Source organism: Paraglaciecola psychrophila 170 (assembly GCF_000347635.1).
In the GTDB taxonomy this organism is placed as follows: Bacteria; Pseudomonadota; Gammaproteobacteria; order Enterobacterales; family Alteromonadaceae; genus Paraglaciecola; species Paraglaciecola psychrophila.
The window spans coordinates 4,902,075-4,959,745 of the sequence record NC_020514.1; the positions used below are offsets into that span (position 1 = coordinate 4,902,075).

General features: G+C 40.3%; 53 protein-coding genes and 4 pseudogenes (1 of these 57 only partly in view). 30 read left to right on the top strand and 27 right to left on the bottom strand.

The genetic code is table 11. From position 1 onward, the window contains the following. Both mgtE and C427_RS21530 read left to right on the top strand, forming a co-directional pair. Nucleotides 1-262, top strand: partial view of a magnesium transporter gene (mgtE, locus tag C427_RS21525; RefSeq protein ID WP_007641453.1) — the 3' portion only. Its footprint begins 1,094 nt before the window's first position; only the last 262 of its 1,356 coding nucleotides appear in the window; the start codon falls outside the window, past its left edge; its stop codon occupies nucleotides 260-262. Beyond that, nucleotides 247-1,137, top strand: coding sequence for a DMT family transporter (locus C427_RS21530; RefSeq protein WP_007641454.1), 891 nt, complete (start codon nucleotides 247-249; stop codon nucleotides 1,135-1,137). Before mgtE ends, C427_RS21530 begins: the two co-directional genes overlap by 16 nt. A gap of 169 nt (nucleotides 1,138-1,306) precedes the next feature. On the opposite strand, the gene galK is transcribed toward C427_RS21530, so the two are convergent. The 3 genes and pseudogenes from galK to arcB all read right to left on the bottom strand — a co-directional run bounded on the left by galK (nucleotide 1,307) and on the right by arcB (nucleotide 6,051). After that, entirely contained in the window at nucleotides 1,307-2,449 is a 1,143-nt protein-coding gene (gene galK / locus C427_RS21535) for a galactokinase (protein WP_407636136.1), read from the bottom strand. 41 nt (nucleotides 2,450-2,490) lie between these two features. After that, nucleotides 2,491-3,548 (bottom strand): annotated as a pseudogene (gene galT, locus C427_RS21540) (galactose-1-phosphate uridylyltransferase). Nucleotides 3,549-3,693: 145 nt separating this feature from the next. Next, nucleotides 3,694-6,051 (bottom strand): aerobic respiration two-component sensor histidine kinase ArcB, encoded by a 2,358-nt coding sequence (gene arcB / locus C427_RS21545; protein ID WP_007641460.1) that lies wholly within the window; start codon nucleotides 6,049-6,051, stop codon nucleotides 3,694-3,696. A gap of 547 nt (nucleotides 6,052-6,598) precedes the next feature. Here arcB and gltB point away from each other — a divergent pair. Beyond that, nucleotides 6,599-11,065 (top strand): glutamate synthase large subunit, encoded by a 4,467-nt coding sequence (gene gltB / locus C427_RS21555; RefSeq protein WP_007641464.1) that lies wholly within the window; start codon nucleotides 6,599-6,601, stop codon nucleotides 11,063-11,065. Between the two features lie 9 nt (nucleotides 11,066-11,074). After that, nucleotides 11,075-12,490, top strand: coding sequence for an FAD-dependent oxidoreductase (locus tag C427_RS21560; RefSeq protein ID WP_007641466.1), 1,416 nt, complete (start codon nucleotides 11,075-11,077; stop codon nucleotides 12,488-12,490). Between the two features lie 324 nt (nucleotides 12,491-12,814). On the opposite strand, the gene C427_RS21565 is transcribed toward C427_RS21560, so the two are convergent. Together C427_RS21565 and C427_RS21570 are read right to left on the bottom strand one after the other, a co-directional pair. Next, on the bottom strand, nucleotides 12,815-13,981 hold the full coding sequence (locus C427_RS21565; protein ID WP_007641467.1) for an endonuclease/exonuclease/phosphatase family protein: 1,167 nt from the start codon (nucleotides 13,979-13,981) through the stop codon (nucleotides 12,815-12,817). A gap of 75 nt (nucleotides 13,982-14,056) precedes the next feature. After that, nucleotides 14,057-17,209 (bottom strand): TonB-dependent receptor, encoded by a 3,153-nt coding sequence (locus C427_RS21570; protein WP_007641471.1) that lies wholly within the window; start codon nucleotides 17,207-17,209, stop codon nucleotides 14,057-14,059. Nucleotides 17,210-17,567: 358 nt separating this feature from the next. On the opposite strand from C427_RS21570, the gene udk reads away from it, so the two are divergent. Genes udk through C427_RS21585 form a run of 3 tightly spaced genes read left to right on the top strand, consistent with a single transcriptional unit; the run spans nucleotide 17,568 to nucleotide 20,315 of the window. Beyond that, nucleotides 17,568-18,191, top strand: a complete 624-nt coding sequence (gene udk, locus C427_RS21575) for a uridine kinase (protein ID WP_007641473.1) — start codon at nucleotides 17,568-17,570, stop codon at nucleotides 18,189-18,191. Between the two features lie 47 nt (nucleotides 18,192-18,238). Continuing rightward, entirely contained in the window at nucleotides 18,239-19,447 is a 1,209-nt protein-coding gene (locus tag C427_RS21580; RefSeq protein ID WP_007641474.1) for a NupC/NupG family nucleoside CNT transporter, read from the top strand. Between the two features lie 28 nt (nucleotides 19,448-19,475). Beyond that, complete coding sequence (locus C427_RS21585; protein WP_007641476.1) at nucleotides 19,476-20,315, top strand: 2OG-Fe(II) oxygenase family protein; 840 nt, start codon at nucleotides 19,476-19,478, stop codon at nucleotides 20,313-20,315. A gap of 87 nt (nucleotides 20,316-20,402) precedes the next feature. On the opposite strand, the gene C427_RS27945 is transcribed toward C427_RS21585, so the two are convergent. From C427_RS27945 to C427_RS26595, 5 genes are all read right to left on the bottom strand, one after another. After that, nucleotides 20,403-20,984 (bottom strand): tetratricopeptide repeat protein, encoded by a 582-nt coding sequence (locus tag C427_RS27945; RefSeq protein WP_236613722.1) that lies wholly within the window; start codon nucleotides 20,982-20,984, stop codon nucleotides 20,403-20,405. Then, the gene (locus C427_RS27950; protein ID WP_015431325.1) at nucleotides 20,977-21,573 is read right to left on the bottom strand and encodes a hypothetical protein; all 597 of its coding nucleotides are present in this window, start codon (nucleotides 21,571-21,573) and stop codon (nucleotides 20,977-20,979) included. The genes C427_RS27945 and C427_RS27950 overlap by 8 nt, the downstream gene beginning before the upstream one ends. Before the next feature lie 90 nt (nucleotides 21,574-21,663). Further along, entirely contained in the window at nucleotides 21,664-22,254 is a 591-nt protein-coding gene (locus C427_RS21595; protein ID WP_015431326.1) for a tetratricopeptide repeat protein, read from the bottom strand. Continuing rightward, nucleotides 22,218-22,691, bottom strand: coding sequence for a hypothetical protein (locus C427_RS21600; protein ID WP_015431327.1), 474 nt, complete (start codon nucleotides 22,689-22,691; stop codon nucleotides 22,218-22,220). The genes C427_RS21595 and C427_RS21600 overlap by 37 nt, the downstream gene beginning before the upstream one ends. Nucleotides 22,692-22,707: 16 nt before the next feature. Further along, entirely contained in the window at nucleotides 22,708-22,845 is a 138-nt protein-coding gene (locus C427_RS26595; RefSeq protein WP_007641481.1) for a hypothetical protein, read from the bottom strand. Nucleotides 22,846-23,007: 162 nt separating this feature from the next. Between C427_RS26595 and C427_RS21605 the strand changes: the two genes are divergently transcribed. The 4 genes from C427_RS21605 (at nucleotide 23,008) to C427_RS21620 (ending at nucleotide 25,593) form a co-directional block, all read left to right on the top strand. After that, entirely contained in the window at nucleotides 23,008-23,703 is a 696-nt protein-coding gene (locus C427_RS21605) for a 5'-methylthioadenosine/adenosylhomocysteine nucleosidase (RefSeq protein WP_007641483.1), read from the top strand. Continuing rightward, a complete protein-coding gene (locus tag C427_RS21610; protein ID WP_007641485.1) occupies nucleotides 23,703-24,665 on the top strand; it encodes a cobalamin biosynthesis protein CobD/CbiB in 963 nt (320 codons plus the stop codon). Before C427_RS21605 ends, C427_RS21610 begins: the two co-directional genes overlap by 1 nt. A 102-nt stretch (nucleotides 24,666-24,767) precedes the next feature. Beyond that, nucleotides 24,768-25,157, top strand: a complete 390-nt coding sequence (locus C427_RS21615; RefSeq protein WP_007641487.1) for a rhodanese-like domain-containing protein — start codon at nucleotides 24,768-24,770, stop codon at nucleotides 25,155-25,157. Between the two features lie 13 nt (nucleotides 25,158-25,170). Beyond that, nucleotides 25,171-25,593, top strand: a complete 423-nt coding sequence (locus C427_RS21620) for a DUF2721 domain-containing protein (RefSeq protein WP_007641489.1) — start codon at nucleotides 25,171-25,173, stop codon at nucleotides 25,591-25,593. Between the two features lie 64 nt (nucleotides 25,594-25,657). Here C427_RS21620 and tyrS read toward each other — a convergent pair whose 3' ends face one another. Beyond that, on the bottom strand, nucleotides 25,658-26,857 hold the full coding sequence (gene tyrS / locus C427_RS21625; RefSeq protein WP_007641491.1) for a tyrosine--tRNA ligase: 1,200 nt from the start codon (nucleotides 26,855-26,857) through the stop codon (nucleotides 25,658-25,660). 208 nt (nucleotides 26,858-27,065) lie between these two features. Between tyrS and C427_RS21630 the strand changes: the two are divergent. The 3 genes and pseudogenes from C427_RS21630 (at nucleotide 27,066) to C427_RS21640 (ending at nucleotide 29,953) form a co-directional block, all read left to right on the top strand. Next, a pseudogene (locus tag C427_RS21630) lies at nucleotides 27,066-28,359 on the top strand (peptidoglycan DD-metalloendopeptidase family protein). An 8-nt stretch (nucleotides 28,360-28,367) separates the two neighbouring features. Continuing rightward, the gene (locus C427_RS21635; protein ID WP_015431329.1) at nucleotides 28,368-29,483 is read left to right on the top strand and encodes an anhydro-N-acetylmuramic acid kinase; all 1,116 of its coding nucleotides are present in this window, start codon (nucleotides 28,368-28,370) and stop codon (nucleotides 29,481-29,483) included. Nucleotides 29,484-29,485: 2 nt separating this feature from the next. Next, nucleotides 29,486-29,953 carry an Lrp/AsnC family transcriptional regulator gene (locus C427_RS21640; RefSeq protein WP_007641497.1) on the top strand — a complete coding sequence of 156 codons (468 nt, stop codon included), beginning with the start codon at nucleotides 29,486-29,488 and terminating at the stop codon, nucleotides 29,951-29,953. 26 nt (nucleotides 29,954-29,979) lie between these two features. On the opposite strand, the gene C427_RS21645 is transcribed toward C427_RS21640, so the two are convergent. The 5 genes from C427_RS21645 to C427_RS28620 form a co-directional block, all read right to left on the bottom strand. Further along, nucleotides 29,980-31,095, bottom strand: coding sequence for a M14 family metallopeptidase (locus C427_RS21645; protein WP_007641499.1), 1,116 nt, complete (start codon nucleotides 31,093-31,095; stop codon nucleotides 29,980-29,982). Between the two features lie 26 nt (nucleotides 31,096-31,121). Then, on the bottom strand, nucleotides 31,122-32,363 hold the full coding sequence (locus C427_RS21650) for an EAL and HDOD domain-containing protein (RefSeq protein ID WP_007641500.1): 1,242 nt from the start codon (nucleotides 32,361-32,363) through the stop codon (nucleotides 31,122-31,124). Between the two features lie 161 nt (nucleotides 32,364-32,524). Beyond that, nucleotides 32,525-33,100 carry an EAL and HDOD domain-containing protein gene (locus C427_RS28610; protein ID WP_015431330.1) on the bottom strand — a complete coding sequence of 192 codons (576 nt, stop codon included), beginning with the start codon at nucleotides 33,098-33,100 and terminating at the stop codon, nucleotides 32,525-32,527. A gap of 29 nt (nucleotides 33,101-33,129) precedes the next feature. Beyond that, nucleotides 33,130-33,468: an EAL domain-containing protein gene (locus tag C427_RS28615; protein WP_015431331.1), complete on the bottom strand. Its 339-nt coding sequence runs from the start codon at nucleotides 33,466-33,468 to the stop codon at nucleotides 33,130-33,132. Between the two features lie 20 nt (nucleotides 33,469-33,488). Beyond that, a complete protein-coding gene (locus C427_RS28620; protein ID WP_015431332.1) occupies nucleotides 33,489-33,743 on the bottom strand; it encodes a YuxH family protein in 255 nt (84 codons plus the stop codon). A gap of 315 nt (nucleotides 33,744-34,058) precedes the next feature. On the opposite strand from C427_RS28620, the gene rpoH reads away from it, so the two are divergent. After that, entirely contained in the window at nucleotides 34,059-34,913 is an 855-nt protein-coding gene (gene rpoH / locus C427_RS21660; protein WP_007641501.1) for an RNA polymerase sigma factor RpoH, read from the top strand. 70 nt (nucleotides 34,914-34,983) lie between these two features. On the opposite strand, the gene C427_RS21665 is transcribed toward rpoH, so the two are convergent. The 4 genes from C427_RS21665 to C427_RS27955 form a co-directional block, all read right to left on the bottom strand. After that, entirely contained in the window at nucleotides 34,984-35,895 is a 912-nt protein-coding gene (locus C427_RS21665) for a bifunctional GNAT family N-acetyltransferase/hotdog fold thioesterase (protein ID WP_007641502.1), read from the bottom strand. Between the two features lie 90 nt (nucleotides 35,896-35,985). Then, the gene (dtd, locus tag C427_RS21670; protein ID WP_007641503.1) at nucleotides 35,986-36,423 is read right to left on the bottom strand and encodes a D-aminoacyl-tRNA deacylase; all 438 of its coding nucleotides are present in this window, start codon (nucleotides 36,421-36,423) and stop codon (nucleotides 35,986-35,988) included. Next, nucleotides 36,420-37,079: an alpha/beta fold hydrolase gene (locus tag C427_RS21675; RefSeq protein WP_015431333.1), complete on the bottom strand. Its 660-nt coding sequence runs from the start codon at nucleotides 37,077-37,079 to the stop codon at nucleotides 36,420-36,422. The genes dtd and C427_RS21675 overlap by 4 nt, the downstream gene beginning before the upstream one ends. 72 nt (nucleotides 37,080-37,151) lie before the next feature. Further along, nucleotides 37,152-37,388, bottom strand: a complete 237-nt coding sequence (locus C427_RS27955) for an alpha/beta hydrolase family protein (RefSeq protein ID WP_236613723.1) — start codon at nucleotides 37,386-37,388, stop codon at nucleotides 37,152-37,154. A gap of 95 nt (nucleotides 37,389-37,483) precedes the next feature. Between C427_RS27955 and C427_RS21680 the strand changes: the two genes are divergently transcribed. Both C427_RS21680 and C427_RS21685 read left to right on the top strand, forming a co-directional pair. After that, nucleotides 37,484-37,711, top strand: a complete 228-nt coding sequence (locus C427_RS21680) for a hypothetical protein (RefSeq protein WP_007641507.1) — start codon at nucleotides 37,484-37,486, stop codon at nucleotides 37,709-37,711. Nucleotides 37,712-37,713: 2 nt separating this feature from the next. Continuing rightward, complete coding sequence (locus tag C427_RS21685; protein WP_034900021.1) at nucleotides 37,714-38,352, top strand: DUF2959 domain-containing protein; 639 nt, start codon at nucleotides 37,714-37,716, stop codon at nucleotides 38,350-38,352. Between the two features lie 17 nt (nucleotides 38,353-38,369). Here the strand turns inward: C427_RS21685 and C427_RS21690 are convergent, their stop codons facing one another. Together C427_RS21690 and metF are read right to left on the bottom strand one after the other, a co-directional pair. After that, nucleotides 38,370-39,278 carry a virulence factor BrkB family protein gene (locus C427_RS21690; RefSeq protein ID WP_007641511.1) on the bottom strand — a complete coding sequence of 303 codons (909 nt, stop codon included), beginning with the start codon at nucleotides 39,276-39,278 and terminating at the stop codon, nucleotides 38,370-38,372. 32 nt (nucleotides 39,279-39,310) lie between these two features. Continuing rightward, nucleotides 39,311-40,195, bottom strand: coding sequence for a methylenetetrahydrofolate reductase (gene metF / locus C427_RS21695; RefSeq protein ID WP_007641512.1), 885 nt, complete (start codon nucleotides 40,193-40,195; stop codon nucleotides 39,311-39,313). Between the two features lie 143 nt (nucleotides 40,196-40,338). Here metF and metJ point away from each other — a divergent pair, with 143 nt between their 5' ends. Then, the gene (gene metJ / locus C427_RS21700; protein WP_007641513.1) at nucleotides 40,339-40,671 is read left to right on the top strand and encodes a met regulon transcriptional regulator MetJ; all 333 of its coding nucleotides are present in this window, start codon (nucleotides 40,339-40,341) and stop codon (nucleotides 40,669-40,671) included. A gap of 69 nt (nucleotides 40,672-40,740) precedes the next feature. Here the strand turns inward: metJ and C427_RS21705 are convergent, their stop codons facing one another. From C427_RS21705 to C427_RS21715, 3 genes are all read right to left on the bottom strand, one after another. Continuing rightward, nucleotides 40,741-41,421 (bottom strand): glutathione S-transferase, encoded by a 681-nt coding sequence (locus tag C427_RS21705; protein ID WP_007641514.1) that lies wholly within the window; start codon nucleotides 41,419-41,421, stop codon nucleotides 40,741-40,743. Between the two features lie 109 nt (nucleotides 41,422-41,530). Further along, nucleotides 41,531-42,112, bottom strand: a complete 582-nt coding sequence (locus tag C427_RS21710; protein ID WP_007641515.1) for an HD domain-containing protein — start codon at nucleotides 42,110-42,112, stop codon at nucleotides 41,531-41,533. Between the two features lie 60 nt (nucleotides 42,113-42,172). Then, nucleotides 42,173-42,499: a c-type cytochrome gene (locus tag C427_RS21715; protein WP_007641516.1), complete on the bottom strand. Its 327-nt coding sequence runs from the start codon at nucleotides 42,497-42,499 to the stop codon at nucleotides 42,173-42,175. A gap of 66 nt (nucleotides 42,500-42,565) precedes the next feature. Here C427_RS21715 and C427_RS21720 point away from each other — a divergent pair. The 6 genes and pseudogenes from C427_RS21720 (at nucleotide 42,566) to C427_RS21745 (ending at nucleotide 50,878) form a co-directional block, all read left to right on the top strand. Further along, a pseudogene (locus tag C427_RS21720) lies at nucleotides 42,566-44,015 on the top strand (protein adenylyltransferase SelO). Between the two features lie 98 nt (nucleotides 44,016-44,113). Next, the gene (locus C427_RS21725) at nucleotides 44,114-46,960 is read left to right on the top strand and encodes an EAL domain-containing protein (RefSeq protein WP_007641517.1); all 2,847 of its coding nucleotides are present in this window, start codon (nucleotides 44,114-44,116) and stop codon (nucleotides 46,958-46,960) included. Nucleotides 46,961-47,103: 143 nt separating this feature from the next. Next, nucleotides 47,104-47,721, top strand: a complete 618-nt coding sequence (gene ribA, locus C427_RS21730) for a GTP cyclohydrolase II (RefSeq protein ID WP_007641519.1) — start codon at nucleotides 47,104-47,106, stop codon at nucleotides 47,719-47,721. A 121-nt stretch (nucleotides 47,722-47,842) separates the two neighbouring features. Then, nucleotides 47,843-49,243, top strand: a complete 1,401-nt coding sequence (locus tag C427_RS21735; RefSeq protein ID WP_007641520.1) for a DUF3300 domain-containing protein — start codon at nucleotides 47,843-47,845, stop codon at nucleotides 49,241-49,243. 69 nt (nucleotides 49,244-49,312) lie between these two features. Beyond that, a complete protein-coding gene (locus C427_RS21740; RefSeq protein WP_015431337.1) occupies nucleotides 49,313-49,618 on the top strand; it encodes a GNAT family N-acetyltransferase in 306 nt (101 codons plus the stop codon). A gap of 49 nt (nucleotides 49,619-49,667) precedes the next feature. Continuing rightward, nucleotides 49,668-50,878, top strand: a pseudogene (locus C427_RS21745) (IS256 family transposase). Between the two features lie 400 nt (nucleotides 50,879-51,278). On the opposite strand, the gene C427_RS21750 reads toward C427_RS21745, so the two are convergent. Then, nucleotides 51,279-51,803: a DUF2937 family protein gene (locus tag C427_RS21750; protein WP_007638069.1), complete on the bottom strand. Its 525-nt coding sequence runs from the start codon at nucleotides 51,801-51,803 to the stop codon at nucleotides 51,279-51,281. A gap of 101 nt (nucleotides 51,804-51,904) precedes the next feature. On the opposite strand from C427_RS21750, the gene C427_RS21755 reads away from it, so the two are divergent. Together C427_RS21755 and C427_RS21760 are read left to right on the top strand one after the other, a co-directional pair. After that, nucleotides 51,905-52,288, top strand: coding sequence for a hypothetical protein (locus tag C427_RS21755; protein ID WP_409371887.1), 384 nt, complete (start codon nucleotides 51,905-51,907; stop codon nucleotides 52,286-52,288). A 132-nt stretch (nucleotides 52,289-52,420) separates the two neighbouring features. Continuing rightward, on the top strand, nucleotides 52,421-53,041 hold the full coding sequence (locus C427_RS21760; RefSeq protein WP_007638067.1) for a DUF2726 domain-containing protein: 621 nt from the start codon (nucleotides 52,421-52,423) through the stop codon (nucleotides 53,039-53,041). 95 nt (nucleotides 53,042-53,136) lie between these two features. On the opposite strand, the gene mdh is transcribed toward C427_RS21760, so the two are convergent. Further along, nucleotides 53,137-54,072, bottom strand: coding sequence for a malate dehydrogenase (gene mdh / locus C427_RS21765; RefSeq protein ID WP_007638066.1), 936 nt, complete (start codon nucleotides 54,070-54,072; stop codon nucleotides 53,137-53,139). 220 nt (nucleotides 54,073-54,292) lie between these two features. On the opposite strand from mdh, the gene argR reads away from it, so the two are divergent. The 4 genes from argR (at nucleotide 54,293) to C427_RS21785 (ending at nucleotide 57,472) form a co-directional block, all read left to right on the top strand. Further along, on the top strand, nucleotides 54,293-54,757 hold the full coding sequence (gene argR / locus C427_RS21770) for a transcriptional regulator ArgR (protein ID WP_007638064.1): 465 nt from the start codon (nucleotides 54,293-54,295) through the stop codon (nucleotides 54,755-54,757). A 2-nt stretch (nucleotides 54,758-54,759) separates the two neighbouring features. Next, nucleotides 54,760-55,332 (top strand): paraquat-inducible protein A, encoded by a 573-nt coding sequence (locus tag C427_RS21775; RefSeq protein ID WP_007638063.1) that lies wholly within the window; start codon nucleotides 54,760-54,762, stop codon nucleotides 55,330-55,332. A gap of 134 nt (nucleotides 55,333-55,466) precedes the next feature. Then, nucleotides 55,467-57,089: a S41 family peptidase gene (locus C427_RS21780; protein WP_007638062.1), complete on the top strand. Its 1,623-nt coding sequence runs from the start codon at nucleotides 55,467-55,469 to the stop codon at nucleotides 57,087-57,089. Further along, on the top strand, nucleotides 57,086-57,472 hold the full coding sequence (locus C427_RS21785; protein ID WP_226991147.1) for a hypothetical protein: 387 nt from the start codon (nucleotides 57,086-57,088) through the stop codon (nucleotides 57,470-57,472). Before C427_RS21780 ends, C427_RS21785 begins: the two co-directional genes overlap by 4 nt. Nucleotides 57,473-57,671 lie beyond the last annotated feature (199 nt).

The window sequence follows — 57,671 nt, forward strand, 5'->3', positions numbered from 1 at the left end:
TTTCTTAAATGGCGTGATATGGTCGGTGTTGATCGCATCGGTCATTGCCATTTGGAAACAAGACTTAATGTTAGGCGCAGTGATCGCCTTTGCGATGCTTATCAATATGATTGCTGCTGGATTAGCAGGGGCGAGTTTGCCCATTATCATGAAAAAATTGAAAATAGATCCTGCTTTAGCAGGCAGTGTAATTTTAACCACTATCACTGATGTAGTCGGTATATTTGCATTTTTAGGCTCTGCTACTTGGCTGTTGATATAGGTTTGAGCTTCCCTCGAACAATTATTTTAACACTTTTAGCTTTATTCGCTTTTGCTGCCAATTCTGTTTTATGTCGTCTTGCATTAAATACAGAGCAGGTTAACCCTGCAGATTTCACGTCTATTCGATTGCTTTGTGCGGCGCTTATTTTGGCCCTTATAATTATGATCAAAGACAAATCGGTGATCAGTAAAATTAATCAATATGGTAGCCACAGCGGTGCTTTGTCTCTGTTTGTTTATGCCGCAGCTTTTTCTTATGCCTATATCACTCTCAACACAGCAACTGGGGCGCTAATATTATTCGCAGCAGTGCAGTTTACTATGCTGTTCAAAGGATGGTTAACTGGTAATAAAATGGGCTTTCAAGAATATACGGGGGTTTTATTGTCTCTGTTGGGATTCATTTATTTTGTCTTTCCAGAGCTGGAGAATCCTAGTTTACTCGGATGCTTGCTGATGGTCTTAGCAGGCATAGCTTGGGGTATTTATAGCTTAATTGGCGCCCAATCGAGGTACCCACTTTATGATACAGCCAGTAACTTTATTCGATTAGTCCCCATTGCCATCATTGGTCTGATAGTGATGTATTTTAGTTTTGGCATCAATATCAGCTTAAAGGGGTTACTCTACACTTTTTGCTCAGGAGCACTCGCTTCAGGAGTAGGTTACACCATTTGGTATCAAGTCATGCCTAAGTTAAAACCTAGTATTGCAGCAGTATGTCAGCTATCAGTGCCAATTTGGGCTGCTTTAGGCGGGATATTGTTAGTTGATGAACCTATTGATTTACATATTGCAGCGTCGGCATCAGTTATCCTAGGTGGGATATTGTTAGTGATACTGGCTAAGAAAAAGAGCTCACCGCAAATATGAAGCTAAATTATAGATAGAAATTCCAACACAAATGACAGTCCATCAACACCTTGATATCTTAACTGTTATTAAAATATCTTACGTTATATTTGATATTAGGAATACACACCAAAACATTGAAAATGCAACTAACTACATTAGTTGCATTTTCAACGTCCAATTTGTTTAATTATATCTCCCCCGCTCCTTCACTGGCACTACAAATATAAATAGTCTCTTGATAACCAGTCTCTGCTTGATAACGCTTAGCCATCAACTGTTTTGCACCTTCCACCAAATCGTGAGGCATAATAGCCACCATACAGCCACCAAAGCCTCCGCCTGTCATTCGAACGCCTCCCTTATCGCCTAAGTATTCAGTTAATATTTTTACGGCGAAATCAATTTGCGGTACTGTGATTTCAAAGTCGTCACGCATTGAGATGTGAGACGCAGCCATTAATCTGGACAGCTGCACCACATCATTTGTTTTCAGAGCTTGCGCAGCTAAAACAGTCCGTTCACTATCTGACACCACATGGTGGGCGCGTCGATAAACCACTTCAGGCAGTTTATCTTTATTGCTATGTAAGTCAGCCAAGCTGATATCACGTAAAGCTTTTAACCCCAAAGTACCAGCGGCCTCTTCACACTGAAGGCGGCGGGTATTGTATTCACTATCGACTAAACCCCGTTTCACATTGGAGTTGATGATCATCACCGCAAGGTTTTCTGGCATTGAAATCAGCTCTGCATCTAACGAACGACAATCTAATAACAAGGCGTTAAATTTAGAGCCACAAGCACTGACCATTTGATCCATGATGCCGCACTGACACCCTACAAATTGATTTTCAGCTTCTTGACCGTTTAACGCCACTTCTGCTTTAGTTAGTAATAAATCATATAAACCACGAAAGGTTTCACCAATTGCCACTTCCAAAGAAGCAGAGGAGCTTAACCCTGCACCTTGCGGCACATTACCGGTTATAGCCAAATTGGCACCTTTAAACACATGCCCTCTCATTTGCAGGTGTTTGATGACTCCGCGCACATAATTACTCCACAATTGTGAAGAGTGAGCTGAAATTTCATTTTCCAGCGAAAACTCATCTTGCTGGTTGTTGTAATCAACAGCCACAACTTTGACCGTCATATCATCTCTGGGTGTGACAGCGACTAAAGTTTGATAGTTAATCGCACATGGCAGCACAAAACCATCGTTGTAGTCCGTGTGCTCACCTATTAAATTGACCCTGCCCGGTGCTTGGAAATGACGAGTGGGCGCGGAACCAAATGTCTGGGTAAAAACGGAGTCAAGTTCAGTTAACATGCTTTGACAGATATTTGACTCAGGTTTAGAAGTATTGAAAGTCATAAACCTAAGGCTCCAGCCGATTCGTTGTAATGCACATCGCTGAGCGCCTGCAAACGCTGTGCAGCTTGCTCTGGAGTTAAATCTCGTTGTGGCTCTGCCATCATTTCATAACCTACCATAAATTTACGCACCGTAGCTGAACGTAATAACGGCGGATAAAAATGCGCATGCACCTGCCAATGCTCTGTCGACTCTAGATTATTTGGCGCACCGTGCCAGCCCATTGAGTAAGGAAAAGAACATTGAAACAAATTATCATAGCGACTAGTGAGTTTTTTAATAGCGATAGCCAAATCGGCTTTTTGTGCTGGGTTAACATCAGTTAATCTGGCACAAGTAAACTTAGGTATAAGCAACGTTTCAAACGGCCAAGCCGCCCAGTAAGGCACAACTGCTATCCAATGTTCGGTTTCAACTACGGTACGCGAGCCATCCGCCGATTCCTTTTCCGCATAATCTAACAACAGCGAACTAGCATGTTTATCAAAGTACGCTTTTGGCTAGCTTCGGCTTTCGCCACTTCATTAGGTATGAAGTCATTTGCCCAGACTTGCCCGTGGGGATGAGGATTAGAGCAACCCATGGCTGCACCTTTGTTCTCAAATACTTGTACCCAAACATAATCTTTGGATAAATCCGCTACTTGTTCTTGCCACGTATCAATCACCCCTTCTAAAGCGGGTAAAGATAATTCCGGTAAGGTTTTATTATGCTCGGGAGAAAAACAAATAACTCGGCTGGTGCCTCTGGCTGCTTGCAAAGTAAACAGGTCATCATTCGACTGCTCAGACGCGGGAGTGTCTTGCATTAACGCGGCAAAATCATTGGTAAATACGAATGTACCCGCATACTCAGGGTTAACTTCACCATTAATACGAGTGTTACCTGAACATAAGAAACACTTGGGGTCGTAAGCCGCAGTATCAGTTACCTGTGGTTTCTCTACTTGGCCTTGCCAAGGACGTTTCGCTCTATGGGGTGAAACTAACACCCAATCACCCGTTAACGGATTGCGACGACGGTGAGAGTGATCGACTGGATCAAATGTAGACATAACTTATATAACCTATTTGTGTTGCCGTTAACTTAAACGGCGAGTGACCAATATGTTACATCTAAAACCCAGCTAACCAATAAAAATCTTATCATCTTTTTTAATAAATTAACTACTCTTTAAGTTACAGGCTTGCTAAGTCCCTTCAGTCATCAATGTCTTGCTGACCTAACCAGTTAATTAATTTTTGCATATCTTGGTTAGCGGCCTGATGCAATTGTTCTACCCAATCATGCACATTTTGCCACCAAGCAGGATGATCACCTTGTTGGATTTCATTAGCAATTTTTTGCACTCTGTATAAGCCTACCGAGCTCGCAGCACCTTTTATTTTGTGTGCCTGGGAGCACACTTCATCTTTTTCATCGGCACTTAAACTAAGTTGCAAAATTTCTAAATATTCGGGCATCTTTTCCTGAAACACCTTAACACTGGTACGTACCATTTCGTGGCCAATCGTATCTACCAACATTTGTAACAAGTCCAAATCAAGAACAGTATTTAACGGGTCTATTTTAGGCTCTGGAGCAGGTTGATGAGGTACGCTAGGTTGTTCGCAGAACAGACTATTAAACACTTCAATAATACGACTTTTTTTGACTGGTTTCGAGATGACTTCATCCATACCGTTATCCAGATATTCTTGACGCGTTTTAATCACATTCGCGGTCAACGCCACAATACTGGTTTGCTCTACCAAAGATTCTTCATGTAAAACATTTGCAACCTCAAAGCCATTCATATCAGGCAATTGAATATCCAGTAATACCAAATCATATTGTTTGTTACGAGCCATATTAATGGCCTCATTGCCTGTCATAGCTACGTCAACATGTTGTCCAAGTTTTTCCAACAGCGCTTTGGCAACCATCACATTTAACTCAATGTCCTCTACCAACAATATCTGTAAGCCTGTGACTTTAAGGGTTTCAACTTGAATAGGTTTTTTGCTGATCCCAAGGGGCAAGTCAACGGTAAAACAGGTACCTTCACCTATTACACTGCTGACACTAATTTTACCATTCATCAAAGACACCATTTGTTGGCATATAGCAAGACCAATGCCTGTACCTGTGGCACTTTGATGTTCGGGTGAGTCAACTTGATAATACATTGCGAAAATTTTATCTAAGTCTTGCTGGGGAATACCCACACCCGTATCACACACTTTGAATGTGACCATGGATGTTTCAGCATCAACCTTCTCAGCTTTAACCTCTAAAGACACCGTTCCTCGTTGGGTAAACTTGACTGCGTTAAATAATAAATTCCACAAAATTTGTCTTAAGCGGGTACCGTCAACCTCAACCAAAGCCGGTAAAGGCTCCTCTACATGCGCAGCAAAAGTGAGGTCTTTATCGTCAGCTAATAGCTCTATAATACTGCTTAGCTCTTGAGTGAAATCTTTTATCGATACAGTTTTCAGTGATAATTCGAGCCTGTCTCTGTCTAAGCGGTCCAAATCAATGATGTCGTTAAATATATTACCTAGCGTAATGCCACTCGCGTAAATCGTACTGACCCAAGCAAACTGCTCGCTAGTCAGATCAGTATCACGCAACATTCTGCTTAGACCAACAATGCCATTAAGGGGCGTTCGTAACTCATGGCTGATAGTGGCAATGAAGGCAGTTTTGTCTTTACTCGCTTTAGCTACCACATTCTCAGCTTGTTTACGCTCGGTGATATCACGCCCAAAAGCAAGAATACCGAGACGAGTATCGTCTGCGCTATAGAATGGCACCTTACGCATTTCATAAAAGCGGCGGCGGCCATCAGCAAATCGTAACCATAATTCTTCGGTAATACTGGTATTATTTTCGAGCACGTCTTGATCACTTGCAACCACCTGTCGGGCCAGTTCTTCGTCGTACACTTGATGTGGCGTTAAGCCAATCAACTCTTGTTCGGTTTTACCCGTCATCTCTTCAGCAACACGATTGCAGCCGGCAAATTGACCTTCTTGATTACGGTAATAAATCAAGTCTGGAGAGGCATCGATAATCGATCGCAGTAAAGTAGATAAGCGTAATGCTTGTTGCTCTTTTTCAGCTCTATCAGTGATTTCACGCTCGAGGTCAGAGAACACACTTTCTCGCTCTAACTGAGCATTTTTTCGCTGCTCAATTTCATGGTTGAGTTGCTTGATATTATTCTGAAGAGTGTGATTCAGTAACTCATCTTCTTTACGCAATCGCTCTAACTCAGTAACCGCGTCTGCAAGGCTCTCCCTGGAGCGCTCCAGTTGTTTAACTAACTCGCTAAAAACCCATAGTACCCAAGGCGCACTGAGTAGAGTCAGTACAATGGCAATTAAGAAGTCTTCAGTGTGAGCTTGGTCACTGAGAAACATTCTAAGAAAATAGGTGCCAGAAAAAGTGAATATTAAAGTCAAAATAACGAATAAAACACTGGTCTTTACCGCGCCAAAACGGTTGATAAGCTGAGCAATACGGATAGCCCATGGGTCAACGGAGGTCTTTTTTGTCTTCTTATTCGTCATAACGAGTGGGTCTCAAACATCTGTGGTTCTTGCCAATTTTCGATATGCTAGCAAGAAAATTCCGAGGATCAAAATACTAGCCTAGCATTAAACTGTAAATCTAAAGCTTCCAAAGACTATTTATTCATTTTATTTATATATTAATTCAGTACGCAACAAGCTGCAAAAATAAAAAAACGTCTTTTTTAACGTTTTAATAACAACTAGCACTGTTTATAAGCTTTTATATATAGCTTATAACCAAGCCACAAAAATACCGCATACCATTGAATTAAAAGAACTTTCGACGCTTATTAGAGCCTTCATCCTGAAAAATATAAAATACACCATATAAGTGAATTGATTTATAAAATAATCCTCGGTATTTTGTACGACCTGCTTAGTATAAATATTCGATACTCGACTGGTATCCTCAATAATAATTACGACCAGAAAATAAGCATCAGGGCATGAAGCCACTTCACGTTCATACACGTATTTAGATGTATGATTAGCAATAACAACATACAACACCCTGTCCAGTCTAAGGTTGAAGGAGTCTACATTAATGAGTTTATATCATCCTAATGATTCAAAAGATAATTGTGGTTTTGGCCTCATCGCCCACACCAAAGGCGAGCCAAGTCATAAGTTGGTTAGTACCGCAATTGAGGGGCTTGACCGCATGCAGCATCGTGGCGGTATCGCTGCTGATGGCAAAACAGGCGATGGTTGTGGTTTATTGTTGCAAAAACCCGACGCATTTTTTCGCAAAATAGCTGAACAGCAAAACTGGAAGCTAGGCAAAATGTACGGTGTTGGTGTGATTTTCCTTAACCAAGACCAAGCATTAGCTGACTTGGCCAAACAGGTCATTACTGAAGAATTAGAAAAAGAGACGTTGGCTGTTGTTGGCTGGAGAGTTGTGCCTACAGATAATTCAGTCTTAGGTGATCTTGCGGTCTCGTGTGTGCCTCAAGTTGAACAAGTATTCGTTAACGGGCCATCAGGATGGCGCTCTCAAGATTTAGAACGACGTTTATTTATGGCTCGCAGGCGGGCAGAAAAACGTCTATCTAATGACGAAGATTTCTATATCGCCAGTTTGTCTAGTTTAGTCACAATATACAAAGGCCTAGTTATGGCCGGCGACTTACCCCGGTTTTATCTAGACTTAGCAGACGAAAACATGAAGTCAGCTATTTGTGTGTTTCATCAACGTTTTTCAACTAACACGTTGCCACGATGGTCATTGGCTCAACCATTTCGATATTTGGCACACAATGGTGAAATTAATACCATCCGTGGTAACCGCGATTGGGCACAAGCGCGAACAGGTAAATTCAAAACACCTTTGCTACCTGATTTAGCGGATGCGGCACCTTTTGTTAACGAAGTAGGTTCTGACTCTTCATCATTAGATAATATGTTAGAGCTGTTTTTAGCTGGCGGCATGGATTTATTCCGTGCAATGCGTTTATTAGTGCCACCTGCTTATCAAAATAACAAAACCATGGATGAAGATTTAAAGGCCTTTTACGAGTTCAACTCCATGCACATGGAGCCTTGGGATGGCCCAGCTGGTATTGTATTAACTAACGGTCGCCATGCAGCGTGTAATCTTGACCGCAACGGCCTTCGTCCTGCACGATATGTCATAACTAAAGATGGTTTAATCACTTTAGCTTCAGAAGTGGGTATTTGGGATTATAAACAAGAAGACGTGATTGAAAAAGGGCGTGTAGGACCTGGCGAAATGCTAGCTATAGATACTGAGACGGGTAAATTATGGCGCTCAAATGAAATAGATGATGATTTAAAAGGTCGCCATCCATATAAAGAATGGCTAGATAAAAGTATTCGCCGCTTAACACCTCTTGAAAAATGTGACGCGCCTGAAATCGGCAAACGTATGTTTGACGACGATATGATGAATACGTACTTTAAGCAGTTTAATTACAGCTATGAAGAACTTGAGCAAGTGGTGAAAGTTTTGGCTAAAGACGGCCAAGAAGCCACAGGCTCTATGGGTGACGACACACCCATGGCTGTACTTTCTGGGAAAAGTCGTACAATTTACGATTATTTTCGTCAACAATTCGCTCAGGTAACCAACCCCCCAATTGATTCCTTACGTGAAAACCACGTGATGTCACTCGCTACTTGTATTGGCCGTGAAAAATCAGTATTCACAGAAACATCGGGGTACGCTGATCGCGTGTTGTTCGACTCACCTATCATGGTGTATACGGATCTTAAACAATTACGTGATTACGACCCGGAGCATTATTATTCTGAGTTTGTTGATCTTAATTACCCACCGGAAGAAGGGCTTAAGACAGCCATTAATCGTATTTGTAATGAAGTTGAGCACTTAGTTTCTCACAAACGCGCCGCCTTTGTTATTTTATCTGATCGAGCCATCAAATCGTCACGGATCCCTATCCCGGCAGCTATGGCAGTGGGTGCGGTGCAAAAACGCTTAGTAGATAAAGGATTGCGTTGTGATGCAAATATAGTAGTAGAGACAGCATCGGTCAGAGACTCGCATCACTATGCAGTATTGATTGGTCTGGGTGCTACAGCAATATATCCGTTCTTGGCGTACGAAATTATTGAACAAATGTGTGAGTCTGGGCATCTAGACATGACGCCGATGCAAGCAATTGTTAATTATCGCAAAGCGATAAACAAAGGTTTGTACAAGATCATGTCAAAAATGGGGATCTCAACCGTTGCTAGTTACCGTAGCTCAAAATTATTTGAAGCGATTGGTATTAGCAGATCTGTTATGGACATTTGCTTTAAAGGGGTGCCAAGCCGTATTCAAGGTGCTGACTTTGAGGATTTCCAACAAGATCAAGTTAATTTAAATCGTGTCGCTTGGTTAAAACGTAAAAATGTAGACCACGGCGGGTTATTAAAATACGTACACGGCGGTGAATATCACTCTTACAACCCTGACGTAGTCACAACACTACAAAAAGCTGTGATAAGTGGTGATTACTCGGATTACCAAAAATTTAGCACCTTGGTAAATGAAAGACCAACTGCTTGTTTACGTGATTTATTGGCTTTATCACCTGATTCAGAAGCCATCTCGATTGATGAAGTTGAACCTGCAGAAAACTTATATCCGCGCTTTGACACGGCAGCTATGTCAATTGGTTCCTTAAGCCCTGAAGCTCACGAGTCTTTAGCTATCGCTATGAACCGTTTAGGTGGTAATTCTAACTCGGGTGAAGGTGGCGAAGATCCAAAGCGTTTTGGTAATGAACGTAACTCAAATATTAAACAAATCGCATCAGGTCGATTTGGGGTAACACCACACTATTTGGTCAATGCAAAAATCTTACAGATAAAGGTTGCACAGGGTGCTAAACCTGGTGAAGGTGGCCAATTACCGGGTGATAAGGTTAACAAGTATATTGCAGAACTACGTCATTCGGTGCCCGGAGTCACGCTAATATCTCCACCACCCCACCACGACATTTATTCTATCGAAGATTTAGCTCAGTTAATTTTCGACTTAAAACAAGTGAACCCTGATGCGCTAATTTCAGTGAAGTTAGTGTCGGAGCCAGGTGTAGGTACTATCGCTTGTGGTGTTGCCAAAGCTTATGCCGATTTGATTACTATTTCGGGTTATGACGGCGGTACAGGTGCCAGTCCATTATCTTCAGTTAAATACGCAGGTAGCCCTTGGGAATTAGGTCTTGCAGAAACTCAGCAAGCTTTAGTAAGCAATGGTTTACGCCATAAAGTACGTGTACAGACAGATGGTGGTTTAAAAACCGGTTTAGATGTTGTTAAAGGTGCTATTTTAGGTGCGGAGAGCTTCGGTTTTGGTACTGGACCAATGGTTGCTTTAGGCTGTAAATATCTACGTATTTGTCACTTGAATAATTGCGCGACAGGTATCGCCACACAAGATGAGAATTTACGTGATAATTATTTTGCGGGTTTACCTAATATGGTGATGAACTACTTCAAATTTATTGCACAAGAAGTACGTGAGATTATGGCTTCAATGGGTGTGCGTAAGTTGGATGACCTGATTGGACGTACTGATTTGTTAAAAATATTAAACGGCGTAACGGCTAAACAGAACAAATTAGATCTCAGTCCTATTTTAGCTAAACCGTTAGCAGGCGACCACACTAAACTTTTTTGCAGTGAAGGCGCTAATGCACCTGCTGATAAAGGAGATTTGAATCAGTTATTATTAGCAGATTTAGCATCTGCAGTGAAAAACAAAAGCGGCGGTATATTCAACTATTCTATTCGTAATACGGACAGGTCTGTTGGCGCTATTATTTCTGGTTTAATTGCCAAACATCATGGCAATAAAGGCATGAGTGAAGACCCCATTAAATTAAACTTTACCGGTACGGCTGGGCAAAGTTTTGGTGTTTGGAATGCGGGTGGTTTAGAAATGACTTTAATAGGTGATGCCAATGATTACGTAGGTAAAGGAATGGCTGACGGTAAACTCGTTATTCATCCACCTAGAGGTGTCAGCTTTAAGTCAAATGAAAGTGTGATAGCAGGTAACACCTGTCTATATGGTGCAACTGGTGGTAAATTATTTGCTGCAGGGCTCGCTGGAGAACGCTTTGCTGTGCGTAATTCTGGTGCTATAGCTGTTGTTGAAGGCATAGGTGATAACGGCTGTGAATATATGACTGGCGGTATTGTGGCAGTGCTTGGACGCACTGGTGTAAACTTTGGCGCGGGTATGACCGGTGGTTTTGCTTATATTCTGGATGAACAAAATGATATTGAGCATCGCGTAAATAGTGAATTAGTAGAGCTTATGTCTATCGAAGATAAAGTGATTTTGATGGAACACTTACGAGGTTTAATTAATCAGCATTATGAAGCAACAGGTAGTGAACATGCTCACAAAATATTAAGCAACTTTGCTGCATATTTACCGAAATTCAGACTGGTTAAGCCAAAAACTAGTGACGTTAAAAATTTACTTGGTCACATAAGTCGGTCTACTGCCGAACTTCGTGTTCAAGTACAATAAGGAGGTATCATGTCTAAAAATGTATACCAATTTGTTGATGTAGAGCGTATCGATCCACCTAAAAAGCCCTCCATCCTCAGACGTGAAGAATTTGCTGAAATATATCAGCCAATGAGCGAGACTCAAGTAGCGGGTCAAGCTGATCGATGCCTTGATTGTGGTAACCCCTATTGTGAATGGAAATGCCCAGTGCATAACTTCATTCCACAATGGTTAAGCCTAGCAAATGAAGGCCGCATTTTTGAAGCGGCTGAATTATCGAGTAAAACGAATACCTTACCCGAGGTATGTGGACGTGTATGCCCGCAAGATAGATTGTGTGAAGGTGCCTGTACCCTAAATGATGATTTTGGTGCGGTGACTATAGGTAGTATTGAAAAATACATTACCGACACCGCCTTTAAGCAAGGTTGGCGACCAGATATGTCCAATGTTGTTAAAACCAATAAGAAAGTCGCTATTATTGGTGCAGGACCAGCGGGTTTAGGCTGTGCAGATATTCTAGTACGCAACGGTGTAAAACCTGTTGTATTTGACAAGTACGAAAAAATAGGCGGTTTGTTAACTTTCGGCATTCCCTCTTTCAAATTAGAAAAAGAAGTCATCGCATTGCGCCATGAAATCTTTGCTGAAATGGGAATGGAGTTTGTTCTAAATACCGAAGTAGGCAGAGACCTTCCCTTCCAAGATTTATTGGATGGTTACGATGCAGTCTTCTTAGGAATGGGAACTTACAAGGCTATGAAAGGCGGTTTTGATAATGAAAAAGCGCCTGGTGTCTATGAAGCTCTGCCTTACCTAATTGCCAACGTTAATCGCCAATTAGGCTTAGAAAAATCACCTGATCACTTTATTGATATGAAAGGTAAAAAAGTGCTGGTGTTAGGGGGTGGTGATACCACTATGGATTGTGTCAGAACAGCCATAAGACAAGGCGCACCCGATGTCACTTGTGCTTATCGTCGTGACGAGGCGAGTATGCCAGGCTCACGCCGTGAAGTTGTTAACGCCCGTGAAGAAGGTGTGAATTTCAAATTCAACCTTATGCCGCTCGATATTGCCGTGGATGAAAACGGTAAAGCGATTGGTGTAAAGATGGTAAAAACTGAGATGGGTCAACCCGATGCAGAAGGTCGCCGACGCCCAGTCATGGTAGAAGGCTCTGAACACGTGCTTGAAGCTGACGCAGTGATTATTGCATTCGGCTTCCAACCTAGTCCTGCTAGTTGGTTTGGTGACTATGGCATTATCTTAGACGAGAAAGGCCGGGTACGTGCCCCGAAACATGGCAAGTTCGCATTCCAAACGTCGAACCCTAAAATATTCTCTGGTGGCGATATGGTACGAGGCTCTGATTTAGTGGTGACTGCCATTGACGAAGGTCGCAACGCTGCTGAAGGTATATTGGATTATCTAGGCGTCTAGGCGGTTAGATACATAAGGCAAATAGAAAAAAGGGGCTTGCGCCCCTTTTTTTATCTTAGGCGAAAAAAGTAAAAATATTTTAAACCACAGAGGACAAAGAGCACTTCGCTACACAGAGGAACAGACTTCAAAATTCACTTTTCTTTTCCTCTGTGACCTCCTTATCCTCGGTGGTGAGCAATCTTTTATTTCGTAATGGTCAGGATTTCACCACTGAGAACACAGAGCGCTGCGCTACACAGAGAAAATATTTAGAATTTAAAAGACTCATCATATTTTTGTTTTTCCTCTGTAGCCTCATTGTCCTCGGTGGTGAGCAAGCTTCTATTTTGTAACGGTAATATCTACCCACACTAATCGATGATCCGACGAACTCTGTCGGTCTTTAATTAAACGAAACAAAGGATCATCTGGTTTAGGCCAAAATACGCCACTCCCCTTCACGTTAAGTGATGTTGAAGGTAATACATAATCAGCTCGCATTGCCCATTCCGCAGTATGTTGTGCTGAATAGGGATTAGCGGGCGTATGAACGCTGCCAGCTTCACTTTGTGGCACAATTGAATCATTAACTAGCGAATGCTCAAGTAGCCCTTTTATGCCGCTCTTGATGCCATCACCTTCAACTGGTGAGGCATTTAAATCACCGGCAATAACAAAGTGTTCGCCTTTAAAACCACCTCGTTTTTGATTGTCATCGTAAATATAAGCCGATAGTTCACTGCCAGATAAGTAATCAGTCCAAAAACGTATCTCATCGTGATTACGTTTACCATTACGATTTTCTGGACCATCAAATACAGGGGGTGTGGGATGACTGGCCAGTAAATGAATGCGGCGATCACCCACTTTAATGGGAATATCCCAGTGGGACTTAGACGACAATCGCAATATTTGCTGCGCATCTTGGTTGTAATATGGCACCCCGTTTACGTCCTTGATAGTTGCCATTAAATTATCTGGCATATCTTTCCACAGGAAATGTTGAAACGTACGGATTTGGTCAAATTGAATCGGATATTTACTCAGTACCAACATACCATAGTGGCCTGGGAAAAAGCCGAAGCCAAAGGCATCGCCTTTCGTGCCAGATGCTATTCCGTCTTTATCTAGATCTAAGCCAGAATCAACACCTGTATTGACAGGAGCACTATAGAAATAAGGGTAATCAATAGGCTTAATATTATTCTGAGATACGTTTAGATAATGCTTTATAAAATTCTGAGCGTCTGTTGCTGACTGGTTTGAATAATCAAACTCATTTAAAAGAACAATGTCAGGTCTTATTCTCTGAATAATTTCTGCAATGTTTTTAATTTGTGTATGTTTACCATCGTGTAAGTTGCTCTGCAACGCATCACCTGTAGTCGTCTGGCCTTTTGCAACATAATTGGTGGCATCCATACTGACATTAAACGTGGCAATTCGAATACTTTGGCTATTTGAAGACATACTGAATACCATTAAGAAGATAAAAAATAATTTAAACATTATTTAACCGTTTTTGAATTACAAATAAAAAAGCCGACCCAGAGGAGTCGGCTTTTTAGATTCTAAATTAAATATTTAGAACTTATAGTTAACACCTATGCGAACTGACCACAACGATGCATCACCAACTCGAGTCTGACCAGCAGGATCTAAAAATGCTTCATATTCATACTGACCAAGCTCATTAATTGAAGCTTGTATTGCAGGCTGTGCACGAGGGAAGCTTGTTTCATACAAAACACCCCAGTCATCGTTCAGCATGTTACCAAAGTTCTCAACCACGATAAACGCTTCACCTTTATGCTCCTTCATGAAACCAGGAAATTCCTGAGAAACACGAAGATCCACTTTGGTCCACCAATCGCCATTAATGCTGTTACGCTCCATGATTCCACCACGCTTCAGACCTTCTGAATCGATGAATGCGTTAAATGCTTCTACATCGAAATCGTCGCCATAAACAACGTTACTATCGTTAAGATCAGGAACGTATAATAAATGACGGTCGACGAAACCAACTGAGTCACCAAACGCGAAACCTGTATCCTCGCCAAATGTATAACTATACGGGCGGCCTTCGTTAACTGTAGCGAACATATTGAAACGTGTTCTGTAGCCATCAAAAAACTCATTCGTATAAGCTAAGCTAAACGTAAAACGTTGAGGGATCTCGTAGTTAGACGCAGCTAAACCTGGATTCTCAGGGTCAGAGGTGTTGTTCAAATAGTTAGAAAACGCAACAGAGCTTGTCATTGGGCTGACTTCATCAGTTGAAACGTTTGCGTATGAAGCACTCCAGTCAATGCCGTTATCAAGAGACTGGCTTAAACCAACTGAAAAAGTTGTTGAATCGCCTGAATCGCCGTTAACATTTGTCAAAACAAAATCTTGACTACGTCCATTCACACTTGTGTAAATCGGGCGTCCGTCAGGGGCAGTATTACCACTCAAACCACGACTGAAATCACTAATAATTGCTGAGTTTTTCTTATCTGAGTAAAGAAGGTCAAGCATCACCAACAAATCATTTTCGAATGTATAAGTTGCACCTAGAGCGAACTTCCACTCAGAAGGAATTTCGAAGTCAGGGTCTTGAATATTCAGACCACCGTTACGACCTTCACCATTTGCAACGGCATCAAAAAGATCTTGTGGAATATCGAGAATTGGATTGCCTCCACCATTGAAGGCCATTTCAAATACTGAAGTACCAGATCTGTCTTGGTTCTCAAGCTGAATAACACCGTTGTTTGAATAGTTATTAGAAAGCCATACATTTGGGTTACCGCCGGAGTACAAACCAACACCACCACGCACTTCCAATTGTTCACTAGCGTTCCAGTTTATGCCTAAACGGGGTTGTAACAAATCAAGACCGTCTAAATTTTGTTGGTTACTGAATCCATATGTGGCTTCAACTAATGGGTTTTCTGGAGGAAGATCATCACTGCTATACCAATCATAACGCAAACCGTAAGTGACGGTGACGTCTTCATCTAACCAGTAATACTCGTCCTGAACATAAAGAGTATTGATTTCGTAAGCAAAGGTAGCCGCCGCATCTGACGGATTGTTAGTCACTCCCGCATTCTCATATGTAATACGATTAGGCGTTCCAGCTTCGAAGTCATCAATCGAACTAAAGCGATACTCGCCTTCAGCCTCTTGGATAAACAAGTTAAACACATCAAGCTTCTCGTACTCATATCCAGCAGTAATCACGTGGTCACCAACCGTATAGGTACCGGCTAGTTTTATCGTGTCTGTGTCGTAAGTTAATTTATTCGCGTGACGTGAGTCATCTGCACCTAAATAAACTGTAGCACGAGAATTGGAACCATCACCGTCATGGTCAAACTCGGTACGTATCTGCACTTCACCAAAATCAGTGCCACCAAGAGGCGTAACTGACGCTTCGAAATCTGATGTACCTATCCTTAATTCGGTAGAAAAATTATCTGTCCAGTCGGAGTAAACAGAAGCGACATAAGAAGTAAATTCACCGCGTTGGTCGTAGTAATGGTCAGAAAACTCAAACTCGTTTGAATCACCATCTGATTCGCGGATGATGTTCCCATCGTTGAAGTTATACACAAATGATGCACGATGCGCATCATTAATTTGCCAATCTAATTTAAGAAGAACTTTTTCATCTTCTACTGGGATACTGGACACAAGACCGCCAGGGGTATAGCCGTAGCTATCTATGGCTATTTGTTGAATACGGTCAAGCTGAGCTTGTGAGACACCTTGAACAGGTGTTGCTGCATTTGAGTCACCTGCACCTCGGTCAAACAAGGTGGCACCTTCTAGCTTTTCGTAAGCACCATAAAAAAACAGTTTGTCTTCTATTAATGCTCCACCAAAGTTAACACCGTAACGCTTCTCAGTAAAGTCGCCGGTATTAAGCTTATCGCCTTCTAATTCATCACCACGAAGAGAGTCACTAGTATAGTCAAAGAAAGAACCGCCGTGCCATTCGTTGCTACCAGACTTAGTTACAGCGTTAATATTGCATGCAGTGAAACCACCATACTGAACATCAAATGGTGCTAATTCAACAGCTACCTGAGCAATGGCATCGTAAGAAAATGGAATACGAACCGTTGGGTAACCATTTTGATTAAGACCAAAGTTATCATTCATCCGCACACCGTCAAGCGTCAAGCTGTTGAAACGTGAGCTTGCACCAGCACACTGAATACTGTCTTCGTTAGCCTCATTAATATAAATACGCGGGTCAATTTTAATAAGGTCTTTAATATCACGGTTGATAGCTGGCGCAGTTTCTAAATCATTTAAACCAAAGTTTGCAACAGGACCTGACGAACCATACGATGAGTTAACTATTGAACTAGTAACAGCGATGCGCTCGATATTTTCTTGGCTTTTCAGATCGATGTTTTGGTTTAAGGTCTCGCCCAATGTTAGATACACATCAGTCATTGTGCTGGTTCCAGCAGTATCCTGCACTGCGATTGTGTAAGGACCACCTACACGCAAACCTCGCAAGTTATAACGGCCAGTTTCATTAGTAGAAATAACTTTAACAGAACCGGTGCGGGAGTCAGTAATGGTAACTGTTGCTCCTGCCACTGACTGCCCATTTGCAGATAATACTGTACCATTAATAGCTGAAGAAGTTTCTTGCGCCATTGCCGCAGTTGACATGCCAACTGCCATAGCGACTGCAATCGCGATGCGATTGAGTTGTGTTTTTTTTAACATTATGTGTTTCCTAAGTTTTATCTGTTCTGAACATTTGGCCAGAACTGTTGTCTGTGTAGAATGCCATGAGACAATGCCAATGGCTTGGTTGATCGATTCAAATCGATTTCTCATTCCGTTAAACGCAAGTTTAACAGATTAATTATGACACTTTTATTACAGCCGTAACAGTGTTGGTGTAAATTCATCAAACTGTCTCATTTCTCTGACCAAATCATACAAGTTAGCAACATATCTTAACAAAAATCTTACAAACCTGACCAGTAGGTCAAGTGTAAAAATCTACATTGTGAACTGACTTTTAGCAAGTTCACTGGTATCTTTCGTACTAATTTACTTCTTTAAGAAACGGTTTGGTATGTCTACCCCTTTAGTTATTGCCATTTCAGGCGCATCTGGTTCTGGTAAGTCTTTGTTTACTGAGAATTTATTGAAAGAGTTCTCAGAAGAAGGCAAAACTGTTCAAATTTTACGAGAAGATCATTATTATCGTTCCCAAGACCATTTACCCATGGCAGAACGAGAAAAAAATAATTATGACCACCCAAAAGCATTCGAACATGAATTATTAGTTGAACATTTAGAAGCATTAATAAACTGGAAAGCGATCGAGTATCCTCATTATTGCTACAAGACTCATACTCGTCTCGAGCAAACAGAACACTTGATTTCAGCACCCGTTATTATCGTCGAAGGCATTATGTTGTTAGCAAACGAGGCCTTGCAGCCTTTATTTGATATTAAAATATTTGTCGATACGCCCTTGGATATTTGCTTATTACGCAGAATGAAAAGAGATATTGCCGAAAGAGGTCGTACGTTAGAGTCTGTGGCCAAGCAATACGAATCAACCGTTAAACCTATGTATCACCAATTCATTTCACCCAGTCGCTTTACTGCTGATGTGATTGTCACTCAAGGCGGTAAGAACCGGATTGCACTCGATGTGATTAAATCTCATATTCAGCAAAGCCTGCTTTAAAACAGCAGAGTGATGTGGATTACTAATAAAAATATAAAGGAAATCATATGGTTAGTCTAATAGGCGTTGCACTTATGCTGCTCATCGCCTTTGCATTGTCGTCTCACAGAAAATCGATCAACTGGCGCACCGTGGGGGGAGCATTTGCTATCCAGGCCTCTGTTGGCGCATTGGTGCTGTATTTCCCTCCTGGTAAACAGTTTCTGTTGTCGTTAACAAGTTACGTAGAAAATATTATTAGCTATAGCCAAGATGGTATTACCTTTATTTTTGGCCCGTTAGGTAATAAATCGATGGGTTTTATCTTCGCTTTTAATGTGTTGCCGGTGATTATATTTTTCTCTTCGCTGATTACAGTTTTATATCACTTAAAAATTATGAATGTCATTATCCGAGTTATTGGCGGATTTTTACAATATTTCCTTAAAACCAGTCGTCCAGAGTCTATGTCCGCCGCAGCCAATATTTTTGTCGGTCAAACCGAAGCGCCATTAGTTATTAAACCTTATATACCCAATTTAACCCGGTCTGAACTTTTTGCCGTTATGGTAGGTGGTTTAGCCTCCATCGCAGGCTCAGTTATGGCTGGTTATGCGAGTATGGGTGTTGAAATAGAATATTTACTGGCGGCGAGCTTTATGGCGGCACCGGGTGGTTTATTAATGGCCAAAATTATTATTCCTGAAACAGAACAAGTCAAAAATGAACTGACTGAGAAGGAAGAACAAGACAATGAATACGCTAATATTTTTGATGCCGCGGCCAGTGGCGCAGCCAATGGTTTACATCTGGCATTAAACGTTGGCGCAATGTTATTAGCCTTCATTGGTTTGATCGCATTATTAAATGGACTGATTGGCTGGGGTGGCGGTTTCTTTGGTGCCGAAGATATCAGTTTTCAGGTGATATTAGGTTATGTCTTTCAACCAATTGCTTGGACATTAGGTGTGCCATGGGAAGAAGCTAATATAGCGGGCAGCTTTATTGGCCAAAAAATGGTGGTGAACGAGTTTGTTGCTTATCTTGATTTCCTCAAGCACCAAGATCAACTTTCCCCGATTACTCAAGCTATCGTAATTTTTTCTTTGTGTGGATTTGCAAACTTTTCATCTATCGCCATATTAATGGGTGGAATAGGTGCAATGGCACCAACTAGACGTAAAGAAATTGCCCAGTTGGGTTTAAAAACAGTATTCGCAGCAACTTTAGCCAATTTAATGAGTGCCGCCTTAGCAGGTTTCTACCTCAGCCTTTGACAGAGAAACAAGTAGAGAGAAAATGATTATGGAATTAGTAGCAGTAGATTATAAAGCACCCGATGCAGACAAACTTTTTGTAGAGTCCTTGCACAAAACCGGCTTTGGTGTATTGAAAAACCACCCTATTAGTCAGGACAGAGTCAGCAGTATTTATAAGCGCTGGCAGGCTTTTTTTAACAGTGAAGAAAAGAATCAATTTACGTTTGATAAAGATACTCACGATGGATTTTTTTCAACTGAAATATCTGAAACCGCAAAGGGCTTTAAGAAAAAAGATATTAAAGAATATTTTCATTTTTACCCATGGGGGCGTTGCCCAGAAGCATTAAAGCAAGAAGTAGCAGATTATTATCGAGATACTAATGCATTAGCTTCAGAGTTACTCACATGGGTTGAGAAATACTCACCACCAGAAGTGTCAGCTAAGTTCACACAATCGCTCTCGAGCATGGTGACTAATAGTGAACAAACCCTGTTACGTATTCTGCATTATCCGCCATTAGACGGCTCTGAGGAGCCAGATGCAATCCGTGCCGCGGCTCATGAAGACATTAACTTGCTCACATTATTACCTTCAGCCAATGAACCTGGTTTGCAGGTAAAAGGTACCGGTGATTCATGGATTGATGTACCTTGCGATTTTGGTAACTTAATCGTAAATATTGGCGATATGCTGCAAGAGGCATCTGGCGGGTACTTCCCATCTACGACCCACAGAGTGGTTAACCCTCAAGGCAGCGATCAAACTAAAGCGCGGGTTTCTTTGCCATTATTTTTGCACCCGAATCCAGAAGTAGTTTTGTCTGAAAGATACACGGCCAGAAGTTACTTGAAAGAGCGCCTTGAAGAGTTAGGTGTCGCTTAATCTAACACCTGATAAGGATCAGCCGCCTGGAAACTAACTAGGCGGCTCCTGGGGCAAAAATGCAAAATGTAGATATGTGTCAAATTTCTATAAATTACGTAGAAAGTCTATTTTATGTTGATACTTGTCTTCATTTTGACGATTATGCGCTTTATTTTTGGCCTGTTTAAAATATCGTTTGCTTTGTTGTAACTCACCAATCTCGAAGTAAACTCGAGCCAGTCCAAAATACACTTCATGCTTACTTCTATCTAAAGCTAAAGCCCTTCGAAAATGTCCTAAAGCTTGATCCCAATGTTCCTGCTCCATCTCTTGTTCACCTAAATTGACATGGTAATAAGGATTGCTGTTGCGCTTATATTCAACTTTAGCCAAAATGGCTTCAGCTTCCTCTTCTCGTCCGGTAAAGGTATACAGATAAGCAAGGTTTTCCGACGCCGTTAGACTATCAGAGTTCAATCCCAGTGCATGTTGATAGGTTTTTTCAGCCTGATTAAAATACCCGCTTAATCGATACACAATGCCAAGATTTATCCATCCCGAGTCAAAATTAGGGTCAATTAACAAAGCCTCACGAAAATAGGCATAGGCGGAGGTATAATCTTTTCGCAATAAAGCATCAGCACCTTTATTATTATAAAACATCGCCATTACAGCTTGTTTACTCACGATTTTTTTTGGGCAGTCCACTTCTTGATGATTGGGGGTCGAAATCAACCTGAAAACTGCGCTTGTTAAGCATGAAAACATTTGGATCATGGGGAGCAAACATTTTTAAATTGATATGCCCATTTAACAAGCTAAAACCCGCCTTTCTTGTCCAAAACTCAGGGATCATAATTTCCTGAAAATCCACATAAAAACCTGCTTCTTTTGCCATAGCATACGTCATGATAGACATAGACAAACAATTCGCTGCACGGGAATGAAAGGTCTCAATGGCGGTGTTGTTGGCATCTCCCTGATAGAGTAAATTGAGATCTGAGCGATCAAATATGCCTCGCACCAATGCTTCCATTTGATCAATTTTATTTGTCTTTGATGCAATGGTTGATTTGACGAATGCTTTAGCCTTGTCATCTAATCTAAAAATTTCCTGCTCTGACTCTATTTGAACTTGTGTAAAACCAACAAAACCTCGATCGTATAACAACAACTCAGAGGGAGTAACATAGACGCTTGTAGACTGACAGCCACAAAAAGACAAAGAGAAAACAAGTGTAATTAGAATATTCTGGATACTTGAAGCTAGCTGCATTTGATGCACTCCACCAGTAAATCAACATAATATTAACATAGCTGCAATAAGGAATAACTGCTAGTTAACTCAACGTAATAAATAACTGATTCATCCTGGTTTAATGGTCGCTAACATGTCAATTTTCCCCTGATACGCGGCCTGTTCCTGTTGAGTTCTTGATTTCTTGATTTCTTGATTTCTTGATTTCTTTTTAGCAAGCTGTAAATAATGATAACTACGTTTAATATTGCCTAATTCAAAATAAGTTTCCCCTAAACCAAAGAATACTTCGTGAGTGCTTTTATCTAACTTTAAAGCGAACTGATAATGCCTTAGGGCAATTTTCCATTGTTGTTTTTCAAACGCTTTATCCTCCAGATTAATATGAAAAAAGGGATTGTCTGCTCGTTTACGTTTAACCCGATTCACTATATCGTTGGCTTTTTCATCATGGCCCATATATCGATATAAATAAGATAAATTACGCCAAGCAGTTAAGTTGTTTTTATCTTGTTTGATGGCTCTCAGGTAGGTTCTTTCAGCAAGCTCATAGTGACCTGTGAGTCGATACAAATAACCTAAGTTTGCCAAAACAGAAGGCAGGTCAGAAGATTGCATAAAAGCAGCTCGAAAATATGCATATGCTTTTACGTAGTCTTTTTTTAATAATGCATCAGCACCATTATTATTGTAAAACATGGCGACAACTTGATTGAGTTTAGCAGTGCTTTAGGGAAATGCTGTCGGGTAGTTTGTGCATCAAAATCGACTTCAAAGCCTCGCGTGAAAAATTGAATATGATCCCGACTGGAAGGGGGTAATATCTGCAAATTAATATGCCCATTTAGCAAGCTTTGCCCTTCTCTTATTGTCCAGTACTCAGGAATTTCAATATCTTGGAATCTCACCTTAAAACATAGCTCATTAGCTAAAGCATAAGTCATAATTAACATTGAAAGGCAGTTGGCAGCTCGATTGCGAAAGGTTTGATTGGCGACAGTCTTCGCTTCAGCTCGATACAATAAATTTAAATCTGAACGAGAAAAAACATGTTGAACCAAGGCTTGAATTTGATCTTTGGGTTTAATTACGCCTTTTATCGCTGATTTAGCAAAGGCTTTAGCTTCATCATTCAATTCAAAAATTGTCTGTTTAACTTTCTACATTGACACTTCCAAATCCTACAAACCCTTGATCATAAAGCAACGTTTTATGACTAATCGGCATTTTTGGAACGGTCTGACAACCAATAAAAAGCATAGCAATGAGTAAAATACTGAAGCGTTTCATAGATCACCTAAAGTTGATAATAAGGTTGTCGGACTTTCAGCAATATACTGTATTGTTTTTGATTTACTCGAAGTTCAAACCTTTGAGTTGTTTTATAACACTAGCAGACGTATTAGACTTAGGTTTGATTGATCTTAACTAAATGTGAATAAAGAAAACACTATGAAAATTGCTATTTTAGGTGCTATGGATGAAGAAATAACCCTTATTCGTGCATCTCTAGAGAATTGCCAAGAACAAAATTTTAATCATCTGACCGTGTATGTTGGCAAATTGGGGGAAGTCGACGTTGTTTTGGTCAAATGTGGAATAGGTAAAGTAGCGGCATCTGTTTCAACCAGTGTGGTGATCCATCATTTCACTCCTGATTTTGTCATCAATACAGGTTCGGCTGGGGGCTTTTCAAGTCACCTCAACATTGGGGACATTGTTATAGCGAATGAGTTACGACACCACGATGCTGACCTAACACACTTTGGCTACGAACTTGGCCAAACTGCAGGTATGCCAGCATATTTTGAATGTGACAAACGTCTACTTGCACATGCCACTGAGGCCGCATTTAGTCTGCAAAACGTTCAAGTTCAACAAGGCCTCATTTGTACTGGAGATTCTTTTGTTGGAAGTGATGAAGCCGCTGCCGTGATTAGACAGAACTTCCCATCTGTCTGTGCCGTAGAAATGGAAGGTGTCGCTATTGCACAGAGTTGTCATTTATTAGGCACACCATTTTTGGTGATCCGCTCATTGTCTGATATTGCGGGCAAAACATCGACGGTTTCTTTTGAGACATACCTCGAACAAGCAGCCAAAAATTCGGCAACGCTAGTGATGCAAACTATTGCAAAATTAGCCTAATGCATAGCATTATCAATACCTTTTTAAGTGAGCAACTTTTGCCATTTTGGGTATTGTTATTGATTGTAGTTGTTGAAAGGTACCTACCTTGGCCTGACAAATACCACCCACTCAGTTTTATAAGAGTATTAGCAAGGGGGATGCAGGCTAAAGTACTTTCGCCTGAGAGAAATGCGATTCGACAACAAAAAGTATCAGGCTCTTTAGCCTGTGTCGTTTTGTTGCTACCTTTTTGTAGCATATTGGCGGTGTTTAAATACTTATCTGAGTATCCAATTTTTTTTGAAGCCTTGATGCTACTTGTCGCTTTACGCTTCCAGGATATTCCTAAACAAACGCGCCGAGTCAGTGCCGCGTTATTAAAGCAGCAAAAAATGCTAGCTCGACATGCACTATCACAAATAGTCATAAGAGAAACACAGAAAATGTCACCCTTAGGCATGGTAAAGGCCAATATCGAGTCATTATTACTTCGATATAGTTATCAATATTGTTCAGTGATTTTCTGGTACCTACTCACAGGAGGAGTGGGAGCCCTGATCTATCGTTTAGTCTACGAATTATCTTTGTGTTGGAATACTAAATTGACAAGATTTAAGCATTTTGGACAGCCTGTTCGCAGTGTTGTCAATATACTGCAATGGTTACCTAGCAAATTAGCTAGCCTGAGTGTTGTGATAGCAGTCAACATTAGCCAAGGCTCAGCTGCGATATTCCAGCGTATAAGCTACCAGTGTAATCATGTATTTGTTTTAAACCTCTGTGGAGCCAGTTTAGGCATTGAGCTAGGCGGTCCAGCCTACTACGAACTACAAAAAGTACGTACCAAAAAATGTGGTGGCAACAGACAGGTCATACTAGCCGATAACATCAGAGCTTTAGCCGCAATCAATCGAGCAACATGGGTATGGTTAACCCTGTACTTCTTTGGGTGTGCGCTGGCGTTTTTAGTCGCTAAATAGTAAAAACCCAATATAAATTCGCGAGTCAAATACTAATCCCCTTTACACACTGCACTGCACTATTTACTATCGGCACTCACTCAACAAGACGGAATACATATTGTGTTCAAACACGCTATTTTCTGGATACTAAGCTTACTAAGTATTACAGCCTACTCTGCTGACGTTAGTAATATAAGCCAACAAGAATTGCTCGAAGTCAATACCAACAACGTTGTAATAGTAGACGTTCGCACACCTGAAGAATTCCAACAAGGACATGTACCGAACGCGATAAATGTTCCCTTAAGCGATATTATTGATAATCCTGCTATTTTGACGTCATCCAAGGAAAAACCAATCGTGCTGTATTGTCGTTCCGGTTATCGAGCGGGCAAAGCAGCTGAAGCTTTACTCAAGGAGGGTTATCCAAACCTGCGGCATCTTGAGGGTGATATGCAGGGTTGGTTAAAAGCAGGCTTGTCTGTTGAAAAAATAATCTTAGTAATATAGGTAGACTCAGTTTATGGATATCACTTTAACCACGCCAGCAATGTTGTTTCCGGCCATATCCTTGCTGTTATTAGCCTATACCAACCGTTTTCTAGCGCTTGCCAGTATCATTAGAAATTTTGACTTCAGTGGTAGTAACGAAAATGATCAGGGGCAAATCAAAAATCTACGCTCACGTATTCAATTGATCAAAAATATGCAGGGGGCTGGCATGGGTAGTTTTTTCTTATGTGTATTATCCATGTTAGCTATTTACGCTGAATATCAAACAGTAGGCAGCACAATATTTGCTTTTAGCTTAGTGTTATTATTGTATTCGCTGTGGCTGTCAGTAAGAGAAATACATATATCTGTCGAAGCCCTAGATATGCATCTGAGTAACTTGAATATACCCACTAAAAAACGTTCTTGGAACAAATCTAATACCAATAGATAAATTAGAAAACAGTCACCAAGGATCTTCGGGAGGCCAACTTTAAAGGAAATTGGCCTCGATATTTCTACTTAAACGTTATGCGAGCAAATTTGCGTTTACCAATCTGCAGAACCGTTTGCAGAGGTAGAGTAAACTGGTGTTTAGTATTATCAACTTTTTCACCATCAATTTTAACCGCACCTTGTTTAATCATACGCATAGCATCAGAAGTCGAATTGACCAGGCCGGCGTCTTTTAAAACATTTGCAATCATTATCCCTTCAGCAGGCAACAAAAAATCAAACTCTGGCATCTCATCCGGAATGGCATTTTTCTGAAAACGCTGGATAAAATCTTGATGTGCCGACTCTGCATCTTGTTCGCTATGAAAACGCGCAATCAACTCTTTTGCTAACTCGATTTTTGTATCTCTTGGGTTTAAACCAGCTACCACTTTTTGTTTAATAGCTTCGATTTCATCTTTAGGTTTAAAACTCAGTAACTCATAATAACGCCACATTAAATCATCAGATATGGACATCACCTTGCCAAACATATCGTTTGGCGCATCGGTAATCCCAATATAATTACCTAAAGATTTAGACATTTTTTGAACACCATCTAATCCTTCAAGTAACGGCATCATCAATACGGTTTGTTGTCTTTGGCCTTCAGATTTTTGTAATTCTCTGCCCATTAACAGGTTAAAACGTTGATCAGTGCCACCCAGTTCAACATCGGCTTTTAATGCAACTGAATCCCAACCTTGTACAAGAGGGTATAGAAATTCGTGGATCGCTATGGGTTGACCACCGGCATAACGTTTTTTGAAATCATCCCTTTCCAACATTCTCGCTACCGTCTGATTAGACGCCAGTTTTATCATACCTGCAGCACCCAACTTTTCCATCCACTGAGAATTAAAACGAATCGTTGTTTTTGCTGGATCGAGGATCTTGAAAACCTGCTCTTTATAGGTTTCAGCGTTGGCTAATACATCTTCTTTAGTCAGTGGTTTTCTGGTGACGTTTTTGCCAGTTGGATCACCAATCATTCCAGTGAAATCGCCAATCAAAAATATAACTTCATGACCTAACTGCTGGAAAGTGCGTAACTTATTGATTAATACAGTATGGCCTAAATGCAAGTCAGGTGCGGTAGGATCAAATCCTGCCTTAATTTTTAATGGCTTGCCCTCTTTTAGTTTGGCAACCAGTTCATCTTCTAATAATATTTCCTCTGCTCCGCGCTGAATTTCAGCCATCGCACTTTGCCAATCTAACATTTTTATAACCTTGTAAAAAATCTAATATTTATCTTATCTTTTATACTTTACTTGCCAAGCCCCAGCAATGAAAGGGCTAAGGTATTTTTTACGATAACTAAAAGTCATTACCTACACCCAATAAATAGTTCAAAATCCGAGCTACAACTGGAAAATCCTTTGTATTCCATATATTCTGCAATTAAGTTTCAACGAGTGTGTTGTATTTGTGATTAAAAAAACCTTTAAAAAGATGCCTAAACCGCACCGCTGGATCATGTCTTTGGTGGCTGGATTTTTGTTTGTTTTGTTTCTTTTGCCTTCTGAACCAGTCAGCGCATACAAAAGCACAGCTTCGACTTTAGAAGCGGGTAAACGTTATGAACTTCAGGTTAACTTTGATAACTTTCCTGTAGAAAATGTCTTCGGTCTTGAAGAAAAAAATGAAGCGCAGTCTGTCGTTGTCAAAAAAGGCGATAACTTGGCGATGATATTCAAACGCAGCGGTTTGTCTCCACAGCAAACCTACCGTGTCAGTAAAGCAGGTAGACTGGCAAAAAAACTCCTAAAAATAATGCCAGGCGACGTATTAGAATTACAAATTGATCCACAAGGTCAGTTAATCTCATTGCAGTACCCATTTTCAAGCACAGATACCTTGATTGTCACTAAGGGCGAAGACAACACATTTACCAGTAAAATTGAAACACTTAAAGTAGATGTCCGTCTAAATTATACCCAAGGTGATGTTACTAACAGCTTTTGGAATGCTGGGCTGAAGGCCAATTTAACTGATAATCAAATCATGCAAGTAGCAGGAATTTTTGGTTGGGATGTAGATTTTGCTTTAGGTCTTAGAGCCGGTGACAGTTTTTATGTGATGTTTGAAGAACACTACATTAATGGTGAATTCATTGAAAATGGCGATATAGTCGCCGCACAATTTGTCAATCAAGGTGAGGCATTCACCGCTATTCGTTATGATGATGGGAACTTTTACACGCCCGAAGGGCGCAGTATGCGCAAGAGCTTTTTACGCGCACCAGTCAACTTCAGGTATATCAGTTCGAGCTTCAAGAAAAACCGCTTTCATCCGGTACAAAAACGTTGGAAAGCTCATAGAGGCGTAGACTATGCCGCGGACCGTGGTACCCCCGTAATGGCTGCAGGTGACGGTAAAGTGATAAAATCAGCTTATGATAAATATAATGGTCATCATGTATTCATTCAGCACGGTGAAAAATATGTGACCAAGTATCTGCACTTTACAAAACGGAAAGTCAAAAAAGGCCAAACAGTTAAACAAGGGCAAGTGATAGGCACTGTCGGTTCGACAGGTTTGGCTTCAGGGCCACATTTACATTATGAATTTTTGGTCAATGGAGTACATCGCAACCCACGTACGGTGAAGCTACCTAAAGCACAACCCATTGCAAAAAAGAAAAGTTAAATTTACTGACATTGCGGCGAGCAGATTAGAGCAATTAAATAATAATAAACGTATTATGTTAGCAATGAATTAGGGGCAGTTATGCCGCAGCTATATCTAGGATTGATGTCTGGTACCAGTATTGATGGAGTGGATGTAGCACTCGTAGACTTCTCTGGCTCTCACCCTAGGCTGTTAGATTGTAGAACATTTCCTTTCTCTTGCTCTTTATCTGATGAGTTACATCAACTGAGCGCACCTAGCGACAATGAAATAGAGCTGATGGGCCGTGCAGACAGGGCTGTGGCTGAAGTGTTTGCTGAGGCGTCACTGCAGCTGCTTAAAGACAATTATATTCGACCTGACCAAATCATAGCCATTGGCTCACACGGGCAAACAATTCGACATATTCCCTTCGGCGAACATAGCTTTAGCTTACAAATCGGTGACCCTAACACCTTAGCGACACTAACAGGCATTGATGTAATTGCTGACTTTAGACGAAAAGATATCGCCTTAGGCGGTCAAGGCGCGCCCTTGGTACCAGCTTTTCACAAAGCGGTGTTTGCCAGCTCAACAAAATCAAGAATTGTGATCAACATTGGTGGTATAACGAATATTACCTACCTACCAAAAAGTAATTCCGATGACATTATTGGTTTCGACACAGGTCCTGGAAATACCTTGTTAGACGCATGGTGTAAATTACATACTGGGCAAAACTATGATGAAAAAGGACAATGGGCGGCGCAATGTTCTGCCGATCCTGAGTTATTACAACTATTGATCAAACATCCATATTTTTCAGCGCCGGCGCCCAAGAGCACTGGGCGTGAGCAGTTTAACCTGTCATGGTTGCAGCAAAATTTAACCCGTATGCATCGGTATATCGATCCACAAGTTGTGCAGGCAACATTAGTCATGTTGACGACCTCAACGATTGCCAAGCAAATTTTTAAATTTAAAGATGTTGAGCAAGTATATATCTGCGGTGGCGGAGCACGAAATGAGTTTTTAATGGAAGAGCTTGAGTCCGAACTACATGAATGTGAATTATTCACCACAGATGAATTAGGCGTAACAGCTGATGCGGTAGAAGCGATGGCATTTGCTTGGCTCGCCTATGCACATGTTAATAAGATACAGGGCAGTATCGCCAGTGTGACAGGTGCGTCGAAAGGTGCAATATTAGGCACTTATTGTCCAGGTAGAGAGTAGTCATGTCAAAACGCCCGTTAGACAAAACAGACATCGCCATTTTAGCGGCCTTATACAAAGACGCAAGGATGAATAATAAAGACATTGCCGAACTGGTTGGACTAGCACCATCTACATGTCTTGAGAGAATTAAAAAATTACAAAGTGAACTGGTGATTAAAGGCGCACAGTTAAATGTCGACTTCCAAGCCTTAGGTGGCAATATCCAAGTGATGATTTCTATTCGCCTTGCTGATCACAGTCGAACCACCATCAATACGTTTCAGAAACAGTTGGCGTTGTTGCCTGAAGTGATCAGTCTTTATCATATGGGAGGCGAAAACGATTTTTTACTGCATGCGAGTTTGGGTGATACAGAACATTTACGAGACTTTGTGTTTAATGCCATCACCGCAAGAAAAGAAGTCAACCACGTTGAAACGGCTCTGATTTACGACCAAATAAACGGAACCGTTCTACCCAAAGTTTGAAATAAGCTCAATTTTAAACTCTTCGTCTATAGCTCATAATATTCGGTAAAACACTTATACAACTGCGTACCGCTTAACACTGAAGCGGAGGGAAAATGCAAAATAGCCACTAAATCACAGGGGGCTAATATATCTGTAGTCGCTCTATCAGTGTCTAAATTATCAACATTCAGCACTCTAGCTAATACCCCACCTTGTTTGACAAAATCGCCAGGTTTAGCAATATATTCTACTATGCCACCTTGTTGGGTAAACAGTGTCTTATAATTTTTTAGCATAACGGCCTTGCGCAACATGTTTTCAGGTATAGTGGCACTATCGGGTAAACATCCCTTTGCAGTCAAATACGTCAAAATACTTTTAGCGTCGTATTCGCCTTCTTGAAAACTAATCACCTCTTGGCTTCCCATCTCTAATGTAAAAGCCTCAACAGCAAAATCGACCGGCTTTTTGCGTTTACTACTGATTAAATCGGTCAGCAGCCACCAAGGGCAAAACGTGGCTTCATCCAAAGCGCCTGAAAACACATTGGGCATAAATATCACATGGGGAATATTGAACAAACTAGCAGAAGCCTTAGCATATTCAGGCACATAAATATGCCGAGTGGATACAGGACCATTATGTAAGTCCAGCACATAGTCGGCGTCAAATGCTAACTGTTGCAGCTTTAAATTAAGATGCTGGGCTAGACCGATACCCCAAGTTTCACTTAATCTAGCTTGTAATTGTTGTTTCATTTTTTGTCTAAAACGGGATTTTATCGACTCAACAGATTCATCATCATCAATGCTTTGTGCAAATGTATGGATAAAAGCGTCATCGTAATAGTAACCACGATTCCAATTTGTTCCATTCACAGGATCAAAGCGTCCCAAGGTATATTCGCCTGCTTTGATGTTAGTGCCGACCGGATTACAGTTGGGAACTAACAACACTTCCCCACAGATAGGTAACGTTTTAAGCCATTGAATAAGTTGATAAATAACCACATTACCTTGCACTTCTGCACCGTGGATTGAGCTCTGGATATATACCTTCGGCCCTGGTTTCTCTCCAATAAACCGATACAAAGGCACATTCATGTTTCGGCCTGAGGCGTTTTGCGCCACCACTATATGTTCTTTTAACAACTTATTCATGCTACTCGAGGGTCCTATCGAAAGCGCTAGGCTTTGGAGGATGGAAAGTGTGGGGATATAGACTTGCGAACGCCATTACCCCAGAGAATAGCTTCGTTAAACAAACTATGTAGAAGCTTTTGATCAATGTTTAAGATTTTTGATATTCTGATAACTTTTAACCAATTACCACTTTCAAAGGCTTTAGCTAACGTTAAAAACATAGATAAATCATTTTGACCGCCACACAAGGCTTCTTTCACCTCGTCCACTAAAGGCAATTTTTCGATCAAATGCTCCATTTGTTGATCAAGTAAGGCGTCCAACATTGAAAACAATCCTACTAAAAATGCTGTAGGAGGATTACTACCTATATTTTTTTCAGCGCCCAATAGATCGCAGAATTTTGCTCGCACAAACGATAAATGCAGTAACTCTAAAGGTTTATCATCAGATAAATTAGCCAGAGCCAGCAAAGCAATAAACTTCTTAATTTCTACTTCACCCATATAATTTAGAGCATGTCGTAGTGAAGTAATCTTGTAACGCTTGTTGATAGTGGGGTTGTTGATAAATCGCAACAGCATGTAAGACAAACCCACATCATGCTCAATAACATTATTAATACTTTCTACATCGAAAGACTCACTAGAACTAGCACCCATTAATTCAACTAACGTTAGTTTAGAAGTAGGCAGATTTTTATTGGATACGGATTCTGGTCTGGCGAAGAAGTATCCTTGAAAATAATCAAAGCCCATATCTCTAAAGGTATTAAAGCTGTTTTGTGTGTCAACTTTATCTGCAATCAGTTGCACATTCGCATCAATAAATCGATTGACATTTTTTGTCAAAAAATCCAGATTTTCGGTGTTGGTGTTCACTTTGAGCAAATCAATGAAAGGTAAATACTCATTCCAACGTGGTTCAAGGCTAGAGTCTTCCAAAGCGATTTTAAATCCCATCTTTTTAACATGCTTACACATATCTAACAGGCTGCTATCACCACTTCGGTCAGCCAACAACTCAACCACCACATTTTCAGGGTCAAGAGACGCTGGCAAGCCACTCATAAGTGTTTCTGGTTGAAAATTGATAAAAGATTTTTTACTGCAAGAGATATCGTCTAAATTAAGTGTTTGATAATTTTTAGCAATCAGTTTGGAAGTAGTCGTATCTCTTTCGACACTGGGATAACAATTATTTTTACCATCTCTAAAAAACAACTCGTAGGCGAAAACTTTTTTGTCCCTATCTAATATTGGTTGGCGAGCTATAAAAGCAAACATATCAGTCCTGTCTAAGTATTTCTTTATTGTGGCCATTCGCTGAGTCGATAAAAGCAGACAATGTGTATTGGTCAACATAATTTAAACGTTATATTCGAGTTATCATAGCACTAAAAAAAAAGGGGGTGAATACACCTGTATTTATTAAACTAAAATTGCAATCAACCACTTACCGATTGCCTCATTGCTATGCCCCACTTCAACGATTGATTATAGATAGCGTGGGACATTTTCACGTCGAGTGATAATTGTTTCGAAATAGTCACGACTCCTTGCCAGTAGACACTTTCAAAAGCTCTGATTAAAACCAAAAATCGTTTTAGCTCATTTTCATTACCACATAATGCAGCCTTAATATCTTCACCTATAGGTAACTTTTCAACAATGCTCTGCATAGGTTGGTCGAGTAATGCATCAAGGAGTGAAAATAACCCGACTAAAAACCCTGTATGAGAGTTGTTACTCAATGATTTTGCCTGTCCAACTAGGTCACAAAACTTGGCTCTGACCAATGATAAATGTAGGAGTTCGACTGGCTTATTGTCACCTACATTAGCCAAGGCTAGTAATGCAGTAAACTTTTTCACTTCTAACTGCCCCATATAATTGAGCGCATGACGCAAATCACAAATTTTATTAGTTTTATTGACGAGTGAATTATTGATAAATCGCAATAGCTTATATGACAAAGACACGTCGCGTTGAATAATAGTGTTGACCTTATCTAAATCGACCACAGCAGACGAACTTGATCCTATCAATTCAATTAAAGATAACTTCGAAGTAGGCAGTTTTTTTGTTTTATGATCTCTGGTTTGGCAAAGAAGTAGCCTTGAAAATAATCGAACCCCATATCTCGATACTTTTCGAAATCATCCATAGTCTCAATCTTTTCGGCAACAAGTAATATATTCGAGTCTACATATTTACCAATGTTATCAATGAGAACTTGCTGATCGCACTCAACAATATCCACTTTGATAATATCGGTATAGGGTAAAAGTACATCCCACTGTGGATCAAAGTTATTATCATCCAGCGCTATTGTGTAACCTAATTCTTTAATGGTCTTACAGGCTTGAACCAACTCAGGGGTAGGCTTCACTGTTTCTACCACCTCAATCACTACTTTTTGGGGTCGAGTGAAGTTGGAAAACGATGCACTAGTGTATCTTGGTGAAAATTAATAAAAACAAGTTCACCCGCAGATATTTCTTCCAAACCTAAATCTAAATGGCTATCGGTTAATATTTTTGATGTTGCTTCATCCGGCGAAATATCTGGAAAGCAATTATTTTCGCCATCTCTGAACAATAGTTCATAGGCATATAATTCCCTGTTTTTATTCAATATTGCTGGGCGCGCGATGTATGCAAACATAAAACTTTTTACCTATATAGGATTTATTATGACGAAGAGTATTGATCCCATAGGCATCACCACTTCGTATTCTACGATATATTAGATTTGCAACCAATAACATGTGAATATTTTACGGGTATGTTTTATTTATGGTTGCAATTTATATTTAAGACATAACTTATACCTATGCTATAAGTATTTTGGGAATTTTTTTGAAAAATTGCGGTCTATTAAGCGAGACCAAACAATTTCGAAAATAATGGAATCAATTTAGGTCGCAGAGCAGTTTTTATTTTGCTAGAATCGCGAACCAAAGTGGAATACGAGGTAACTATGAGTACAGATTTACGCGCACTGACATTGACCGTACCGCAAACCGGTAGTATCGAAACTTATGTTCAAGCTGTGAGCAGCATTAATATGCTCAGCGCTGAAGACGAGCGTGGGTTAGCTGAACGTTTACAACAAGACGATGATTTACAAGCTGCCAGAAAGCTTATTATGTCTCACTTGAGATTTGTTGTGCACATCGCAAAATCGTATTCTGGTTATGGTTTGCCGCAAGCGGATTTAATCCAAGAAGGTAATATTGGTTTGATGAAAGCAGTTAAACGCTTCGATCCAACGGTTGGTGTTCGCCTAGTTTCTTTTGCTGTGCATTGGATAAAAGCCGAAATACATGAATTTGTACTAAAGAACTGGCGGATCGTTAAAGTCGCTACCACCAAAGCTCAGCGTAAGTTGTTTTTTAATCTGCGTAAGAACAAAAAACGTCTTGGTTGGTTTACGCATGCAGAAGTACAAAATGTGGCAGAAACTTTAGGTGTTAGCACCAAAGAAGTATTGCAGATGGAAGCTCGTATGAGCAGTCATGACCAGGCATTCGATTTATCTGCTGATGACGATGAAAGTAGTAGTTTTGCACCGGTGCAATTCTTGGAAGATAAAACCACAGATGTAGAGTCTGATGTTATTAATGCTGACTGGGATTCAAATGCTTCGGGTAGATTGTATGCGGCGTTAAAAACACTTGACGACCGTAGCCAGCATATTATCCAAACTCGCTGGTTGTCAGATGACAAAACGACATTACAAGACTTAGCTGATAAATACCAAGTGTCTGCGGAGCGTGTTCGTCAAATTGAAAAAAACGCGATGAAAAAGCTACAGACTTCGATGGTAGCCTAATCACATTTTGCTAAATTCATAACGACAATAAAAGCGCGAATATCGCGCTTTTTTATTGTCTACAAGAAAATTAAGTTCCAGTTTCTTTAGTGGGCAACACCCAAAATACACCAGAGAATTCAGCTACAGCATTATCACTGTCCATGATAGAGACATTGAGTTTAATCTGGCATTTTTTATTTTTAGCCAGAGATTCAAACTTACCATTCAGTGACTCAATATTGCATAACGCTCTAGGCTGCATAGTAATAGGTTTATGATAATTAATATTACCGTCACCTAACACAATATCCCCGACTAGCCCTTTTTCTTTAAGCTGTAAAAATATCATGCCCCACCCCGTCAATGTCGCCAGAGAAAAAATACTGCCGGCAAACATTGTGCCATGTAGATTAATGTTTTTATTCAAAGATGCCCGTGTCTCGAGAGTACGTCCGCTATATTGATGTATTTTGATCCCCATTTGTTCACTAATAGGGATGGTTTCATGCCAGGTACGTTGTAATAATTCACACCATTTTGGATGCAATAGAAAACTACTTGGATCGAATATTTTTTTTACCATCTGCTGACGTTGCTGCTCTCCTAGCTCTTTAATTGATCCCTTTTGTGCCTTAAACCCCAAGCTGGTAAACAAAGCAATCGAAGCCTGAGTGCTGTTAGTCACGATCCGCTCCGCACCTTCAGCTCTGGCTACCGCCTCTAAAGAAGCCACTAACATTTTTGCTAATCCTTTTCCTTGGTAATCTTTTTCAACAGCAACATGGCGCACTTGGGCTTCTTCTCCCGAATTCATATGTACTCGGCCAACGGCAATCACATCCCCGTCGGGATTACGGATCATTCGATGTTGACTAACTTGTTCATATTCATCCTTTTCAGAGCCTTCAGGATACTTCCATGGCTCTCTTAGCATTTTCCAACGAAATGCAAAATATTCAGTAAAATCTTGTTCACTCGATGGCGTATCAATTTTATACATCTAATCAAGGCTCCCATGTATTTAGTTGGCTGAAGACGCTTACCCCAACATTAGCCAGCTATTAGAAACTATAAAACGAGTAGCAGCAAATTATACTTGTAGTTGAAAAGTGACTGGACCGTCATTCAGCAATGAAACCTGCATATCTGCTCCAAACACCCCAGTTTGACAAGGTATCCCGTTAGTCTGACAACATTCGGTAAAGTATTGGTATAAGGCTTCGCCTAACTCTGCAGGCGCAGCACTGGAAAAACTAGGTCGATTACCACTTTGTGTATCCGCGACCAAAGTAAACTGAGAAACAATGAGCAATTCCCCTTCCACTTGCTTCACATTGAGATTCATCTTTCCCCGTTGATCCGAAAAAATGCGGTAGTTCATGACTTTCTGACTCAGCTTTCGTGCCTTGATTTCATCATCGTTTTTTTCTACGCCCAATAACACTAATATCCCTTGACCAATTTCACCTACGGTATGCCCAGCCACTTGTACTCTAGCCTGCTTAACTCTTTGGATAAGCGCAATCATTGCTGCTCTAGCCAGAAGGCAGACATAGATTTACTGGCCGCACATAAGGCTTGAGTGATCAGTTTCTCACTCGCACTATGCCCTGATTCAGGTATGATATTTAGTTGACTATTTTGCCAGCGTTGGCTTAATGAATAAGCAGCTTCAATTTTGCATACGCAGTCATAACGTCCATGAATAATAGTCACTGGCAGATGTTGTATTTTGTCTACGTTCTGCAAAATATAATCTTCTGAAATAAAACATTGATGTTTTATGTAATGGCATTCCAACAGAGCCAAACTAATAGCGCGATGCAAATCTGAAACCAACTGCACCTCATCGAACTGGCAATGTAAACGGCTTATTCGCGCTTCCCACAGACACCATGCCTTGATAGCCGCCATTTTCTGAACTTCATTATTACTATTGAATATTTGGTAGTAGGCATCGACGATAGAGACATTGCTAGGCCTTCTTTTTATTGGCGCTAAAAAGTCTTGGTGATATTCTGGAAAAAGCTGTGCAGCGCCACCTGATGCCTCTAGATACCAAGTATAATCTTGCTCTCTTGCTAGAAAAATTCCCCGTAAAATAAGCCCTATAGCACTTTCAGGTTGCCTAATCGCCACTAATAAAGCCAAAGTCGAGCCCCAAGAACCACCAAATAAACCCATTTTTTAATTTTAAGATGTTGCTGAATAATAAGTACATCGTCGACCAGAGCATGGCTATCATTATGTTCAAGTCTACCAAAAGGCATTGATTTTTCCACACCCTCTTTGGTCATAACCAATTATCCAATATTTATCAGGATCAAAAAATCGGCGGTAATCTTTGCCTATTCCAGCACCTGGACCTCCATGTAAATAAAGCACTGGGATGCCTCTAGGGTTTCCAGTTTGTTCCAGATATAATGAATTTCCATTCGATACGGTTAACATCTCAGATGTGAAGGCGTGAATTTCGGGGAACAGATGAGTCATACGAATTTACATATCCCAATTGTTTATTATTCAGTAATGCTTTAATTTACTACTTAAGCAGATTAAACGTTACTTTATTTTTACGGAGACAAAATATGTCAGGACAAGGTTCAGGTGGCAATGTATTAGCCGCAATATGTAGTTTTTTTATTCCAGGATTGGGTCAATTAGTACAAGGTAGAATTTTAGCAGCCACTATATTTTTTGTACTAGTCAGTGTAAATTATTCATTAGCCGCTACTGGAATTTTATTTTTTATGGCCATTTTTGGCTTTATTTTCCATCTATGGGCCATCATTGATGCCGCCCGTTATAAATGTTGATTATGAAAAAGCTGATATTCGTATCATTGATCATTTTCTTAGCTGGATGCCAAAGTGCCTATTATGCTGCTTGGGAAAAGGTGGGTGTTGAAAAACGCGATATCTTAGTCGATAGAGTAGAAGATGCAAAAGAATCGCAAGAAGATGCCCAAAAACAATTTAGCTCGGCGTTGGATGAGTTTAGCCAGATAGTTAGTTATAACGGCGGCGAACTGCAAGATGTTTATAACCAACTCAAAAATCAGTTTGAAGCCAGTGAACAATCTGCGGCTTCGGTAACAAGCAGAATTGATAAGGTAGAAAGTGTTGCTGAGGCACTGTTTGATGAATGGGAAGAAGAGCTAGAAAAATATACCAACAACAATCTCAAACGCGAAAGTCAAAATAGACTAAGAGATACACAGCGCCGTTACAAGTCGTTGGTTAGCTCAATGAAAAAAGCTGAAAGCAAAATGGAACCAGTACTATCTGCGTTGCGAGACAACGTGTTGTATTTGAAACATAACCTTAACGCCAGTGCGATAGGTGCTTTACAAGGCGAGTTCAATGGAATTAAGAAAGAAATCAACCAGCTCGTCTTAGAGATGAATAAAGCTATTTCCGAATCAAATAGCTTTATCTCAAGTATGAAAAGTAAATAGAATGAATCAAAGTAAATTTATGATGGCGAGCTTAGCTCGTCATCATCATCTGCCTCGTCAGTAAACGTATCTTCTGATTGCTCATTTAGAAACACTTCCAACACATGAGTTATCTCAGCCCCCACTAACACTACAATCCACGATAAATACACCCAAACAAATAGAATGGGTATTACCGCCAATGCACCATAAATCAATTGATATGATGGAAAACTCGTCACATACATCGCAAATAGCTTTTTGCTTGCTTCAAATAAAATAGCACCCACCATTGCACCACAAACAGCATGTTTAGGGGATATTTTTTTATTTGGCACCAACATGTAGACGATAAAAAAGGCGAAAACTGATGTCACAAAAGGTAACGTTTTGAGTAATACCGTTGTCAGACCAGGGGTGTACTCCTCAGCATAGTTTGCCAGCCCAATCAGGTAAGAGCTCATAATGACACTCGAGCCCATTAAAAGCGGTCCAAGCGTCAAAACCATCCAGTAAATTGCAAAGGTGAAAATCAGCGGCCGTTCACTTTTTGACTGCCATATCGTATTCAACGTTTTATCAATATTGGATATCAACATCAAGGCCACAAACATCAATGACAAGATACCAATGGCGCCCATTTCTGATGCGTTACCCACAAACTCAGCCATATAATTTTGCACTTGGTCGCCAGCAGTTGGTACAAAACTATCAAAAATTAACGTCTCTAAATCTTCTTTTGCCTCTGAAAAGGCCGGAAAAGCCGATAGCATCGTAAAAAACACCATTATAAATGGCACAAGCGACAACAGTGACACATAGGCCAAATGCCCAGCAGACACTGTTATTTTGTCTCGCTTACAATGTGCAGCAAATAACAAAAAAAAATCTCTTGTTGTTATCACGCTTTGTTGAAAGTTAGGAATGTGAATCGACTTAAACAACATTGTGGTAAAACAACCTCTGTAAACTAATAATGTTAGTCTGCTCTAACACCCAACATATGGCAAATAGCATAACTCAGTTCACTACGATTAAGCGTGTAAAAATGGAATTTTCTGACGCCTTCTTTAGCTAATACTTTGACCATATCCATAGCGATGTTAGCCCCCATCAAATTACGTGTAGTTTGATCGTCTTTATCTAAACCATCGTACATTTTATGTAGCCACTGTGGCACATGTACGTTGGTAAAACCGGCGAAACGTTGCAACGTTTGGTAATTGGTCACAGGCAATATTCCTGGCACGATATCTAAATCAATCCCTGCTGCCGCGGCGCGATCACGAAACCTTAAAAACACTTCAGCATCAAAGAAAAACTGGCTGATCGCTTCAGTCGCACCAGCGTCAGCTTTACGCTTTAAATTAAGTAAATCGAATTGGCTATTTGGCGCTTCTGGGTGTTTCTCAGGATAAGCGGCGACGGCAATTTCGAAGTCTGCCACCTCTTTTAACAATGCTACTAAATCAGATGCGTAAGACTGAGGCTTTTCAACACCTTCAGGTAGATCACCACGCAATGCGACGATCTTTCTGATCCCACTTTGCCAATAGTCCTTGGCAATCTCAATGAGTTCTTCACGGGTTGCATCCACACAGGTCAAATGGGGCACAGCTTGAATACCTGTCTCAGCTTGAATACGTTTCACCACATCATGGGTTCTGTCTCGTTCACCACTATTCGCACCATAGGTCACTGACATATAAGACGGTTTTAGCGGCGCTAAACGCTCTACCGATTTCCACAACGTTTGTTCCATTGATTCGGTTTTAGGTGGAAAAAATTCAAACGATACATCAATCCCTTTCACCTCTGATAATGATTGATTTAATGCATCTATCCCTTGTGCGTAAGACGCCATGGGTAACTCCAAATTATTTAGCCGTTTAGACGTCTAAAATAAACTTTGAACGTAAAGCCGTCAAGATGTTTAGCAGTCTATCATTGACCTTTTGCCCGTATTGTTTAGAATTTCAATGCATAAGAAAGACAAAAGATTGAAAAATGGCAAATTTAACAAAATGGAACGGTGAATATATTCATCCTTACGCAGAACATGGTAAAAAAAGTGAGATGGTGAAAAAGGTCACAGTATCGATACCACTCAAAGTATTAAAAGTACTCACCGACGAGCGTACTCGTCGTCAGGTGAATAATTTACGGCATGCAACTAATTCTGAATTATTATGTGAAGCATTTTTACATGCTTTTACAGGTCAACCCTTGCCAGATGATGAAGATTTAGGGAAAGACAACACCCAGCTTATCCCCAAAGAAGTCAGAAAACTGATGATGGAGATGAACTTATCAAAAGAAAAAGATGAAGATGAAGACTGAATATTAAAAAGTAGACTCTAAAACAGCAAATTTCATTCACAAACTGAGATTTACGACTCTACCTCTATCTTAAACATAATCATATTTCCCTCCTTTTTCTAAGGCCGCTTGATAAGCAGGTCTTCCATGGAATTTATTAACGAACTTATTAATATTTGGGAAGGTTTTAGTATTGCCTCGTGCCACTGCAGCCTCAAGTGGAAAACTCATTTGTATATCTGCACCTGATAGTTCTGCACCTGCAAACCAAGCGTTATGCTCTAAGTGACTTTCAATGAAATCCATGTTTTTGGCAATAATCGGTCCGTAATAGGCTGCCATTAATTTATCCACAATCTTATTGGCAATTATTTTAACAAAGAATGGTTTGGCATTTGTTCTGACTCGATCCAGCACTAGCTTAGCTACTAAAGGCGGCATTAGCGTGCCTTCAGCAAAATGCAGCCAGTATGTATATTGCCTATGTACCTCAGTACCTCGTTGCGGATCAGTTAACTGCCCTGCAACTCCCTTTTTATAATAAGTCCCGATTAAATATTCAATTATGGCACCTGATTCAGCCACCGTGATATCACCATCGGTAATTATCGGGGATTTACCTAGAGGGTGGATTAATGTCAGGGTATTAGGTGCTAGATTGGTTTCACTGTCTCTATGATAAAGCTTTACATCATATTCTAGTTCAAGTTCTTCTAGCAGCCACAATATACGTTGCGAACGGGAGTTGTTTAAATGGTGGAGTACAATCATCGAGCCTTCCTTAATAACAAATCATGCACTTGTATACGCCTATACATTGTCTAAGACCACTTTAATAGAAAAATTTGCATATATGTGTAAAATTTATTAATACTCTTTTCTAGAGTCTCAAACCTACCCGAACACCTGCATCTATCACTTGCTGTTTTATCCATTGCCACAATTGCGGGTTAGCCTTTTCGATAGAGGCATTTTTAAGTAATATTTGGCTGACAGAAACATTGTGGTCAATCCAGCTTTGGCAGCCGTTATGTAAGTTTTGTATCACAGGCATTAATCTATCAATAGCCTTGGAGAATTGAGCTTCTGGGGTTTGAGCTTGTTCAAATTCGATCCACAGTTTGAGAAAAGATGTTGCTTGTTCTGTGGGCAAAATAGCAAAAATTCTTTGCGCCGATACCAATTCATTTTCATAGTCATCGTGATTAGCATCGTAAGCGAATTTATCACCCGTATCGATTTCAACGATGTCATGCAACAACAACATAGTCACCACTGTGAGTGGGTCTGGATTTTGAGCTGCATAAGGTAAAAGAGTTAAAGCTAGTAAAGCAATTTGCCAGCTATGTTCAGCGCTATTTTCATAACGTGTGAAGCCAACGGGCTTAATTTTACGCTCAACATTTTTTAATTTTTCTATTTCAACTATAAACTGGGTAATAGCTTGAAAATTTTCAGTCATTTATTACTCGCTAAGCTAAGGGCGGTGATCATATTTTGGTGTATTGTGACTACACTTCGTTTATTTGCCTGCTGGATCTAAACTCGCATAATATGCAGATAGATTAGCAATATCGGTATCACTTAAGCCGGCAGCCATAGGCGACATCACCATGTTTTTGCGGTCTCCATCACGAAAAGCTTTAATTTGTAAAACCAGATACTGCTCTTTTTGCCCAGCTAAGTTAGGATACATAGGGATCATAGAAATGCCTTTGTTGCCATGACACGCAGCACAAGTCGCAGATTTAGATTTACCTGCTGCAACATCTGCTGCAAACACAGGTTGTGAAAGTAGCCCACCAGCAGCGAAAAGTATTATTAATATATTATTCCGAATTTTTTTCATGTTTGAACCTTAGCGTTATACCCAAATGCATGAGTGGTAAATTAGTGTTATCAAATGAGCGTACATATGAAGTTAGACTTCTCTTATGCTGAAGAACTTACTGCACTGGGTAGTGAAGTCAAGCCAATTAAGTTGATAAATTCACGCTTAGCCGTTTTTAATCATAGTCTTGCGACAGAATTAAACCTCCCGAGTGAATGGCAACACGAGAATCATTTATTCAAAGCTTTATTCATTGAAAACGGCACATTAAATCGCAATTCTATGGCACAAAAATATGGCGGACATCAATTTGGACACTGGAACCCAGAACTAAGCGATGGACGTGGACTCTTATTGGCAGAAACCATAGATGACCAAAACAACGATGGGATTTACATCTCAAAGGAGCAGGACCCACTCCCTATTCAAGATTTGCTGACGGGCGAGCGGTATTACGTTCGACGATAAGGGAATACTTAGCCAGTGAAGCATTACATTATTTGGGCATTCCTACTTCACGGGCATTATGCTTAATTGTCAGTGATGAACCTGTATATCGTGAAAAACAAGAGCATGCTGCCAAGATGATCCGTGCCTGCCAGAGTCACCTGCGTTTTGGACACTTCGAGTACTTTTATCACAGTAAACAACCTAAAAAACTACAAAGCTTATTTGATTATTGTTTTAAATATCACTTAACCGAGTGTGCCCAAGCAGAATCCCCCTATTTAGCCATGCTTCAAAAAATTGTGCATGACACAGCCCTGTTAATTGCAAAATGGCAAGCTTTTGGCTTTAATCATGGTGTAATGAATACCGATAATATGTCTATTCATGGCATTACTTTCGATTATGGCCCCTATGCATTTCTAGATAATTTCGAGCCTGGTTTTAACTGTAATCACTCCGATCCTCAAGGCCGGCATTCCTTCGATAGCCAACCGGGAATAGGGCAGTGGAACTTAAATGCATTAGCACAGACATTCACTCCACATCTAGAAATAGAACAAATAAATCAAGCCCTTAGAAATTATAAGCCAACATTGCTAAAAGAGTATTCAACACTAATGCATAATAAACTAGGTCTTTTGCCTGGGGCATTATACGGCGATGCTAACTCACATATCATCAACACTTGGTTAGATATTTTGGCGGTAGAAAAAAAGGACTACTCTGAAACGTTTAGGCAGCTGTGTGAGTTTGATACCCTCGGGGACAATCAAAATTTGCGTAATCAATTTATTAATCGTGAAAGATTTGATGAGTGGGCTAAACATTATATTTTAGCCTTAACGGAGCAAGGTATGAACCCAACACAAAAACAATCGCAAATGCGCCAACACAACCCACATATTGTGCTGCGTAATTATTTGGCTCAGGAAGTGATTGACCGGGCAGAAAAAGTGATTTTAAGATGTTTCACCAGTTTATTGGGACGCTGAAAAAACCATACGAAAATATTCAGAAGTACCAAAAGTTTTCTGTCCCCTCACCCCGTTCGGGGAAAAATTTAGAAATATCTTATAGTAATTAGACATATTATCTTTGTATTAGCTAAGATTTTTTTAAAAGTAGTGGTATTAATATTCAATATACGCCAACGTATATGATGCTCATATCTTCAGGACAGCCATGAAATCACTCTACTCAATTGGTTTAATGTTATGTTTATTAAGTGCTCTTTGGCACTCAAAAAACATTGCATCAGAGCAAGTAGTGATATCACAACACAACTCCCATATAAATTTACTTAGTCAAATTGACTGGTTGATCAAAGAAAAAAGTATGCAGTTGTCAGACATTCAAAATTTACAAGATTGGCAAACTAGCTATATTCCCAATCAAGTAAGCCAAGATAAAAGCTTGTGGGGGAGGTTCAACATTGTGTTTGATTATCCAGAAGAGGAACAGTATTTTTTGACGGTTGGCAACCCTCAACTGGATTATGTAGATGTTTTTTTACTGGATGAAAAAGACCGTATCTTAGGTTCTTATTTAATGGGTGGTAATCGAGATTATTCTAAACGTCCTTTCAAACACAGATTATTTATTACCCCAATCAGTGCAGATCAACAAACGGTAACAGTTTTTTTAAGAGTTAACGACGATGGCCCATTGGTTTTCCCTGTAGACCTAGACAAGCAGTCATCATTGGTCGAAAGAGAACAATTACTGTTAGCAATCATTGGTTTTATTAGTGGTGGCCTTGCTTTACTGGCTTGTTATTTTTTGATTACTTATATCTTTATGCGCAGCCCCGTACGTTTTTGGTTTGCCCTTTCTAGTGCCGCATTTTTATTGTTGTTTTTAAATACTAAAGGCGTGTTGGGTCAAATCACCGGGATCACTGCCTACATATCTAATCTCAGCTGTGCATTGCTTGGATTGTTGTTATTAACGTCAGCAAAAGTTACTTTTGCAATATTAGAAAAAGTCCCAACAGTCTGGCGCTATGCTTTATATAGCTTTGGATTTATTACTCTGGGTATGGCTTTTTTCTCAAATAGCGCACAGCAAATCACGTTTTCAGCGCTAATGTCGGCTCTATCAGGATCACTTATCGGTATACTCGCATTTTTCTATCATAAACCCGATAAAAAAATAGCTAACTTGGTTTGTTTGTTGGGGCTAGCCTTTATCGCCATAAGTGGCTTTGTCCAGGTAACGTTATTTCTATCTGGCATGCCATTAACGCAAAAAGCCTCTTTGATTTTTACGGTGTTAATCATGATAGGCATTATGTTAATCGCACTCGCTATTGAAGCGCATGAGCGGGTATTAACATACCGTCACAACATACAACAACAGTTAGCAATTAAAGATTTACAACACTTTTACGACTTATTCAGAAATTCCGCTGAAGGCTTATATACTTCCAGTCTGGACGGTCGACTCATCACTGTTAATCCTGCCATGTGCAGCCTGTTTGGTTATGCAGACGAGACTGAGATGTTAAGGGAAGTAAGTAATGCCGATCAGTTTTATGCCAACCCTCAAGATCGCGCAATCATGCTGGGAGAGATACATAAGGGCGGTAAAGTCATTGGCAAAGAAATAAAAGGTGTGCGTAAAGATGGCAGTGAATTTTGGTTTTCAATCTCAGGGCAAATTAAGCAAGAACACGAGAAACAGTACCTGTTTGGTTCCATTTCAGATGTAACTGAGCGAAAGCAATCAAATATTAGTTTGGAATATTTGGCGACACACGATTCACTCACGGGGGTCTACAATAGACGTGAATTTGAACGTCAACTGCAAAATGGTTTACTTAAAGCGCAAAATCAAAACAGTGATTTAACATTACTTTACATGGACTTAGACCAATTTAAGGTAGTTAACGACACCTGCGGACACAAAGCGGGCGACTTGTTAATCAAACAACTATCACAAAAACTTGATGCGGTAGTGATGGAAAAAGGTATTTTGGCAAGACTCGGCGGTGATGAATTTGGTGTATTGCTTGAAGGCGATAATGCACAAATGGCTTACTTACTGGCCAACAAATTACTCAATGCAGTGCAAGAATTTCGTTTCATATGGGAAAATCGAATCTTCACTTTAGGTATCAGTATTGGCCAAGTGCCTTGGCAACCGAATATTTATTCGCCAGAGCAATTATTAAGCATGGCTGATTCAGCCTGTTATTTAGCCAAAGAGCGTGGCCGTAACCAAATACATACTTATTCAGCTGAAGATGAACACATGCAGCGCTATGAGTCTGAAATGTCTTGGGTGTCACATATTAATCATGCTCTGGAAAATGATAGCTTTGAGCTGTATTACCAGCATTATCAAGCGCTGAGTCGACGTGCAGAAGGACATCACTATGAAATATTACTTAGAATGCGCGATCAGGAAGGCAAGATTGTCTCTCCCAGCACTTTTTTACCCGCTGCGGAACGTTATAATCTCACTGCACAAATAGACCGTTGGGTAGTTGAGAATTACTTTCGCTGGTTGGCGGATAACCCCCAGCATAATGCTGAACTAAGTCGAGTAAGTATTAATTTAAGTGGTCATTCATTAGCAGATAAAGAGCTTAAACTATTTGTTTTGAATGCTTTTGAAAAGTACAAAGTCCCTTACAAAAAAGTATGTTTCGAAATTACTGAAAGCATGGCCATTTTAAAGATGGATGAAACCTTAGAGTTTATTAATACCTTCCACAAATTGGGCTGCTTATTTGCTCTAGATGATTTTGGTAGTGGATTTTCTTCTTATGGCTATTTAAAAAACCTGCCCGTTGATCAAGTCAAAATAGATGGTAGTTTTGTAAAAGACATACTGGTTGACCCTGTAGATATGGCTATGGTTAACTCAATTAAAGATGTGGCTAAAGCAATGGGAATGGAGACCGTGGCCGAGTTTGTTGAATCAACTGAAATAATGGTGGAGTTAGGTAAAATGGGTGTTGATTTTGCCCAAGGGTATGGCGTTGCTAAACCTCATGCACTGGCTGACTTTACTCAGCATAGATAAATGAAAGCTATTGTAAAAGATTGAATCATGCCCATATAGTGAAACATATTATAAATAACGCGCACACAAACACTAGTGTTTGTGTGCTAGTAAATGGGCAAATCGCCTGCAACTTCCCTTTAATTAAGTACGTTTTACAAAATATGAAGCCTAAATTAGACCAATATCAATATGTTAGTTCGGCCAAGTTACCCACTCACTGGGGTAAATTTTACATCCATGGTTTTATTGATAATAAGCTAGCGCAAGAACATGTCGCTCTTTCATACGGAGAATGGGACCCAGACGATGTGGTACTTATTCGTATTCATTCCGAGTGTTTGACCGGTGATGCATTGTTCAGTTCGCGCTGTGATTGTGGTGCTCAACTTGAAAAAGCGTTAGAAAATATTGTTCAGCAAGGCAAAGGAGTATTGTTGTATTTGCGTCAGGAAGGCAGGGGCATAGGTTTGCTCAACAAAATTCGTGCTTATCAATTACAAGATGAAGGTATGGATACTGTCGAAGCAAATGAGCACTTGGGCTTTGATGCTGATATTAGGGATTATGGTATTTGTAAATTGATGTTAGATAAATTGAATATTAAAAACGTCAACCTCATGACTAACAACCCTAAGAAAAGTTTAGCCCTAACTAATATGGGCATTAACGTGGCGCAACGCACTCCTATTGATCACGGAATAACCGATGATAATCGAAATTACATTCGTACTAAAACGGAAAAGTTAGGTCATCAGTTCGATAAACATCTTCTCAAATAATGCCCCGTCAGTGAATATTCAGCCATGGTTAAGGCTGACAGTCGTATAACTCAATCTACCGTCTTAAATGTTGCCTACACCTTTGGGTACACTGGATTTTCGATTACGGAAGGAAAGGGTTATGCGAAATCAAACCAAGTACCTATATATCTATTTATACGTTGTATGCTTATTAGTAGGCAATGTCCTGCAGCTTGCTCAAGCGCAAGAAAAAGTCAGTTCAGAAATATCTGAAGCTGCGATACTTGATCAAGCACAACTCGATCAAATGTTAGCGCCAATTGCCCTTTATCCTGACACTTTACTGTCACATATTTTAGTCGCATCAACCTACCCTTTAGAAGTGATCCAAGCCGCTCGTTGGCGCGCAGTTAATACAGACCTAGATGAGCAACAAGCTTTAAATGCAGTGGAAGATAAAGGCTGGGATCCTAGTGTCCAAGCCTTGGTGCCGTTTAATGACTTATTACAGAAGCTCAGTGAAGACTTGGACTGGTTACAATCTTTAGGTAGTGCGTTCTTAGTGAATGAACAGCAGATATTAACAAGTGTCCAAAATTTACGTCAAAAAGCCTATGAGCAAGGTAACTTGACTGCTAATGACTATGTCAATATACAACAAGAACAAGGTGAAATAGTCATAGAAACCGTGCGTAAAGAAGTAGTCTATGTACCCTACTATGATACGCGCGTTGTTTATGGAAATTGGTGGTGGCAAGACCATCAGCCATACTATTGGCACAGACCCAGTCACAGCATTTTTAATGCTGGTTTGTATTGGAGCACAGGGGTTTACATTCGCCCCAGTTTTTATTTTGGTGGCTTTCATTGGCGTAATCGTCATGTAGTCGCTAACTATCACTACCGCAGTCATTCAGACAGATACTGGTCAAATAATCACAATAATCGTCAAGTGGTTCGAGTTAAAGAATACCCTCGCTGGAACCATAACCAACAACATAGACGGGGTGCACAATATCGAGTTAACGGTCAACGTATTGTGCGTAACATTAGTGGTGGCAGTAAAAATAAAGTTTACCATCAGATTGATAAACAAAGAGTTTTGAACATTAACAGCTATTCGAATAAACAGAGTAAAAACACTGCTAAACGTTTCAAACAAGCCCTAAGTAAGCAACAGTCTGTTGATCATACAAAAACGCTTAGGTCGAATAAACAGTCGAGAAACAAACAACGGGGTTTAATTCAAAAACAAGCTCAAAAACAAAGTCAAAGTGGAAGCCAACAGAGGCAAAAGCAAAGCAATCATTATCGACCTAAAAAAACAGATAGGGCAGATACACCGAAAATGAACATCGGAAAATCACAAAGATCCCCATCGTTAGAAGTGCGAAACAACAAAGTAAGGCACTTTACAGCCGACCCTCAAAATAAAACCCGTACTTACATATCGAAAAACAACAGCAGTCCTAAAAGTAGTAACGATCGGGCTAGTTCACATAAGCAAAACAAGTCCAGACCAATAAAAGTTTCGCGTCAAAATAAGATTAAACAAAGATAACTCACTGTTGAAAACAATAATCTGCTCACGTTATTATTCTTAAAGTATAAAATAATAATGTGAGTTTTTTTGAGAATACAAATAGATGACTTAGCCCACCCCAAGGTAGCAGTGCTGTTGCAACAACATTTAGACGATATGTATGCCACCCCGCCAGCAGAAAGTGTACATGCATTGGATTTAGAAACGCTTCGTAAACCGGATATCACGTTCTGGACAGCTTGGCAGCAACAAGAGCTATTAGGCTGTGGAGCATTGAAAAGCCTAAGCACTCAACATGCTGAAATTAAATCCATGCGCACCGACCGAAAGTATTTACGTAAAGGGGTCGCCGCTCGGACACTTGAACACGATGCTGTAACGAATTTTGTGTAACTGCTTATCATAAATTACTCTATTGAGAGTTAAGGATAGGCAGATGCAAATGAACAGAAAAGAACTTGAAGCTTTCGCTAAAGAAGCGGCCAAAGGCATTAAAACCCCAGAAGACTTAAATGATTTCAGCCGAATGCTAAGAAAATAACCGTTGAGGCTACATTAAACGCTGAGATGGAAGAGCATTGAGGCTACCAGAAGCATGCTAAGTCAGTAGTAAAGAATAGTCGTAACGGCAGGACGTCTAAACGGATAAAAACGGAAGATGGTGAGTTCGACCTCGACACACCACGTTATCGTGATGGCTCTTTTGAGCCTAAATTGGTCAAAAAGAATCAGTCTCGATTTACGTCCATGGATGAAAAAATCCTTTGGCTATATGCGCAAGGCATGAGCACACGTGAAATCGTACAAGCCTTTGATGAATAGTTCGGGGCAGACATCTCACCCACGCTTATATCAAGAGTGACGAACGCCGTCATCGACAAAGTCGTTGAATGGCAATCACGACCGCTCGACCCCATTTATCCGATTATTTATCTCGATTGTCTTGTGGTGAAAATTCGCCAAAATAAGCGTGTTATCAATAAATCCATCTTCCTTGCGCTTGGTATTAATATCGAAGGCCACAAAAAGCTAATGGGCATGTGGGTAGCCGAGAACGAAGGCGCTAAGTCCTGGTTGAGTGTGCTGACGGAGCTGCAACATCGGGGTGTAGAAGACATCCTAATTGCCTGCGTAGATGGCCTCAAAGGCTTTCCTGACGCGATTAATGCAGTGTTTCCACAAACCAATGTGCAACTGTGTATCGTGCACATGGTGCGTAACTCACTTAAATACGTTTTTTGGAAAGACTACAAGGCTGTGACGACTGATTTAAAGCGTGTGTATCGTTCAAGTACAGAGGAAGAAGCCTTACTTGAACTAGAGCGTTTTAGCGACACCTGGGACGAGCAATATCCGCAGATTAGTAAGTCATGGCGAACACACTGGCAGAACTTAAATACTATCTTTAATTATCCTGCGGACATCCGAAAAGCGATATATACGACCAACGCCATTGAGTCTCTCAACAGCGTTATCTGCAAGGCACTTAAGAAACGAAAGATATTTCCAAGCGACGATCCAGCTAAGAAAATGGTGTACTTAGCCATCACCGAAGCATCAAAAAAATGGTCTATGCCAGTTCATAACTGGCGGCAGGCGATGGTTCGCTTTATTATCGAGTTCGGGGACCGCCTCGAGAAACATCTTAAATAATGGCAGTTACACAGAATCTGTTACAGGCTCAAATGTAGCGGAATATTAATTGAAATATGCAGTGCAAATGACTCAATAGATAAAAATGTACAACTAATCTCGGTGGCGTTACTTCAGTACTTGATCATACTACACCTCTGGAAACGGTTCATAAAAGCGGTGTAATAAAGCACTCCATTATTGATAACCCGCAGATTCTCGAAAGCTTATAGTGTGCTCCTCTAACGTTTGCCAATTGACCAACAAAAGGTAGCGACTTTCGGTTTCAATATTCTTTTTTAACTTATGGCTAGTGTCTGTTGAGTTTTCATATAGCCGGGCATAGATGAAATAATTTATTGCGGCTGTGAAAACACTTGTAGTGTTTCAGTAATAACATCCAACACTGCTGTTTCAAATATCATGCACTTAACTTCTTATGTCTTTTATTGAGCCTTGATAAATATCCAATACCGTAAAAGAGTAAATCGAAAAAGCTAGCGATTAAAAGCCCACTGATCAAGCCCCATATCAAAGCTTGTGGGTCAATGAGTATCATGTAACTGTAGTGTTCTAATGTTTGTTGAAAAACCTTGTTATCCGCAAAAAACAACACATGTGCTGTTCTCATTAAGGCAGATTGCTCAAGTGCTAATTTTTCTGATTTAAGATAAGTCACACGGTCTGAAATGAACAGAATACTAGTCGCGTCGTTTTTAAATACTGGATCGTCGCTACTTTTATAGTGGCTGATTAAGTTTTTAATATTACCTTTAAAATAAAGATCTGCGGTTTGTTGAAAACCCGCAAAAACATCTACAGCTTCGGTGAGTTGTGCATCAATTCTCTTGGCATACTGGTCTACTACAGCAGGGATTTGAATACCTATTAGCAAACCGCCACAAAATAGTATAATACGTAAATAGTCTGCACAGAACTTTATCATTTATATACTCATTAACGGTTAATCATACCTTTGACACATTGAATAGACTTGATGCAAAGTTGATGTGCTTCTATAGTAGGCATAAATTTTGGGTTGGGGATATGTGTTTGTTAAAATTAAGATTTAAAGTGTTTGCGATGTTTGTAATAACGTCTGACGGATTGTTACACGCAGAAGAACTGCAAATTGAAGCAAACAGCAGTGTGCAAAGTTGCCCACAAGACTTCCATACCCTACCCTTATATCCAAATGCCAAATTTTGCCAGTTGTTTAACGAAGAGTTGCCTGCAAGTATGTCTTATTTTGCGAGCAGCGATCAGCAAAGCGCCAAAGATTTTTACATCAGCCAACTAGGCCAAGCCGATGATGAAAAAATGCTTAAAGGCCGTATTGTGTTACAATATTCAAATGGACGGAAAGTAGTAGTCATATCTAAAGACGGCGAAGGTAGTCAGGTAGATATCCTTATAAAATCAGCTGGTTAAGTGCAATATAAAACGATTCTAGCGCCCAAAATTTAAAAATCTCCTCTTAATCCCGCCATTGGCACTTTCTTTGCTTACTCAGGAAAAGACTAACACCTAGTCAATTTTCTGACATTGGCTTTTGGAGATATTATGGAACTAGCAATTGTATTGATGATGTTACTGATCATCGTGGCTGTAGGCGCTATGAAATTATATGAACCGGGTTTGGCATTTCCTTTCAAAAAGAAAAGCAATTTATTCACACCCGTTGAGCGTACGTTTTTAGGACTTATCGAAGAAGCGGTAGGAAATGAATTTCGTATTTTATGCAGAGTTAAGATGAGCGACATATTAACTATCCATCAAAATACAGATAAAAAAACCAGCAAAAATGCGTTTTCCCGAGCAGCCAGCAAACATCTTGATTTTGTACTTTGCTCCAAGGCAGACATGTCGCCTATTATTGCTATTGATTTAGTTCATAACAGCGGCAAAGATGGTTATAAAAGCCAGCGTGACTTCTATGTAAGTGGGGCACTTGATGCCGCACATATACCTCATGTTAGGATAAAAGTACGCTCTGGCTACAAAGCACATGATATTAGAGAGTGTATCCAAGCTAAGTTACCAAAACCTAAGGTTAAGCAACTATCCGCGCCTACGCCTCAAAGTGGTGGAAAGTTAATGCCGGCGTTTGCCAGACAGTCCAAGCCCACGAGACCCATTCAAACTAATAAAACGGTAACCAGTCGCCCTGTCGCTGCGGCGTAATAACCAATGTATATTCCTTAAATATAAAAAGCCCCTAAGAGGTATCATCTAAGGGGCTTTTTATTAGCGTTTATTTATAAGCGCTTCAATAAAACCTAACCTGTAACGAATTTAACACCCATAGCGATATCGCTACGTAAGCCTTCTAACATGGCATTTTTGGCATTTTCTTCAAATTCACTCAACTCGCCGTAAGAAAGAATTTCTTCTACGCCGTTTTTACCTAACCGTACTGGATGGGCAAAGAATTCAGCATCATCACTATTGGTTTCAACATACGTGTATTCTACTACGTTTTCTCCGCGCATCGCATCTACCAAAGATAGGCAGAATCTTGCAGCAGCATGACCCATAGATAATGTAGCTGATCCGCCGCCCGCTTTTGCTTCAACAACTTCAGTGCCCGCATTTTGGATGCGAGTAGTCAAACTTGCTACTTCTTCATCCGTAAAGTCTACACCTTGAACTTGTGATAGAAGAGGCAAAATAGTGGTGCCAGAGTGACCGCCAATAACTGGAACATGCACATTAGCCGGGTTTAGTCCTTTTAAATTACCGACGAAAGTTTCTGAACGGATAACATCTAAAGTCGTCACACCAAACAATTTGTTTTTGTTGTAAACACCTTTAGCTTTTAACGCTTCAGCTGCAATAGCAACCGTTGTATTCACTGGGTTAGTAATGATACAAGTACACGCTTCTGGACAGTTGTCAGCAATAGCATCAACTAAATTTCTAACAATACCAGCATTGATATTAAACAAATCAGAGCGGTCCATACCTGGCTTACGAGGCACGCCCGCTGGGATTAGCACAATGTCACAACCGGTTAAGGCGTCAGCTAAATCATCTTTTCCATAACCTTGTACTTTAACATCAGTAGGGATGTGGCTTAAATCGACCGCTACGCCAGGAACCACTGGAGCAACATCATACAAAGATAGCTCAGAACCTGCTGGCAATTGAACTTTTAATAATAGTGATAACGCTTGGCCGATACCACCGGCTGCACCTAATACGGCTATTTTCATGACTCTCTCCTGTGAAAAGCTTTCTGCTTTGCAACTACCAAAGCTAACATGGGTTATAAATTATAAGATTTTAAGAACGCAGGATTATACTAGGGTCTTGCTCGATTTAATAGTTAGCTGTGTTTTATCATATACTCACCGTTATTGTTTGTGCAGGCAAATTGCTTAAACCTCTGCAATACGGCAAAATACAACTATTAACTCCAGCAACGAGTTCTCTATGGCCACCGCTAAACAAGACGCACTGATTAAAGCTTTTAAAGACATTCTTAAAACGGAAAGTTTTGGATCCCAGGGCGATATAGTCGAAGCGTTGAAGATGCAACAGTTCGATAATATCAGTCAATCCAAAGTATCCCGTATGTTAAGTAAATTTGGCGCGGTGCGAACTCGTAACGCCCGAGGAGATATGGTTTATTGTTTGCCACCTGAACTGGGAATGCCCACAGCAAAAAGCCCCCTAAAACAACTTGTGCTCGATATTGTGCACAACAATGTCATGGTAATTATTCGCACCAGCCCTGGCGCAGCTCAGTTGATTGCTCGTTTATTAGACTCTTTAGGCAAAAAAGACGGCGTATTGGGCACGATTGCAGGCGATGACACGATATTTATTGCACCTGCCGATGTAAGTACTATCGAAGATACTCGCAAACGAGTCGAAGCATTATTTGAAAACGTTTGAATATGTATAAAAAACACCTTGGTTTTGCGTTTAATATTATCGCATTGGGGCTATTTTTCCCCGGCATACTGCTGACTATGTTTTCTTTTAATATGGAAATGGCAGCCAACCTTAGCGGTTCAGCCCTTACCTCGTCTTTGATAGATAAAGAACTGTCAATTATGGCGACAATTAGCGAATTATGGGAAGATCAAAGATTATTGGTTGCTGCGCTGATATTTGCCTTTTCAGTGTGTATTCCACTTTTAAAAACCTTACTGCTTTGTTTTGCCTACTTTACTAAATCGCCGCAAATTGAAAAGAGACTCATCAACTTTGTGGGGGCCATAGGCAAATGGTCAATGGCAGACGTGTTTGTTATCGCGATCTTCTTAGCCATTATGTCTACCAACCATGCCGAAACGATTACGTCTGAGCAATTCAGCGTATTTGGTTTTAAGATTGCTTTAGATATCAGTACTCAAACATTATCTGCTGCTGGAGAAGGCTTTTATTACTTCACTGCATACTGTTTACTGTCTTTGATTGGTACTCAATTGACAAGTTCTGGGATTAAACATAAGCCTATGACTTAAACCAATATTCGCCGGGTGAAACAATTAATCGTATCGACCTGTCTAGTTATTTATTAGGGGCATGAACAACTTTGTAAATGATCTTAAATGACAGCTAACTTGTAGCTAATCACGTTGATAAAAAGAAAATAATCATGAATCAAAAACTATTGTTAGCTCTTATTACTGTTATGAGCCTTGTTCTTAATGCCTGCGGTGGCGGTAGTTCGCTGCCACCAATAGTGCCCAAAATACCTAAGATTACCGAACCAGGCTGGTTAACGGGACAATTTTCAGATGATTCAATTTACAAAGATCTCTGTGCCGTCCCAAGAATAGGCCCAGATAGTAATGGCGATACGTTCTCTGATGCTCAAGGCAGCAGCATGCATGAAAAGATGTGGCTTCGCTCTTGGACTAACGATACTTACCTTTGGTATAGCGAAGTGGATGATAACAATCCTTCACCTTTTACTGTTGCTGCTTATTTTAACCAGCTAAAAACCAATGAGCGCACTGCATCAGGAACGTTCAAAGATAACTTCCATTTTTCCCAATCGACCGAAGACTACAATCAACGCACACAAAGCGGTGTCACCTCTGGATATGGCATCAGTTGGGAATTTGTTAGTTCAAGTTCACCGAGGCGTTTGATAGTGCGTTATACCGAACCGAGTTCGCCAGCCGCCATCGCTTCTGTTAGCAGAGGTTACGAATTAAAGACCATTGATGGCATTGATTTTATTAATGCCACTTCTCAGGCTAACGTTGACCAAATTAATGCTGCGTTGTTCCCATCAGATGCGGGGCAGACCTTTAACTTTGTGTTTACCGATGAAGCTGAAAATGAGCTGTTAACTGTCAACTTAACCTCAGAAAACATTGAATTACAACCCGTACAAAACGTAAAAGTGATAGACACAGCCGTTGGCCGGATGGGCTATATGCAATTCAATTCATTTATCCGCGCAGGGCAACAGGGGTTAATTGATGGGTTTCAGCAGTTTGTTGACCAAGGTGTCACTGAACTGGTTATTGACCTACGTTATAATGGCGGCGGTTTGTTAGCGATGGCTTCGCAAGTTGCTTATATGGTAGCGGGCAGTGCGCAAACCAGTAATCAAACCTTTGAAACACTTCAATTCAATGATAAATACCCTAACGTAGACCCAGTAACAGGTAACACATTACGCCCAACCCCTTTCTACACTAGAGAAATTGATTGGACTACTAGTCAATTTATTAATGATAGCCCTTTGCCAACTGTTAATTTGACCCGTGTCTTCATACTGGCGACAGACAATACCTGCTCGGCTAGCGAAGCCGTTATTAATGGCCTACGAGGTATTGATGTAGAAGTGGTGTTAATTGGGAATACCACATGTGGTAAGCCCTACGGCTTTTACCCCACCGATAATTGTAGTATTACCTACTTCACTATTCAGTTTCAAGGCGTAAATGCCAAGGGATTTGGGGAATACTCGGAAGGATTTTTGCCCGTCACTAGCCCGGTATTCGACGACCAATTACCGGGTTGCACAGTTACTGATAATTTCACTCAAGTCTTGGGGAACAAAAATGAGTCACTTTTAGCAGCGGCTATTGGATATGCTGAAACAGGTGTTTGTACACTTCAAAATAAACCTGCAAATAAACCTAAAAATAAAAGTGTGAATGAAAACAGTTTGCATAAATCGGGGATTTCAATCAAGACCCCGAATACTATTCTTGATTCAATTAAGATATTTACCCCAATTACCGAGCCAACAGAATTGTGAGTAAGTACATACCCAAAAGTATATTGATTATGGCTCCTTTGCTGTTGAGCAGCTGCTCAGCAACACAACCTTTGGAGCCCATTCCGGCATTGCTCGTTCAGCCTACAGAAGATAATCGCATAGTTTTAGAACATGCCATAGGCGACTTGTTTAATAGCCAGCCAATAAAACTGGCTAATGGCGTATTTACACAACAAAGCAAGGTCGTAATAGAGCGGCGTCTTGCCAAAGACAACCGTGGCAATCTACTTGATGGGCGAGAAATTCGTGAGGCTGATAGCGTTTCATTACTCACTGAAGATGGTCAATGTTATATCCGCCATGACCAAACTGGAAATATCAAATTAGTTCACAGTATCAATTGCCTCGCCACACAAAATTAAACAGCGAACGTGACTAACAAGCAGTATCTCAAATCGGCTTGTTTCCAAGTGATATCAACGTCAAAAAGTTACCCGTAATCGTTACCATTACCGGCAACAGAGTCGCGTTTGAAAGTTTTAATATTATGCTTGGAGTTGTATTCGAATCGTTCGTCAAGGATTTTCAGATGCAGGTTATGTACTAGACTTTTATACCTGT

What these genes read in the sequence shown, in the direction of transcription:
- galK (WP_407636136.1), bottom strand. Translation starts at nt 2,449, where the DNA reads ATGTTAACTGAACTTGACTCCGTTTTTACCCAGACATTTGGTTCCGCG.
- arcB (WP_007641460.1), bottom strand. Translation starts at nt 6,051, where the DNA reads ATGACGAATAAGAAGACAAAAAAGACCTCCGTTGACCCATGGGCTATC.
- gltB (WP_007641464.1), top strand. Translation starts at nt 6,599, where the DNA reads ATGAGTTTATATCATCCTAATGATTCAAAAGATAATTGTGGTTTTGGC.
- C427_RS21560 (WP_007641466.1), top strand. Translation starts at nt 11,075, where the DNA reads ATGTCTAAAAATGTATACCAATTTGTTGATGTAGAGCGTATCGATCCA.
- C427_RS21565 (WP_007641467.1), bottom strand. Translation starts at nt 13,981, where the DNA reads ATGTTTAAATTATTTTTTATCTTCTTAATGGTATTCAGTATGTCTTCA.
- C427_RS21570 (WP_007641471.1), bottom strand. Translation starts at nt 17,209, where the DNA reads ATGTTAAAAAAAACACAACTCAATCGCATCGCGATTGCAGTCGCTATG.
- udk (WP_007641473.1), top strand. Translation starts at nt 17,568, where the DNA reads ATGTCTACCCCTTTAGTTATTGCCATTTCAGGCGCATCTGGTTCTGGT.
- C427_RS21580 (WP_007641474.1), top strand. Translation starts at nt 18,239, where the DNA reads ATGGTTAGTCTAATAGGCGTTGCACTTATGCTGCTCATCGCCTTTGCA.
- C427_RS21585 (WP_007641476.1), top strand. Translation starts at nt 19,476, where the DNA reads ATGGAATTAGTAGCAGTAGATTATAAAGCACCCGATGCAGACAAACTT.
- C427_RS27950 (WP_015431325.1), bottom strand. Translation starts at nt 21,573, where the DNA reads ATGCAGCTAGCTTCAAGTATCCAGAATATTCTAATTACACTTGTTTTC.
- C427_RS21595 (WP_015431326.1), bottom strand. Translation starts at nt 22,254, where the DNA reads ATGTTTTACAATAATAATGGTGCTGATGCATTATTAAAAAAAGACTAC.
- C427_RS26595 (WP_007641481.1), bottom strand. Translation starts at nt 22,845, where the DNA reads ATGAAACGCTTCAGTATTTTACTCATTGCTATGCTTTTTATTGGTTGT.
- C427_RS21605 (WP_007641483.1), top strand. Translation starts at nt 23,008, where the DNA reads ATGAAAATTGCTATTTTAGGTGCTATGGATGAAGAAATAACCCTTATT.
- C427_RS21610 (WP_007641485.1), top strand. Translation starts at nt 23,703, where the DNA reads ATGCATAGCATTATCAATACCTTTTTAAGTGAGCAACTTTTGCCATTT.
- C427_RS21620 (WP_007641489.1), top strand. Translation starts at nt 25,171, where the DNA reads ATGGATATCACTTTAACCACGCCAGCAATGTTGTTTCCGGCCATATCC.
- tyrS (WP_007641491.1), bottom strand. Translation starts at nt 26,857, where the DNA reads ATGTTAGATTGGCAAAGTGCGATGGCTGAAATTCAGCGCGGAGCAGAG.
- C427_RS21635 (WP_015431329.1), top strand. Translation starts at nt 28,368, where the DNA reads ATGCCGCAGCTATATCTAGGATTGATGTCTGGTACCAGTATTGATGGA.
- C427_RS21640 (WP_007641497.1), top strand. Translation starts at nt 29,486, where the DNA reads ATGTCAAAACGCCCGTTAGACAAAACAGACATCGCCATTTTAGCGGCC.
- C427_RS21645 (WP_007641499.1), bottom strand. Translation starts at nt 31,095, where the DNA reads ATGAATAAGTTGTTAAAAGAACATATAGTGGTGGCGCAAAACGCCTCA.
- C427_RS21650 (WP_007641500.1), bottom strand. Translation starts at nt 32,363, where the DNA reads ATGTTTGCTTTTATAGCTCGCCAACCAATATTAGATAGGGACAAAAAA.
- C427_RS28620 (WP_015431332.1), bottom strand. Translation starts at nt 33,743, where the DNA reads ATGTTTGCATACATCGCGCGCCCAGCAATATTGAATAAAAACAGGGAA.
- rpoH (WP_007641501.1), top strand. Translation starts at nt 34,059, where the DNA reads ATGAGTACAGATTTACGCGCACTGACATTGACCGTACCGCAAACCGGT.
- C427_RS21665 (WP_007641502.1), bottom strand. Translation starts at nt 35,895, where the DNA reads ATGTATAAAATTGATACGCCATCGAGTGAACAAGATTTTACTGAATAT.
- dtd (WP_007641503.1), bottom strand. Translation starts at nt 36,423, where the DNA reads ATGATTGCGCTTATCCAAAGAGTTAAGCAGGCTAGAGTACAAGTGGCT.
- C427_RS21675 (WP_015431333.1), bottom strand. Translation starts at nt 37,079, where the DNA reads ATGGGTTTATTTGGTGGTTCTTGGGGCTCGACTTTGGCTTTATTAGTG.
- C427_RS27955 (WP_236613723.1), bottom strand. Translation starts at nt 37,388, where the DNA reads ATGACTCATCTGTTCCCCGAAATTCACGCCTTCACATCTGAGATGTTA.
- C427_RS21680 (WP_007641507.1), top strand. Translation starts at nt 37,484, where the DNA reads ATGTCAGGACAAGGTTCAGGTGGCAATGTATTAGCCGCAATATGTAGT.
- C427_RS21685 (WP_034900021.1), top strand. Translation starts at nt 37,714, where the DNA reads ATGAAAAAGCTGATATTCGTATCATTGATCATTTTCTTAGCTGGATGC.
- C427_RS21690 (WP_007641511.1), bottom strand. Translation starts at nt 39,278, where the DNA reads ATGTTGTTTAAGTCGATTCACATTCCTAACTTTCAACAAAGCGTGATA.
- metF (WP_007641512.1), bottom strand. Translation starts at nt 40,195, where the DNA reads ATGGCGTCTTACGCACAAGGGATAGATGCATTAAATCAATCATTATCA.
- metJ (WP_007641513.1), top strand. Translation starts at nt 40,339, where the DNA reads ATGGCAAATTTAACAAAATGGAACGGTGAATATATTCATCCTTACGCA.
- C427_RS21705 (WP_007641514.1), bottom strand. Translation starts at nt 41,421, where the DNA reads ATGATTGTACTCCACCATTTAAACAACTCCCGTTCGCAACGTATATTG.
- C427_RS21710 (WP_007641515.1), bottom strand. Translation starts at nt 42,112, where the DNA reads ATGACTGAAAATTTTCAAGCTATTACCCAGTTTATAGTTGAAATAGAA.
- C427_RS21715 (WP_007641516.1), bottom strand. Translation starts at nt 42,499, where the DNA reads ATGAAAAAAATTCGGAATAATATATTAATAATACTTTTCGCTGCTGGT.
- C427_RS21725 (WP_007641517.1), top strand. Translation starts at nt 44,114, where the DNA reads ATGAAATCACTCTACTCAATTGGTTTAATGTTATGTTTATTAAGTGCT.
- ribA (WP_007641519.1), top strand. Translation starts at nt 47,104, where the DNA reads ATGAAGCCTAAATTAGACCAATATCAATATGTTAGTTCGGCCAAGTTA.
- C427_RS21735 (WP_007641520.1), top strand. Translation starts at nt 47,843, where the DNA reads ATGCGAAATCAAACCAAGTACCTATATATCTATTTATACGTTGTATGC.
- C427_RS21750 (WP_007638069.1), bottom strand. Translation starts at nt 51,803, where the DNA reads ATGATAAAGTTCTGTGCAGACTATTTACGTATTATACTATTTTGTGGC.
- C427_RS21755 (WP_409371887.1), top strand. Translation starts at nt 51,905, where the DNA reads ATGTGTTTGTTAAAATTAAGATTTAAAGTGTTTGCGATGTTTGTAATA.
- C427_RS21760 (WP_007638067.1), top strand. Translation starts at nt 52,421, where the DNA reads ATGGAACTAGCAATTGTATTGATGATGTTACTGATCATCGTGGCTGTA.
- mdh (WP_007638066.1), bottom strand. Translation starts at nt 54,072, where the DNA reads ATGAAAATAGCCGTATTAGGTGCAGCCGGTGGTATCGGCCAAGCGTTA.
- argR (WP_007638064.1), top strand. Translation starts at nt 54,293, where the DNA reads ATGGCCACCGCTAAACAAGACGCACTGATTAAAGCTTTTAAAGACATT.
- C427_RS21775 (WP_007638063.1), top strand. Translation starts at nt 54,760, where the DNA reads ATGTATAAAAAACACCTTGGTTTTGCGTTTAATATTATCGCATTGGGG.
- C427_RS21780 (WP_007638062.1), top strand. Translation starts at nt 55,467, where the DNA reads ATGAATCAAAAACTATTGTTAGCTCTTATTACTGTTATGAGCCTTGTT.